General features: G+C 70.5%; 53 protein-coding genes (1 of these 53 only partly in view). 22 read left to right on the forward strand and 31 right to left on the reverse strand.

Annotated elements, in window-relative coordinates:
- Positions 1 to 549: 549 nt before the first annotated feature.
- Positions 550 to 1,941 carry an RsmB/NOP family class I SAM-dependent RNA methyltransferase gene (locus tag ACLBX9_RS05595; RefSeq protein WP_447718221.1) on the reverse strand — a complete coding sequence of 464 codons (1,392 nt, stop codon included), beginning with the start codon at positions 1,939 to 1,941 and terminating at the stop codon, positions 550 to 552.
- Between the two features lie 56 nt (positions 1,942 to 1,997).
- Between ACLBX9_RS05595 and ACLBX9_RS05600 the strand changes: the two genes are divergently transcribed.
- Complete coding sequence (locus ACLBX9_RS05600) at positions 1,998 to 2,234, forward strand: DUF1674 domain-containing protein (protein ID WP_447718222.1); 237 nt, start codon at positions 1,998 to 2,000, stop codon at positions 2,232 to 2,234.
- Positions 2,235 to 2,552: 318 nt separating this feature from the next.
- On the opposite strand, the gene ACLBX9_RS05605 is transcribed toward ACLBX9_RS05600, so the two are convergent.
- Positions 2,553 to 3,563 carry a 2-keto-3-deoxygluconate permease gene (locus ACLBX9_RS05605; RefSeq protein WP_447718223.1) on the reverse strand — a complete coding sequence of 337 codons (1,011 nt, stop codon included), beginning with the start codon at positions 3,561 to 3,563 and terminating at the stop codon, positions 2,553 to 2,555.
- A gap of 212 nt (positions 3,564 to 3,775) precedes the next feature.
- On the opposite strand from ACLBX9_RS05605, the gene ACLBX9_RS05610 reads away from it, so the two are divergent.
- A complete protein-coding gene (locus ACLBX9_RS05610; RefSeq protein ID WP_447718224.1) occupies positions 3,776 to 4,084 on the forward strand; it encodes a cupin domain-containing protein in 309 nt (102 codons plus the stop codon).
- A gap of 13 nt (positions 4,085 to 4,097) precedes the next feature.
- Here ACLBX9_RS05610 and ACLBX9_RS05615 read toward each other — a convergent pair whose 3' ends face one another.
- A complete protein-coding gene (locus ACLBX9_RS05615; protein ID WP_010685440.1) occupies positions 4,098 to 4,607 on the reverse strand; it encodes a L,D-transpeptidase in 510 nt (169 codons plus the stop codon).
- Positions 4,608 to 4,789: 182 nt separating this feature from the next.
- Positions 4,790 to 5,428 (reverse strand): 5,6-dimethylbenzimidazole synthase, encoded by a 639-nt coding sequence (gene bluB, locus ACLBX9_RS05620; RefSeq protein WP_010685441.1) that lies wholly within the window; start codon positions 5,426 to 5,428, stop codon positions 4,790 to 4,792.
- A gap of 355 nt (positions 5,429 to 5,783) precedes the next feature.
- On the opposite strand from bluB, the gene ACLBX9_RS05625 reads away from it, so the two are divergent.
- Positions 5,784 to 6,158: a DUF2794 domain-containing protein gene (locus ACLBX9_RS05625; RefSeq protein WP_447718225.1), complete on the forward strand. Its 375-nt coding sequence runs from the start codon at positions 5,784 to 5,786 to the stop codon at positions 6,156 to 6,158.
- 48 nt (positions 6,159 to 6,206) lie between these two features.
- Here the strand turns inward: ACLBX9_RS05625 and ACLBX9_RS05630 are convergent, their stop codons facing one another.
- The 3 genes from ACLBX9_RS05630 to ACLBX9_RS05640 all read right to left on the reverse strand — a co-directional run bounded on the left by ACLBX9_RS05630 (position 6,207) and on the right by ACLBX9_RS05640 (position 9,341).
- The gene (locus ACLBX9_RS05630; protein ID WP_447718226.1) at positions 6,207 to 7,088 is read right to left on the reverse strand and encodes a dihydrodipicolinate synthase family protein; all 882 of its coding nucleotides are present in this window, start codon (positions 7,086 to 7,088) and stop codon (positions 6,207 to 6,209) included.
- Between the two features lie 424 nt (positions 7,089 to 7,512).
- Positions 7,513 to 8,283, reverse strand: a complete 771-nt coding sequence (locus tag ACLBX9_RS05635; protein WP_010685444.1) for a Bax inhibitor-1/YccA family protein — start codon at positions 8,281 to 8,283, stop codon at positions 7,513 to 7,515.
- A gap of 470 nt (positions 8,284 to 8,753) precedes the next feature.
- Positions 8,754 to 9,341 (reverse strand): PAS domain-containing protein, encoded by a 588-nt coding sequence (locus tag ACLBX9_RS05640; protein ID WP_447718227.1) that lies wholly within the window; start codon positions 9,339 to 9,341, stop codon positions 8,754 to 8,756.
- Positions 9,342 to 9,500: 159 nt separating this feature from the next.
- Here ACLBX9_RS05640 and ACLBX9_RS05645 point away from each other — a divergent pair, with 159 nt between their 5' ends.
- Entirely contained in the window at positions 9,501 to 9,785 is a 285-nt protein-coding gene (locus tag ACLBX9_RS05645; RefSeq protein WP_010685446.1) for a hypothetical protein, read from the forward strand.
- Positions 9,786 to 10,025: 240 nt separating this feature from the next.
- Here the strand turns inward: ACLBX9_RS05645 and ACLBX9_RS05650 are convergent, their stop codons facing one another.
- Positions 10,026 to 12,602 carry an ABC transporter permease gene (locus ACLBX9_RS05650; protein WP_447718228.1) on the reverse strand — a complete coding sequence of 859 codons (2,577 nt, stop codon included), beginning with the start codon at positions 12,600 to 12,602 and terminating at the stop codon, positions 10,026 to 10,028.
- Entirely contained in the window at positions 12,602 to 13,303 is a 702-nt protein-coding gene (locus tag ACLBX9_RS05655) for an ABC transporter ATP-binding protein (protein ID WP_447718229.1), read from the reverse strand. Before ACLBX9_RS05655 ends, ACLBX9_RS05650 begins: the two co-directional genes overlap by 1 nt.
- A gap of 93 nt (positions 13,304 to 13,396) precedes the next feature.
- On the opposite strand from ACLBX9_RS05655, the gene ACLBX9_RS05660 reads away from it, so the two are divergent.
- Together ACLBX9_RS05660 and thpR are read left to right on the forward strand one after the other, a co-directional pair.
- A complete protein-coding gene (locus tag ACLBX9_RS05660; RefSeq protein WP_432419919.1) occupies positions 13,397 to 14,092 on the forward strand; it encodes an arylesterase in 696 nt (231 codons plus the stop codon).
- Entirely contained in the window at positions 14,092 to 14,631 is a 540-nt protein-coding gene (thpR, locus tag ACLBX9_RS05665; protein ID WP_447718230.1) for an RNA 2',3'-cyclic phosphodiesterase, read from the forward strand. The genes ACLBX9_RS05660 and thpR overlap by 1 nt, the downstream gene beginning before the upstream one ends.
- Before the next feature lie 229 nt (positions 14,632 to 14,860).
- Here thpR and coaA read toward each other — a convergent pair whose 3' ends face one another.
- The 3 genes from coaA to ACLBX9_RS05680 form a co-directional block, all read right to left on the reverse strand.
- On the reverse strand, positions 14,861 to 15,850 hold the full coding sequence (gene coaA / locus ACLBX9_RS05670; protein ID WP_010685450.1) for a type I pantothenate kinase: 990 nt from the start codon (positions 15,848 to 15,850) through the stop codon (positions 14,861 to 14,863).
- On the reverse strand, positions 15,847 to 16,170 hold the full coding sequence (locus ACLBX9_RS05675) for a phosphoribosyl-ATP diphosphatase (protein WP_010685451.1): 324 nt from the start codon (positions 16,168 to 16,170) through the stop codon (positions 15,847 to 15,849). The genes coaA and ACLBX9_RS05675 overlap by 4 nt, the downstream gene beginning before the upstream one ends.
- A gap of 329 nt (positions 16,171 to 16,499) precedes the next feature.
- A complete protein-coding gene (locus tag ACLBX9_RS05680; protein WP_010685452.1) occupies positions 16,500 to 17,447 on the reverse strand; it encodes an aspartate carbamoyltransferase catalytic subunit in 948 nt (315 codons plus the stop codon).
- Between the two features lie 528 nt (positions 17,448 to 17,975).
- On the opposite strand from ACLBX9_RS05680, the gene ACLBX9_RS05685 reads away from it, so the two are divergent.
- Together ACLBX9_RS05685 and ACLBX9_RS05690 are read left to right on the forward strand one after the other, a co-directional pair.
- The gene (locus tag ACLBX9_RS05685; protein WP_447718231.1) at positions 17,976 to 18,836 is read left to right on the forward strand and encodes a cytochrome b/b6 domain-containing protein; all 861 of its coding nucleotides are present in this window, start codon (positions 17,976 to 17,978) and stop codon (positions 18,834 to 18,836) included.
- On the forward strand, positions 18,833 to 19,768 hold the full coding sequence (locus tag ACLBX9_RS05690) for a molybdopterin-dependent oxidoreductase (RefSeq protein ID WP_447718232.1): 936 nt from the start codon (positions 18,833 to 18,835) through the stop codon (positions 19,766 to 19,768). Before ACLBX9_RS05685 ends, ACLBX9_RS05690 begins: the two co-directional genes overlap by 4 nt.
- A 4-nt stretch (positions 19,769 to 19,772) precedes the next feature.
- Here ACLBX9_RS05690 and ACLBX9_RS05695 read toward each other — a convergent pair whose 3' ends face one another.
- Positions 19,773 to 20,033 (reverse strand): BrnA antitoxin family protein, encoded by a 261-nt coding sequence (locus ACLBX9_RS05695; protein ID WP_447718233.1) that lies wholly within the window; start codon positions 20,031 to 20,033, stop codon positions 19,773 to 19,775.
- A gap of 510 nt (positions 20,034 to 20,543) precedes the next feature.
- Here ACLBX9_RS05695 and topA point away from each other — a divergent pair.
- Positions 20,544 to 23,228 carry a type I DNA topoisomerase gene (topA, locus tag ACLBX9_RS05700; RefSeq protein ID WP_447718234.1) on the forward strand — a complete coding sequence of 895 codons (2,685 nt, stop codon included), beginning with the start codon at positions 20,544 to 20,546 and terminating at the stop codon, positions 23,226 to 23,228.
- Between the two features lie 222 nt (positions 23,229 to 23,450).
- On the opposite strand, the gene ACLBX9_RS05705 is transcribed toward topA, so the two are convergent.
- Complete coding sequence (locus ACLBX9_RS05705; RefSeq protein ID WP_010685457.1) at positions 23,451 to 23,639, reverse strand: hypothetical protein; 189 nt, start codon at positions 23,637 to 23,639, stop codon at positions 23,451 to 23,453.
- A 359-nt stretch (positions 23,640 to 23,998) separates the two neighbouring features.
- Here ACLBX9_RS05705 and parE point away from each other — a divergent pair, with 359 nt between their 5' ends.
- A complete protein-coding gene (gene parE, locus ACLBX9_RS05710) occupies positions 23,999 to 26,059 on the forward strand; it encodes a DNA topoisomerase IV subunit B (protein ID WP_010685458.1) in 2,061 nt (686 codons plus the stop codon).
- A gap of 84 nt (positions 26,060 to 26,143) precedes the next feature.
- Here parE and ACLBX9_RS05715 read toward each other — a convergent pair whose 3' ends face one another.
- Together ACLBX9_RS05715 and ACLBX9_RS05720 are read right to left on the reverse strand one after the other, a co-directional pair.
- On the reverse strand, positions 26,144 to 26,638 hold the full coding sequence (locus tag ACLBX9_RS05715) for a PRC-barrel domain-containing protein (protein ID WP_447718235.1): 495 nt from the start codon (positions 26,636 to 26,638) through the stop codon (positions 26,144 to 26,146).
- Positions 26,639 to 26,830: 192 nt separating this feature from the next.
- Complete coding sequence (locus ACLBX9_RS05720) at positions 26,831 to 27,700, reverse strand: outer membrane protein (protein WP_010685460.1); 870 nt, start codon at positions 27,698 to 27,700, stop codon at positions 26,831 to 26,833.
- 406 nt (positions 27,701 to 28,106) lie between these two features.
- Between ACLBX9_RS05720 and ACLBX9_RS05725 the strand changes: the two genes are divergently transcribed.
- The 3 genes from ACLBX9_RS05725 to ACLBX9_RS05735 all read left to right on the forward strand — a co-directional run bounded on the left by ACLBX9_RS05725 (position 28,107) and on the right by ACLBX9_RS05735 (position 31,333).
- The gene (locus ACLBX9_RS05725; RefSeq protein WP_447718236.1) at positions 28,107 to 28,427 is read left to right on the forward strand and encodes a hypothetical protein; all 321 of its coding nucleotides are present in this window, start codon (positions 28,107 to 28,109) and stop codon (positions 28,425 to 28,427) included.
- Positions 28,428 to 28,626: 199 nt separating this feature from the next.
- Positions 28,627 to 30,171: a DEAD/DEAH box helicase gene (locus ACLBX9_RS05730; protein WP_447718237.1), complete on the forward strand. Its 1,545-nt coding sequence runs from the start codon at positions 28,627 to 28,629 to the stop codon at positions 30,169 to 30,171.
- A gap of 103 nt (positions 30,172 to 30,274) precedes the next feature.
- Entirely contained in the window at positions 30,275 to 31,333 is a 1,059-nt protein-coding gene (locus ACLBX9_RS05735) for a GGDEF domain-containing protein (protein ID WP_010685463.1), read from the forward strand.
- Positions 31,334 to 31,414: 81 nt separating this feature from the next.
- On the opposite strand, the gene ACLBX9_RS05740 is transcribed toward ACLBX9_RS05735, so the two are convergent.
- The 10 genes from ACLBX9_RS05740 to ACLBX9_RS05785 form a co-directional block, all read right to left on the reverse strand.
- Positions 31,415 to 31,792 carry a HesB/IscA family protein gene (locus ACLBX9_RS05740; RefSeq protein ID WP_447718238.1) on the reverse strand — a complete coding sequence of 126 codons (378 nt, stop codon included), beginning with the start codon at positions 31,790 to 31,792 and terminating at the stop codon, positions 31,415 to 31,417.
- A 359-nt stretch (positions 31,793 to 32,151) separates the two neighbouring features.
- Positions 32,152 to 33,144 (reverse strand): threo-3-hydroxy-L-aspartate ammonia-lyase, encoded by a 993-nt coding sequence (locus ACLBX9_RS05745; RefSeq protein ID WP_447718239.1) that lies wholly within the window; start codon positions 33,142 to 33,144, stop codon positions 32,152 to 32,154.
- A 765-nt stretch (positions 33,145 to 33,909) separates the two neighbouring features.
- Positions 33,910 to 35,349, reverse strand: coding sequence for a dihydrolipoyl dehydrogenase (gene lpdA / locus ACLBX9_RS05750; RefSeq protein WP_010685466.1), 1,440 nt, complete (start codon positions 35,347 to 35,349; stop codon positions 33,910 to 33,912).
- Positions 35,350 to 35,820 carry an endonuclease domain-containing protein gene (locus tag ACLBX9_RS05755; RefSeq protein WP_447718263.1) on the reverse strand — a complete coding sequence of 157 codons (471 nt, stop codon included), beginning with the start codon at positions 35,818 to 35,820 and terminating at the stop codon, positions 35,350 to 35,352.
- 256 nt (positions 35,821 to 36,076) lie between these two features.
- The gene (locus ACLBX9_RS05760; protein ID WP_447718240.1) at positions 36,077 to 37,507 is read right to left on the reverse strand and encodes a pyruvate dehydrogenase complex dihydrolipoamide acetyltransferase; all 1,431 of its coding nucleotides are present in this window, start codon (positions 37,505 to 37,507) and stop codon (positions 36,077 to 36,079) included.
- A gap of 4 nt (positions 37,508 to 37,511) precedes the next feature.
- Complete coding sequence (locus tag ACLBX9_RS05765; RefSeq protein WP_447718241.1) at positions 37,512 to 37,700, reverse strand: hypothetical protein; 189 nt, start codon at positions 37,698 to 37,700, stop codon at positions 37,512 to 37,514.
- A 15-nt stretch (positions 37,701 to 37,715) separates the two neighbouring features.
- Positions 37,716 to 38,003, reverse strand: a complete 288-nt coding sequence (locus ACLBX9_RS05770) for a DUF5076 domain-containing protein (RefSeq protein WP_447718242.1) — start codon at positions 38,001 to 38,003, stop codon at positions 37,716 to 37,718.
- A 65-nt stretch (positions 38,004 to 38,068) separates the two neighbouring features.
- Positions 38,069 to 39,514 carry a pyruvate dehydrogenase complex E1 component subunit beta gene (locus ACLBX9_RS05775; RefSeq protein ID WP_447718243.1) on the reverse strand — a complete coding sequence of 482 codons (1,446 nt, stop codon included), beginning with the start codon at positions 39,512 to 39,514 and terminating at the stop codon, positions 38,069 to 38,071.
- A 56-nt stretch (positions 39,515 to 39,570) separates the two neighbouring features.
- Positions 39,571 to 40,656 (reverse strand): pyruvate dehydrogenase (acetyl-transferring) E1 component subunit alpha, encoded by a 1,086-nt coding sequence (gene pdhA, locus ACLBX9_RS05780; protein WP_010685472.1) that lies wholly within the window; start codon positions 40,654 to 40,656, stop codon positions 39,571 to 39,573.
- Positions 40,657 to 40,816: 160 nt separating this feature from the next.
- A complete protein-coding gene (locus ACLBX9_RS05785; RefSeq protein ID WP_010685473.1) occupies positions 40,817 to 41,128 on the reverse strand; it encodes an FtsB family cell division protein in 312 nt (103 codons plus the stop codon).
- A gap of 81 nt (positions 41,129 to 41,209) precedes the next feature.
- Between ACLBX9_RS05785 and ACLBX9_RS05790 the strand changes: the two genes are divergently transcribed.
- The gene (locus tag ACLBX9_RS05790; RefSeq protein ID WP_010685474.1) at positions 41,210 to 42,412 is read left to right on the forward strand and encodes an adenylate/guanylate cyclase domain-containing protein; all 1,203 of its coding nucleotides are present in this window, start codon (positions 41,210 to 41,212) and stop codon (positions 42,410 to 42,412) included.
- Between the two features lie 161 nt (positions 42,413 to 42,573).
- Here ACLBX9_RS05790 and eno read toward each other — a convergent pair whose 3' ends face one another.
- Positions 42,574 to 43,863: a phosphopyruvate hydratase gene (gene eno, locus ACLBX9_RS05795; RefSeq protein ID WP_447718244.1), complete on the reverse strand. Its 1,290-nt coding sequence runs from the start codon at positions 43,861 to 43,863 to the stop codon at positions 42,574 to 42,576.
- A 212-nt stretch (positions 43,864 to 44,075) separates the two neighbouring features.
- On the opposite strand from eno, the gene queF reads away from it, so the two are divergent.
- Entirely contained in the window at positions 44,076 to 44,528 is a 453-nt protein-coding gene (queF, locus tag ACLBX9_RS05800; RefSeq protein WP_447718264.1) for a preQ(1) synthase, read from the forward strand.
- A gap of 65 nt (positions 44,529 to 44,593) precedes the next feature.
- Here queF and ACLBX9_RS05805 read toward each other — a convergent pair whose 3' ends face one another.
- On the reverse strand, positions 44,594 to 44,926 hold the full coding sequence (locus ACLBX9_RS05805) for a hypothetical protein (RefSeq protein ID WP_010685477.1): 333 nt from the start codon (positions 44,924 to 44,926) through the stop codon (positions 44,594 to 44,596).
- A gap of 327 nt (positions 44,927 to 45,253) precedes the next feature.
- Here ACLBX9_RS05805 and ACLBX9_RS05810 point away from each other — a divergent pair, with 327 nt between their 5' ends.
- On the forward strand, positions 45,254 to 45,928 hold the full coding sequence (locus ACLBX9_RS05810; RefSeq protein ID WP_447718245.1) for a class I SAM-dependent methyltransferase: 675 nt from the start codon (positions 45,254 to 45,256) through the stop codon (positions 45,926 to 45,928).
- 5 nt (positions 45,929 to 45,933) lie between these two features.
- Here the strand turns inward: ACLBX9_RS05810 and kdsA are convergent, their stop codons facing one another.
- Positions 45,934 to 46,788, reverse strand: coding sequence for a 3-deoxy-8-phosphooctulonate synthase (kdsA, locus tag ACLBX9_RS05815; protein ID WP_447718246.1), 855 nt, complete (start codon positions 46,786 to 46,788; stop codon positions 45,934 to 45,936).
- 10 nt (positions 46,789 to 46,798) lie between these two features.
- The gene (locus tag ACLBX9_RS05820) at positions 46,799 to 47,287 is read right to left on the reverse strand and encodes a hypothetical protein (RefSeq protein WP_447718247.1); all 489 of its coding nucleotides are present in this window, start codon (positions 47,285 to 47,287) and stop codon (positions 46,799 to 46,801) included.
- 173 nt (positions 47,288 to 47,460) lie between these two features.
- On the opposite strand from ACLBX9_RS05820, the gene ACLBX9_RS05825 reads away from it, so the two are divergent.
- A complete protein-coding gene (locus ACLBX9_RS05825) occupies positions 47,461 to 48,471 on the forward strand; it encodes an alpha/beta fold hydrolase (protein ID WP_447718248.1) in 1,011 nt (336 codons plus the stop codon).
- Between the two features lie 303 nt (positions 48,472 to 48,774).
- Here ACLBX9_RS05825 and ACLBX9_RS05830 read toward each other — a convergent pair whose 3' ends face one another.
- Positions 48,775 to 49,950: a glycine amidinotransferase gene (locus ACLBX9_RS05830; protein ID WP_010685482.1), complete on the reverse strand. Its 1,176-nt coding sequence runs from the start codon at positions 49,948 to 49,950 to the stop codon at positions 48,775 to 48,777.
- A 209-nt stretch (positions 49,951 to 50,159) separates the two neighbouring features.
- Here ACLBX9_RS05830 and ACLBX9_RS05835 point away from each other — a divergent pair, with 209 nt between their 5' ends.
- From ACLBX9_RS05835 to hpnK, 5 genes are all read left to right on the forward strand, one after another.
- Positions 50,160 to 51,272, forward strand: coding sequence for a flippase-like domain-containing protein (locus ACLBX9_RS05835; RefSeq protein ID WP_447718249.1), 1,113 nt, complete (start codon positions 50,160 to 50,162; stop codon positions 51,270 to 51,272).
- A complete protein-coding gene (locus ACLBX9_RS05840; protein WP_447718250.1) occupies positions 51,263 to 51,877 on the forward strand; it encodes an MlaC/ttg2D family ABC transporter substrate-binding protein in 615 nt (204 codons plus the stop codon). Before ACLBX9_RS05835 ends, ACLBX9_RS05840 begins: the two co-directional genes overlap by 10 nt.
- Positions 51,878 to 51,961: 84 nt before the next feature.
- Positions 51,962 to 53,170: a bacteriohopanetetrol glucosamine biosynthesis glycosyltransferase HpnI gene (gene hpnI, locus ACLBX9_RS05845; RefSeq protein WP_447718251.1), complete on the forward strand. Its 1,209-nt coding sequence runs from the start codon at positions 51,962 to 51,964 to the stop codon at positions 53,168 to 53,170.
- 57 nt (positions 53,171 to 53,227) lie between these two features.
- Positions 53,228 to 54,661 (forward strand): hopanoid biosynthesis associated radical SAM protein HpnJ, encoded by a 1,434-nt coding sequence (hpnJ, locus tag ACLBX9_RS05850; RefSeq protein ID WP_447718252.1) that lies wholly within the window; start codon positions 53,228 to 53,230, stop codon positions 54,659 to 54,661.
- Positions 54,662 to 54,772: 111 nt separating this feature from the next.
- On the forward strand, positions 54,773 to 54,837 hold the start of the coding sequence (gene hpnK, locus ACLBX9_RS05855; protein ID WP_447718253.1) for a hopanoid biosynthesis-associated protein HpnK. Its footprint extends 778 nt past the window's final position; only the first 65 of its 843 coding nucleotides appear in the window; its start codon is at positions 54,773 to 54,775; its stop codon lies beyond the right edge, outside the window.

Here is a 54,837-nt window from a genome sequence, read left to right on the forward strand (position 1 = left end):
TCAAGATATGAGGCGCTTCGGGACGCGGAAGCTCGACCATCCGTGGGCGTCGAAGGTCCCACGTCACTGTCGGGACGGCCACGAACGGCACCGCGGCTCCCCCTCCCCCCTCTGCGGGGGAGGGTGGCCCCCGAAGGGGGTCGGGAGAGGGGAGCCCGGGTTTAGAATGAGGCAAAAGCTTTCATGAAGGGCAGTGCGCTCTTCTGCAGCGTCGCTCCCCTCTCCCGACCCCTGCTGACGCAGGGGCCACCCTCCCCCGCAAAGGGGGGAGGGAGACGCGCGGAGATGCCTCCGATCCAGTTGTATGAACACCGCCGCTCGCACGCGAGGGGCTGCGCGCCTCGTCCGTCGTTCGGACCCGCGTCTCTGAGGAGCATCACCCCGTCATCCCGGGGCCGCGTAGCGGAGCCCGGGATCCCGACACGCAGACGTGCCAAGGCCTCGCACTGCCGGCGGGTCTGGATTCCGGGTTCGCCTGCGGTGCCCCGGATCGACGGTTCAGATCGGACCCACCCCCCGCGCATCGCGATGCAGGCGACACCGCCATCCTCACTCCGCGCGCCGCAGCCGGCTCGCGAAGAAGCCGTCGAGGCCGCCGCGGGCGCCCAGCACCTCGGGGAGATGGCACGGCAGGGTGCGCAGGTCGCCGTTGCCGTCGATCAGCTCCGCGGCTCCGCCGACCTCCTCGGGCCGGACCGGGACCCGGACGAACCGGGCGTCCCGGGCCAGGAAGGCCGCGACCTGCGCCTCGCCCTCCTCGGGTTCCAGCGAGCAGGTGCAGTAGACGAGCAGGCCGCCCGGGCGCACCAGCCCGGCCGCGTGGTCGAGGAGCCTCGCCTGCAGGGTCGCGAGGCGGCCGATGTCGGTCTCCGCCTTGGTCCAGGCGACGTCCGGATGGCGCCGGATCGTCCCGGTGGCTGAGCAAGGGGCGTCGAGCAGCACCGCGTCGTGGTCCTGCGGCTCCAGGGCGAGCGCGTCGGCGACCACGATCTCGACCTCCAGGCCGAGCCGCGCGACGTTCTCGCGCAGGCGCTCGAGCCGGGGCGCCGAGCGGTCGATGGCGGTGACGCGCGCCCCAGCCGCGGCGAGCTGCATCGTCTTGCCGCCGGGGGCGGCGCAGAGATCGAGCACGCGGGCGCCGGGCTCCGGCGCCAGCAGCCGGGCGGGGATCGCCGCGGCGGCGTCCTGCACCCACCACGCGCCGTCCGGGAAGCCCGGCAGGTCGGGGATCGGCGGCCCGTTCTCCGGCATCCGCAGGGAGCCGGTGGGCAGCGTCACGGCCCCGAGCCGCTGCGCCCAGTCGCCCGCCGGGCCGCGCAGGGTCAGATCGATCGCCGCCCCGGCGAGATGGGCCTGCGCGATCCGGCCGGCGCGCTCGGGCCCGTAGGCCGCGCTCCACCGGCGGGCGAGCCAGTCCGGCGTGTTGATCGCCAGGGCGTCGGCGCTCTCGGCCAAGATCGCGTCCCGCTCCCGGGCGATCCGGCGCAGCACCGCGTTGACGAGGCCCGCGAGGTGCGCGGTGCGCGGGTCGGCCTTCGCGAGCCGCACCGCGAGGTCGACCGCCGCGTGGTCGGGCACCGCGAGGTCGAGGATCTGGGCCGCGGCGGTGGCGAGCAGCGCCGTGAGCTGCGGCTTGGCGGCGGGCAGCCCGCGCTCCAGCCGCTGGGCGAGCGCGGCGCGGATCAGCCCGTAGCGGCGGAAGGTCGCCACCGCGATCGCCCGCGCCAGGGCCGCGTCCGCGGGCGCCAGTGCGGCGGCGCGGGTCGCCTGCGCGACCGCGTCGTCCAGGGCCGGCGGGCGCTCCTGGCCGGTCAGGGCGGCCACCGCCTGCAGCGCGGCCCGGCGCGCCCCCAGGCCGGCGGCCTCGGGCCCCGACTCTTCCGCCGGTCCGCCGGTCGGTGTCCCGACCCGCCTGTTGCGACCTTTGTCCCGCGATGCCACTTCTGCTCCGGAGCCGACTTTCATCCGGCCCACGCCCTCACACCCGAGCGAGCGCGATGCAAGACCCCACCGGAAAAGACCCGAACGGCCATGGCGCGGACGCGCCCGAAGGCGCCCCGCGCCGTCTGAGCCCCGCGGCGGAGCGCGCCCTGGCCGAGGCCGCCGAGCGCCGGGCGGCGATCGATGCCCGCGCCGCCGCGATCAGCGCCAAGCCCGAGCGTCAGGGCCGCGGCGGGCTGGAGCCGGTGCGCTACGACGACTGGGAGGTGAAGGGCCTCGCGGTCGACTTCTGAGCGGATTTGCGGTGGCCGTCTCCACGGTACAGGACAGGATGCGGTCGGACGGTGTTTTGGTAGATCCGACCCTGCTCGCCTCATCCTGAGGTGCCCGCGTCAGCGGGCCTCGAAGGAGGGCTTCAGGGATCTCGGAGCAATCTGGAAGCCTCCTCTGAGGCCTTCGCTGCGCTCCGGCCCCTCAGGATGAGGTGGAGGGTTGGACAGCCGATCCGAAGCTGCCCGGGCTTGTGTCACGCACCGTGGGCAGGCCGACGCGGCATCCGCTCAGACCCTCGGCCCGGCGCAGGTTCTCGTCGCGAAAGAGGCTCCGCCCGCCTACTCGGCCGGGAGGCCGGCGGGCGCCCCCAGCGCCTGCTCGACCGGCGCCTCCGCGGCGCCCGCCCCGAACCGCCGGTACCAGAGGCCGGTCAGGATCGGCACGACGATCGAGGTGACGATGATGCAGATCGTCACCAGCACGGTGGCGGTCGGGGCCGCCGGGGCGAATTGCGGCGCCACTGCCGCGATGGCGAGCGGGTTGGCGGCCGCCGCCCCGGCCGTGGAGGCGGCGGCGAGCCCCGCCGTCCCGGTGCCGCCGCCGATGGCTCGGTCGGCCAGGATCAGCGGGATCCCGGTCAGGACGATCACCGCCAGCGCCAGCGCGATGCCGAGCCCGGCGAGCGGCGAGAGCAGGTTGCCGAGATCGACCGTGTTGCCCAGCGCGAAGGCGAAGAACGGGATCATCAGCTGGCCGCCCGGGGCGAACAGGGCGCGCAGCTTCGGGTCGAGGTTGCCCAGCGCGAAGCCGACGAGGAACGGCAGCACCGCGCCGACGAAGATCTGCGGCTCGAAATGGGCCGCCCCCGAGGCGCCGAGGATGATCATGCTCATCAGCGGGCCGGACTCGATCGACGTCAGGATGAAGGCACCGGCCTCCTCGCGGCTGCCGTAGGTCTGCATCAGGGAGGCGTAGAGGCCGCCATTGGTCATATCCATCGCGCAGACGATCGCCAGGATCGACAGGCCGGCGAAGAAGCCGGACTGCACGCCCTCGGGCGGGATGAACAGCGACGCGACCATCACGATCGCCCAGGCCGACAGGAGCTTGGTCAGCACCAGCGTGCCGGACTTGCGCAGGACCGTGCCGGTGGCGCCGAGGCGCAGCGACGCGCCCATGCAGAAGAACCAGACCGCCAGGATCGGGATCACGCCGGTCATGATCCCCTGCGTGAAGCCCTTGAAATAGGCCGGCGCCCCCGGCGCGAAGGTCTTGCACAGGGCGCCGAGCAGGAGCGGCACCAGCATCAGCCCGCCGGGAATCCTGTCGATCGCCGCCTTGATCTGCATGGCCGTCCCCTCCCGTACGTCCGGCATCTGCCGACGCGCCGGGTCCCGGGCGGTCCCGCTGGCGTCGGGCCGGCCCGCGCCTCTGACGGGCGCCCTGGTGGGCCGGTGCGACATCCTGTTCCGGCCGGCCGATCATCGTCAAGCGCGCCGCCCGGGGACGGAACGGGGCCCGCGCGCCGCCGTTGGCCTGGATCATCCGGAAAGGGCGCGCGATGGCGACGAAGGTATCGGCACGGGGCGCGGCCGAGGGGCCGCACGGCGAGATCACCCTGGCGCAGGGCGCGCGCTTGGGGATGCGGATGTGGCGGGGCGAGGAGCCCAACGCCGACAAGCCGATGACCACCTCGCCCCACGAGACCGTGGGCTACGTGATCAGCGGCCGGGCGGAGCTGATTGTCGGGTCGGAGACCGGGGCGCTCGCGGCCGGCGATTCCTACTGCGTGCCGGCCGGGGCCGAGCACACCTACCGGATCCTGGAGACGTTCACGGCGGTCGAGGCGACGGCGCCGCCGGCGACCTGATCGGCCCCTGCCCTCAGTGGGTCATGTAGACCCGCGTGCCCACGTCGACCCGGCCGTAGAGATCGACCACGTCCTGGTTGTACATGCGGATGCAGCCGTAGGACGCGTAGGTGCCCACCGAGCTCGGGCGGTTGGTGCCGTGGATCGCGTACTCGCCGCCCGCGAGCGTCATGGCCGCCGCGCCCATCGGGTTGTGCGGCGAGCCGCCCGCGATGAGGTTCGGCAGGCGCGGGTTGTCGCGCTTCACCTCGGCCGGCGGCGACCAGGCCGGGGCGACGTACTTGCCGTCGATGCTCGCCGTCCCGAACCATTGCTTCCCGGGCCGGCCGACCGCCACGGGATAGCGGATCGCCGTCCCGTCGCCGTTCACCAGATACAGCTTGCGCTGCGAGACGCTGATCACCACCGAGCCCGGCGCGACGCCGTTCTGGAAGGCCACGACCTCGCGCGCCTGCGCGGAGCCCAAACATCCGGCCAGCATCGCTCCGGCCAACCCGAATAAAGCCGCCACCCGACCCGACATCACCTGTACCTCGACAAGCAAGAGCTTCTGCGGCCAAGTAATCCACGGCCGAGCTTGTCGTTCCAGGAAAAGCTATGGTTGATGCGTCTTCAGTCCCGGAAACCCTAGGGGACGGTAAAAGAGCATCGTAAATCGCCGCGTCGCGCCGCGACGGCGGTCCCAAAACCTCGGCGGCGTCCCGCTCAGCGCTCGATCAACGTGCCGCCGCGCCTGTCCTCGGCCTGCCAGCCGTGGCGCTCCAGCTCCGGGTCGCAGTGCTCCTCCACCGGGTGGCCGACGCAGAGATAGGCCACGAGCCGCCACGTCTCCGGCACCGCCAGGAGCGCCGTCACGGAACCGGGGTCGAGGATCGACACCCAGCCGACGCCGAGCCCCCGGGCCCGCGCCGCCAGCCAGAAGCACTGCACCGCGCCGACGACCGAGTAGGCGAGCGTCTCCGGCATGCTCGCCCGCCCGAGGCCGAGGCCGGCCACGGTCGCGTCGTCGCAGAAGGCCGCGAGATGGACCGGCGCCTCGTTCAGCCCGGCGAGCTTGAGCGACCGGTACTGCGCGGCGCGCTCCGCGTCGTAGCCGGACGCCGCGGCGGCGTTGCAGCGGGCGAAGCTCGCGGCGACGCCTTCCCGCCGGCCGGGGTCCGAGACGCGCACGAAGCGCCAGGGCCGGCTGTTGCCCACCGAGGGGGCCCGATGGGCCGCCGCCAGGCAGGCGCGCAGGGCACCCTCGTCCACCGGATCCGTCCGGAACCGGCGCACGTCCCGGCGCCACGCGAACAGCGCGTCGAGGTCGTGCAGGAAGGCGTCGTCGAAGGCGGGCGGGCCCATGATGGATCTGGCATACCCGCATCCCGGTCCGAACCGGAACTAGAAAAAAGGCCGCCCGGGTGGGCGGCCTGAAGTCCTTGGGTCTCGAAACCTCGGAGTGCCGGATCCTGGGATCCCGAGCGGCGACCGCTGGCTGGGGAGCTGGGTCGCGGGGCGCCGCCCGGGCAGGGCCCGGCGAGGTTCACGAAGTGTTGTGCCCCGGCAACGCGGCCCCGAAAAGGCGCGATTGGGGCGGAAGCGTGTTTTTTGTCGCTTGGGTGTGTCTTCGACGACACGCAGCGTACCCGCAGCCGCCCTTGCGGCCCGCTGCGGCGAAGCCCATCATTCGGCAAAGGATCGATGCACGGGAGCGGTGATGACCGAACGGACGAGCGCCGGGCCGAGGCCCGACGAGGCGGCAGGGCATGTCATTCCCTTCCCAGCCCGCGCGGCTCCTCCGCAGGTCGCCTTCAACCGGGACGAACTGCGCACGATCTTCAACCTCTACGGCCGTCAGGTCGCCGCGGGCGAGTGGCGCGACTACGCCCTCGATTTCCGCCGCGACAAGGCGGTGTTCTCGATCTACCGCCGCTCGTCGGAGATGCCGCTCTACCGGATCGAGAAGGATCCCAAGCTCGCGCGTCGCCAGGGCGCCTACGCGGTGATCGCCGCCAGCGGCCACATCCTGAAGCGCGGCGCCGAGCTGGCCCGGGTGATCGCCGTGCTGGAGCCGGCGCCGAAGGCGGTCTGACCGCTACCGCATGCAAGGCCCCCGGGATGACGAGGGCGACTTGCTCGCTCAGGCCAAGCCCAGGGTGCGGAGTGTCCCGGCGATCTCGGCCACGACCTCCGGCGGCAGCGGCCGGATCGGCCGCGGCGGCTCGGCCCGGCACAGGCCCAGGATGTCGGCCGCCGCGTAGACCACGCGCAGGCTCGAATGTGCCATGAACAGCGCCCAGAGCGGCTCGAGATCCGCGTTCAGGGCGCGCGCCCGCGCGGCATCGCCCGCCTCGACCGCGCGCACGATCGCCGAACAGGCCTTGGGAAACAGGCCGCCCGCGACGCTGAACCACGCCGCGCCGCCGGCGATCAGCGACTCGGTCACGTTCCAGTCGCCGCTGAAGCCGATCGGGAAGGAGGGCGGGACAGCCTCCCGAAGCGCCGCGACGCCGGGGGCTGCGGCCGCCGGACACTTCGCGGCGACCACGCCGGGCAGCCGCGCGATCCGGCCGATCAGGGCCGGCGAGAACCGGAAATGCGTCGTGGCCGGATTGTCGTAGATCACGAGCGGCAGGCCGCCTTCCTCCGCCACCGCTTCGAAATGCGCCGCGACCTCGTCGTCGGTCAGCGGCGTGTAGGACATCGCCGCGAGGAGTCCGGCCCCGGCGCCGGCCGCCCGCGCGTCCTGCGCGAGGCGGATGGCCTCGTCGGTGCGCAGGGCGCCGATGCCGACGAGGAGCGGTACCCGCCCGCCCGCGGTCTCGGCGGCGATCGTGACGGCCCGCCGCCGCTCGTCACGGCTCAGATACGCGTAGGTCCCGGTGCTGCCGAGCAGGCCGACCGAATCGACCCCGGCATCCGCCAGGGGCTCCAGGAGCCGGCGCAGGCCCTCGGCGTCGACGCGGCCGTCGGCATCGCTCGGGGTGATCGGGAAAGCGGAGAGGCCGGAGAGTACGGGCATGGCCGGAGCTTACCCGCGCTCGTGCTCGCAGGCCACGCGGTCGCCGACACGAGCCAGGACAAACCCGGGCCGGCTCCCCAACTCATGACCTCATCCTGAGGCGCCGGAGCAAAGCGGAGGCCTCGAAGGCGCCCTCCAGAGGCCGCCGCGATCCCTGGAGCGCTCCTTCGAAGCCCGCCGACGCGGGCACCTCAGGATGAGGGCGTTGGATGGGACCACCCGGCACCACATCCTGTCGTGTCCCGTCGGCAAGCCGAAGCTTCGTCCACTCGGAGTCCACTCGCGGTCTCGGCCGCAGATCTTCGTCGCAAACCGACAGCCGCGTTTGCCAAGCCTGCTGGGCGCATCCGGCTGCGCCGGGCACACAAAAAGAAACCCCGGCGGTTTCCCGCCGGGGCTTCGCTGGTTCGTCGTCCAGGCTGGCTTAGCGGCGGTCGCCGATCAGGCTCAGCAGGAACTGGAACATGTTGATGAAGTCGAGGTACAGCGTCAGGGCGCCGTTCACCGACATCTTGGCCGCCATCTCACCGTCGAAGCCGCCGTAGAGATACATCTCCTTGAGCTTCTGCGTGTCGTAGGCGGTCAGGCCCGCGAAGATCAGCACGCCCAGCACCGAGATGGCGAACTGGAGGGCCGACGAGGCGAAGAAGATGTTCACCAGCGACGCGAGGATGATGCCGATCAGGCCCATCATCAGGAACGAGCCCATGCCCGAGAGGCTGCGCCGGGTGGTGTAGCCCCAGAGGCTGAGCGAGCCGAAGGCGGCCGCCGTGATGAAGAACACCTGGACCACGCTGCCGCCGGTGAAGACCAGCAGGAGCGAGGACATCGAGGCGCCCATCACCGCCGCGAAGGCCCAGAACATCGTCCGCGCCGACGAGGCCGACATCCGGTCCATCCGCATGGAGAAGACGAAGATGAACGCCAGCGGGGCGAGCATCAGGACCCACTTCAGCGGGCTGAGGTAGAGCGTCTGACCGAAGGGGGTCAGGATCGGGCGGGTGCCCTGGTAGGCCGCCACGGAGGCCATGTTCAGGCCGAGCGCGACGAGACCCGAGATGCCGAGCCCGACGACCATGTTGTTGTAGACGCCGAGCATGAACGTGCGCAGCCCCTGGTCGACCTCGACCTGGGTGCCGGCGTAGCCGGACGGCTGCTGGGCGCCGTACCGGAAGGGGCTGTTTTCGAATGCCATGGGAGTTTCCTTGCGGAGGCTCTCTCAGCGTGGTGTTCGGGCGAGGCCCACGCAGGACCTCTGGCGCCCGACTGGCGCCTCGGCCAGGAATATGTTGCGCCTGCGTCCGCGACACAAGTCCCCGGTCACGGTTGCGGGGCCGCTTTTCCGTGTCCGGCGGATGTATTTTTGTCCATTCAGGCAGGGATTAAAATGCATTCCGGTCCGACAGCGTGTCGTTCGACTGACGGTTGCCGGGATCGGACCGTTTCGATGAGCCCGCCGGAAGTCTTAACGGCGTCCTGATGCGACCTGCGCCTGCGCGGCGGCGCGTTTTTCCGGTGCGGACCGGCACCCCGGGCCGGATACGTGCCTGCGCGGGCGAACCGCATCGTCTGAGATCCGACCCCCACCGCGTGGAATCTGGGCTGACCGGATCCGCCCGGCCGCGGGGCGGGATCCGCTCCCGGGACGCCGACCGGCGGGGTTGCTCAGTCGGCCACCGTGCCGGCGATCGCGCGGCCGAGACCCAGCAGGACGAGTTCAGCCGCGGTTCGCACCTCCGCCGGCATGTCGTCGGTGAGCGTGTCCTTGAGCGCGAGGGCGAGGTCGACCGCCCGCTCCAGGGGATCAACGCCCGTCAGGGGCTTGCCGAGCACGTAGCGGTCGCCGCCGTCCCGGATTTCCGTGATGTCCATCAGGATTCCGTGCGACCGCTGCGGCTGGCCGTCCGCGCTCCGATGGGTCCGACCCCGGCTCAGGAGCCACCGGACGGAGCCGTCCGCCTTGAACACGCGGTACTCGGCCAGCACCAGTCCGCTGGAGGAGACGGCCCGCAGCATGTGGTCCATCAGCCACGTCATGTCCTCGGGATGTACCGCCGCCAGAGCCATCGGTCCGTTGATCGGGCGGTCGGCGAGGTCGGACTTGCCGGTCAGCAACAGCGCCGCGCCCGCGTCGTAGACGACGACACCGCCGACATGGTCCCACTCCCAGGCTCCCACAACGCAGGAGGCGTCGAGGGCCGCGCGGAGACGGTCGGCATTCTCCGCGTAGCCATCGATCTCGTTGATGCGCATGGTGGATGGTCCCCCAGACCGTTCACAATCCAAATGTCTGTCTCCGTATCAATCCTACGGCAGAATGACAAAGAGTTCACTTGCGAATACCTGTTTGTCCGATCACCTTTCCTCAGGTCGGGAATTCATCCTCCGTCTGGGGACCTCTGAGGCACTTCCATGGATGAGGGTGGGATCGACTTCCCGCGCATGATTGTCGAGCCGGCGGGCGAGTCCAGATCTTCCCGCGCGCTCGACAGGATTGCCCGGTCTCTCGATCTGCCGATTGCGGCGTTCCTTCGGCCTGATCGACATCAGCCCGTCCTCCAGCCGATGACCGAGCGGGAAGCCGAGTGGTTGCTGCGGCTGGTGGAGGTCCACCTGCGCCAGCTCGATCCGAGCGCGCGGCGGCGCTTCGGCGAAGCGGTCTGCGCGATGCTCGACGCCGCATCGGCGGAGGGCTGAGAGCGCCGGCCGATCCGATCGGCAGACCGGCGATGCGGGAACGCGCGCGTGGCCGGTCCGCGGGACACCGCACGCGACCGCAACGACGAGGTGGGTCGGCCCCGGTCCCGGCCCGTCTGCCGCCGGGCGGAGTCGCATCCCGCTCAGTGGGCCCCCGGAGCGGGACCGTGGCGGCCTGCACGGCTTCTCGCGCGCCTCTCCCCAGACCACCGTCGCCCGGGCCCCACCTCCCATCACGCTTCAGATCTGCCGCAGGTACGGCGCCGGCTTCTGCCCCAGGATCCGCCAGGTGCCGGCGAGGCCGAGGAGGATCGCGAGCGCCACCGCGGCCACGGCCGCCACCAGCGCGCCCGACAGGTCGAGCCGAAAATCGAGGTGCATGACCTTGGCGACGATCACCCAGCCGGCGAGCGTCCCGGCCATGAGGCCGAACAGGGCGGTGGCGACGCCCAAAGCGGCGTACTCGATCGCGTAGGCCGCGAGCAGCCGGGACCGGCTGGCGCCCAGGACCTTCAGCACGACGGCGTCGTAGAGCCGCGCCCGGTGCCCGGCCGCGATGGCACCCGCCAGCACGAAGAGGCTCGCCAGGACCGCGACGGCGCTGGCTCCGCGGATCGCCAGGACCAGCCGGCCGACGAGGTCGCCGATGGCGTCCAGCGCGTCCTTGACCCGAACGGCGCTCACTGACGGGAACGTCTTCGCCACGTCGCGCAGGATGTGATTCTCGGTGGCCGCGTCGGTGCCGCCGGGCAGGGTCAGCGTGGCGAGGTCCGAGTGCGGGGCGCCCCGGAACGTGCCCGGCGAGAACACCATCACGAAGTTGATGCCGAGGTTGCGCCACTCCACCCGGCGCAGGTTGAAGATCGTCGCGGTGAGGTCGCGGCCGAGCACGTTCACCGTCACGGTGTCGCCGAGCTTGAGGCCGAGCTGGCGGGCGAGGTCGGCCTCGAAGGAGACCAGCGGCTTCGCGCCCTGCTCGGCGCTCCACCACGCGCCCTCGGTTAGGCTGGAGCCGTCCGGCACCGTGTCGGCGTAGGTGATGCCCCGGTCGCCGTCGAGCACCCAGGCGGCGTCCTCCGGCGGCCGGATCTTGCGCGCCGGCACACCGTTCAGGGCGACGATCCGGCCGCGCATCATCGGCACGTCCTCGATCTTCCCGTTCGGGGCGGCGCCGGCCAGGAAGTCTCGGAACCGGGCGGCGTCCCGCGAGGGGATGTCCAGGAAGAAGAGATTCGGCGCCCGGGCCGGCAGGGTCGCGCTGATCGTGCGGCGGACGTTGACGTCGATCAGGCTCAGCGTCACGAGAAGCGTCACGCCGAGTCCCAGCGACAGGACGATGGCGGGCGTCAGGGCGCCGGGCCGGTGCAGGTTGGCGAGCGCCATCCGGGGCGCGGGCCAGCGCGGGTGCGGCAGGCGGCGGGCGAGCGCCATCAGGCCGAGCGCCACCCCGTGCAGCAGGCCGAACGCGATCGCGGCGGCCGCGATGAAGATCAGCGCCACCCGCCGGTCGAAGGCGGTCGCCACCGACAGGGCGACCAGGGCCGTGAGGCTGACAGCCAGCCAGATCCGGTAGCGCCAGCGCGGGCTGACCCGGGCGGGGTCCACCGTGTCGCGGAACAGGCCGGAGACCGGCACGTCGTGGGCGCGGCCGAGCGGCGTGATCGCGAAGGCGAAGGCGGTGATCAGCCCGTAGGCGGCGGCGAGCGCCAGCTCGCCCGGGGCGAGGGTCGGGTTGAGCGGCAGCGGCAGGTCGGCGGCGAACAGGGCGTCCAGCAGGAAGGGCAGGCTCGCGCCGATCGCGAGGCCGATCCCGGTGCCGAGGCCGGCGATCAGCATCACCTGGGTCAGGTACAGGGCGACCACCTGCGAGCCCGGCGCACCGACGCTCTTCAGGGTCGCGATCGAGGGCCGCTTGCGCTCCACGAAGGCGTGGACGGCGTTGCCGACCCCGACGCCGCCGACGATCAGCGCGGTGAGCCCCACCAGGGTCAGGAACTGCGTGAAGCGCTCGATGCTCTTGGCGAAGCGCGGGTCGGCGTTGCTCCGGGAGCGGACCTCCCAGCCGGCCTCCGGTGTCGCGGCGCGGATCCGGGCCTGCGCCGCGTCGAGGTCGGCATCCGGCGTGCCGGACGGCAGGAGGATCCGGTAGCTCCAGCGGTTGAGGCTGCCGGGCTGGACGAGGCCGGTGGCGCGGAGCGTCGGCTCGGCGATCATCAGCCGCGGCCCGAAGCCGATGCCGCCGGCGATCTTGTCGGGCTCGGACACGATGGTGCCGCGGATCGCCACCGGGTGGCCGGCGAGCGCGATCCGGTCCCCGACCTTGACGTCGAGCCGGGTCAGCAGCGCCGGGTCGGCGAGCGCCCCCGGCACCCCATCGCGCTCCGCCAGCAGGTCGGCGAGGCGGCCCGGCGGGTCGATGGCGAGGTCGCCCGCGGCCGGGTAGGTGGCGGGATCGACGGCCTTCAGCTCGACCAGGGCCGCGTCGCCGCTGCCCGCCACCGCCATGGCCCGCAGGGAGGCGACGACGTCGAGGCGGCCTTCCCGCGCCAGCGCCTGCCGCTCCGTGTCGGTCGCCTCGCGGTTGATGAGGTTGTAGGCGAGGTCGCCCCCGAGGATCCGGCGTCCCTCCCGCCCGAGCCCGTCCGAGAGCGAGCGCGAGATCGACGCCACGCCGGCGATCGCCGCGACGCCCAGCGCGATGCAGGCGAGGAACACCGCGAAGCCCCTGAGCCCGGCCCGCAGCTCGCGCAGCGCGAGGCGCAGGGTCAGCGGGATCCGGCGGGGTGCGGGGTCGGGGCGGGCGATCGTGCCGTGCATCAGGCGGCCACCGCCTCCTCGATCCGCCCGGAGCGCAGGCGCACGGTGCGGTCGCACAGGCGGGCGAGGCCGTTGTCGTGGGTGACCAGCACGAGCGTCGCGCCGCGGTCGCGCTTCAGCCGGAACAGCAGGTCGACGATCTGGCGGCCGGTGGCCTCGTCGAGGTTGCCGGTGGGCTCGTCGGCGACCAGGATCGCCGGGTCGGGGGCGACCGCCCGCGCGATGGCGACGCGCTGCTGCTCGCCGCCGGAGAGCTGCGCCGGGTAATGGTGCAGCCGGTGCCCGAGGCCGACCGCCTCCAGCTCGGCGCGGGCGCGCTCCAGGGCGCCGGGGCGGTCCGCGAGTTCCAGCGGCAGCGCCACGTTCTCGAGCGCCGTCATGGTCGGCACGAGGTGGAAGGCCTGGAACACGATGCCGATCCGGCGGCCGCGGAACCGGGCGAGCGCGTCCTCGTCGAGGCGGACGAGGTCGGTCTCCTCGATGACGACGCCGCCGGAATCGGGCCGCTCCAGACCGGCCATGACCATCAGCAGCGTCGACTTGCCGGAGCCGGAGGGGCCGACGAGGCCCACCGCCTCGCCGCGGTCGACGCTGAGCGAGATGCCGCGCAGGACGTGGACGCGGGCGGCGCCGCGTCCGAGGCTGAGATCGATGTCCGAGAGCGCGATCGCCGGCGCGCGCGGCACCTTGCCTTGGCTCACGGGCAGGCCGATCTGTGGGCGATGACGAGCATGGCGCGCGAGGTCCTCGGTTGGCTTCGATCTTGGCTGTACGGGCCGCGGGTGCACCGCGATATGGGTGCCGCATTGGGGCCGCGCCATGACGAAGGCGGTGTGTTCCGGCGCGCGGCCCTGTTTGCCGCAGCGCTAACCCTCCTGATGGTCTCTTTCATGACAGCATCGCAGGCCGCCCCGGGCGGCCCGGTCAGGCTCGTCGCCCTCGGCGACAGCCTCACCGCCGGCTATCGCCTTCCCGCCGACGCCGCCTTCCCGACGGTGCTGGAGCGCCTGCTCAAGGGCAAGGGCGAGGACGTGAGCGTGGCCAATGCCGGCGTGTCGGGCGACACCGCCACCGGCGGCCTCGACCGGGTCGACTGGTCGGTGCCGGACGGGACCGCCGGGGTGATCCTCGAACTCGGCGCCAACGACATGCTGCGCGGCACCGACCCGAAGGTGACCGAGGGGGCTCTGTCCGCGATCATCGAGCGGCTGAAGGCGCGGGGTATCCCGGTGCTGCTCGCCGGGATGCAGGCCGCGCCGAATCTCGGGCCGGACTACAAGGCGCGCTTCGACGCGATCTACCCGACCCTGGCCAAGCGCTACGACCTGACCCTCTACCCGTTCTTCCTCGACGGGATCATCGGCGACCGGGCGCAGCACCTCGATGACGGGCTGCACCCGAACCGGCAGGGCGTCGAGACCATCGCGGCCCGCATCCTGCCGACCGTGGAAACCTTCCTGGGCGGCCTCCGGCAGGGGGCGTCGCGGTAATGCCGCGCCTGTTCACCGGGCTCGCCGTCCCGCCGGCGATCGCCGACGCCCTGAAGACCTACCAGGGCGGCCTGCCCGGCGCCCGCTGGATCGAGCCGGGCGACTTCCACGTCACCCTGCGCTTCCTGGGCGATGTCGAGGCCACGGTGGCCGACGACGTGGTCGAGGCTCTGGCCGAGATGCGGCCGCGTCCCGCCCTGCGGGTGACGCTCGACGGCCTCGGCATCTTCGGCGGCGACAAGCCGCGGGCGCTCTACGCGGCGGTGGTTCCGGAGGCGAGCCTGATGGAACTCCAGGCCGAGCAGGAGCGGCTGGTCCGGCGGGCCGGGGTCGAGCCGGAACGGCGGAAGTTCACCCCGCACGTGACCCTGGCCCGCCTGCGCCGCGACGCGACGCCGGAGGCGACGGCGATGTACCTGTCACAGGCGCCGGTCTTCGCACCGCTGTCGTTCGACGCGGACCGGGTGACGCTGTTCTCGGCGCGGGACTCGACCGGCGGCGGCCCGTATGTGGCGGAGGCGGAGTTCCCGTTCGCGTGAGCTGTGCGACGGCTTCGCCGCACGCACCGGTCGGCCCCTGGATCCGTCCCGCGTCGTTCCGGGGCTCGCCGCAGGCGAGAGCCCGGAATCCAGAACCGCCGGCGAGGCCCAGGCACGCACGGCCCCGCGCCAGACTGAACACGCGTCGAGGTCCTGGATCCCGGGCTCCGCTGCGCGGCCCCGGAAGGACGGGCGCGCAGGTTATGGAAGCCCTGTCTGCGCCTCACGATCACAGCCGCCGCAAGGCCACGCTCTCGATCCGGTGGCTCGCGCCCTTGGTCAGGATCAGGCTCGCCCGCTGGCGCGTCGGCAGGATGTTCTCCCGCAGGTTGGGCAGGTTGATCGTGGTCCAGAGCCGGTCGGCGATGTCGAGCGCGTCGGATTCCGCGATCTCGGCGTATTTCCGGAAGTAGGAGCGCGGGTCGCGGAACGCCGTCTGGCGCAGCTTCATGAAGCGCGTGACGTACCAGCGGTGCAGGTCGTCCTCGTGGCCGTCGAGATAGATCGAGAAGTCGAAGAAGTCGGACACGAACGGGATCGCGGTGCCGTCCCGCGGCAGGCGGGCCGGCTGGAGCACGTTCAGGCCCTCGACGATCAGGATGTCGGGGCTCTCCACCACCCGCTCCTCCCCGGGCACCCGGTCGTAGACGAGGTGCGAGTAGAGCGGCGCGGTCACGCGCCGGTGGCCGGCCTTCACGTCGTTGAGGAAGCGCAGCAGGGCGGCGGTGTCGTAGCTCTCGGGAAACCCCTTGCGCTCCATCAGCCCGTTGGCGGCCAAGTCCGCGTTGGGCAGCAGGAATCCGTCCGTGGTGACGAGGTCGACCTTCGGGGTGTTGGGCCAGCGCGCCAGCAGGGAGGCCAGGATGCGGGCGGTGGTGGACTTGCCCACCGCCACCGAGCCGGCCAGCCCGATGATGTAGGGGGCCTTGGACTCGCGCTCGGCGAGCAGGAAGCGCTGCGTCGCCTTGAACAGGCCCTGCGTCGCCGCGACGTAGAGCGACAGGAGACGCGACAGCGGCAGGTAGATCGCCACGACCTCCTCCACCGAGATCGGGTCGTTGATCGACTGCAGGCGCTCCAGATCCTCCTGGTTGAGGGTGAGCGGCGTGTCGGCGCGCAGCTGCGCCCACTCGTCCCGGCTGAAGCGGCGATAGGGCGAGAGCCGGTCCGAGGCTTCGAGGATCGCCTCGACGGAGCCCGGCAGCGCGGCCGCGTTCACGCGTGGCGCCTCGCGGCCTTCTCGGCGATGCCGCTCTGGGCCGTCCGGCGCTCCAGCTCGGCCATGACGGCGCTGAGCTCGACGCCGCCCGCCCGGAGCAGCACGACGAGGTGGTAGAGCACGTCCGCGGCCTCGTTCGTCAGGCCGGTCCTGTCGCCCTGCACGGCCGCGATCGCCGCCTCGACCGCCTCCTCGCCGAGCTTCTTGGCCGCCTTGGCGGGGCCCTCCGACAGGAGCTTGGCCGTATAGGAGGTGGCCGGATCGGTCCCGGCGCGGCTCGCCACGAGGGCGGCGAGGTCGGCGAGCGTGTAGGCGGTCATGAAGCGATCTGCATGTTGGACCCGTCCCTTATACGGACCGGCACCGGATTTCGGCAGGAAACTGCGCTACGGCCGGTCTGCGGGCAAGCGTGGCGTGTGAAGGCGGGCGTCGTTTGTTCGGCGCGCAGCCCGCGCCGTCCTTGTCCCGGGCGCGTGCAGCGCCAGCGGATCGCGTCCGGGGATCCGGCACAAGACTTCGTGAAGCGGCTGTCTGAACCAACCTGTGCCGCCGGCGCGGCGCTCAATGTGCTGGGTCCCAGATCGCCTTCTGCTGCGTTCCAGGCGTCCGGGAAAAGGGCGCGTCTCATCCGGAGCCGCGGCGCGCCGCTTTACTCGTTCGGCAGGTGCCGGGCGAGCGCCTCCAGCACGGCCATGCGCACGGCGACGCCCATCTCCACCTGCTCGCGGATCAGCGACTGCGCCCCGTCGGCGATCTCCGAGGAGATCTCGACGCCGCGGTTCATCGGCCCCGGATGCATCACCAGCGCGTCGGGCTTGGCGAGCGCCAGCTTGTCGCCGTCGAGGCCGAAGTACCGGAAATACTCCTTCACGGACGGCACGAAGGAGCCGTTCATGCGCTCCCGCTGGAGGCGCAGCATCATCACGATGTCGCAGCCGACGAGACCTTTTCGCATGTCGGTGAAGGTCTCGACGCCGAAGCGCTCGATCCCGGCCGGCAGCAGGGTCGAGGGCGCGATCAGGCGGACCCGCGCGCCCATCGCCTGCAGCAGGATGATGTTGGAGCGCGCCACCCGCGAGTGCAGGACGTCGCCGCAGATCGCCACCTGCAGCCCCTCGATCCGGCCCTTGTTGCGGCGGATGGTGAGCGCGTCGAGGAGCGCCTGGGTCGGGTGCTCGTGGGCGCCGTCGCCGGCATTGACCACCGCGCAATCGACCTTGCGGGCGAGGAGGTGCACGGCGCCGGCCGATTCGTGGCGGACCACGATGATGTCGGGCCGCATGGCGTTCAGGGTCGCGGCGGTGTCGATCAGGGTCTCGCCCTTCTTCACCGAGGACGAGGCCACCGACATGTTCATCACGTCGGCCCCGAGCCGCTTGCCGGCGAGCTCGAAGGAGGATTGCGTCCGCGTCGAGGGCTCGAAGAACAGGTTGATCTGCGTGCGGCCCCTGAGCGTCGTGCGCTTCTTCTCCACCTGCCGCGAGATGTCGACGGCGGAATCGGCGGCGTCGAGCAGGCCCTCGATGTCGGGCCGGGTCAGGCCCTCGATACCGAGGAGGTGCCGGTGCGGGAAGGCCAGGGGCGCGGGCGTCGTCATGATGAGGCCCGGGTGTAGGTGCGGCGCGTCCGGCGGGCAAGGCCGTGATGGGCATACATCGCCATCGGAGGACGAGGAGCGACCGGCCCCGCATCGCTCCCTCCCCCCTCTGCGGGCTACGATGTGCACACATCCTTATCTGATGGGCGATGAACGGCTCCGCGGCTCCCCCTCGCCCCTCTGTGGGGGAGGGTGGCCCCCGAAGGGGGTCGGGAGAGGGGAGCGACGGTGCAGAAAAGGGCACCGCCCTTCATGCAAGGCGCGTCCCTTCCGAAAGCCGCGCTCCCCTCTCCCGACCCCTGCTTCGCACGGGCCACCCTCCCCCGCAGAGGGGGGAGGGAGGGCGCATGGGTGGGTCGTTGTTCTCATCCTTCACTGTGTGAAGCCGGGCGCTCCGGCGAGCCGTCCGGCCGCCTGCGGCCTTTTTTCCCGCGGATGGTAACCGAACGCCCCTGCCCCACGTATCCGCCCGAACGGTCGGGATTCGCACGCTCCCGGCCTCGCGCCGCTGATCCGGGATTCAGACGCTTGGCCGCCTCCCCTGCCCTCGAAGCCCCCGAGACCGTCGACCGGCAGGGCCGCCGCTGGTTCTACCGCCACCCGCTGGTGATCCGGGTGGCGCACTGGATCAACGCCGCGGTGCTGCTGGTGCTGCTCATGAGCGGCCTGCAGATCTTCAACGCCCACCCGGCCCTCTACTGGGGCGCGGTCTCGACCTTCGACGATCCGGCGCTCGCCATCACCAGCGAGCAGGGCCGCGACGGCAGGAACCGCGGCGTCGTGACGGTCGGCTCCCGCACCCTCGACACCACCGGGGTGCTCGGCCTGTCGAAGCAGGGCGGCACCGAGGTGGAACGGGCCTTCCCGTCCTGGGCGACCCTGCCGGCCGATCAGGACCTCGCCACCGGGCGGCGCTGGCACTTCCTGTTCGCGTGGCTCCTCGTGATCAACGGCGCGGTCTACCTGCTCTACGGGCTGGTCTCGGGCCAGCTCCGCCGCCGGCTGATCCCGGACGGGGACCAGATCCGCGACTTCGGCGGCTCCGTGAAAGAGCACCTGCTCCTGCGCTTCCCCGAGGGCACGGAGGCCAAGCGCTACAACGTCATCCAGAAGCTGACCTACCTCGTCCTCGTGCTGGGCCTGCTGCCCGCCATGGTGCTCGCCGGCCTCGCCATGTCGCCCGGGATGGATGCCGCGTGGCCCTGGCTGACCGAGCTGTTCGGCGGCCGGCAATCGGCACGCAGCGTCCACTTCATCGCCGCCGGCCTGATCGTCCTGTTCGTGGTGGTCCACGTGTTGCTCGTGCTGGTCTCCGGCCTGGTCAACAACATGCGCGGCATGATCACCGGCTGGTTCAGCCTCGGCCGCGACCGGGAGACCGCGCGATGATCCTCCACCGCCGCAAGCTCCTGACCACCGGCGCCGGGCTGATGGGCACCGCCCTGCTCGGCGGTTGCGACCGCTTCGCCGGGACCGAGACCGGTCAGCGCACCCTCAAGATCGGAGAGGACGCCAACGCGTACGTCCAGCGCCTGCTGATGTCGCCCACGACCCTGGCGCGGGAATTCCCGGCCTCGATGATCTCGCCCTGGTTCAAGCCGAACGGCACCATCGACCCGCCGGACCGCGCCTATCGGGCGCTGGCGGCGCGGACATTCTCGGACTTCAAGCTGACGGTGGACGGGCTCGTGCAGACGCCGCTCTCGCTCAGCCTCGCGGATCTGCGCGCCCTGCCGGCGCGGACGCAGATCACCCGTCACGATTGCGTGGAGGGCTGGAGCTGCATCGGCCAATGGGCCGGCGTGCCGCTCGCCGAGGTTCTGAAGAAGGCCGGGCTGAAGCCGCAGGCGCGGTTCGCAGTGTTCCACTGCGCCGACACGCTGGAATATGCCGGCCGCCAGGACGGGGCGACGCTGCTGCGGCCCGGCCATCCGGGCGCGGTGCGGGACGGATATGTCCAGCTCGCCGCCGCGGAGGATCGGGGCGGCGCACCCACCGCCACCGACGCGCCCAAGGACGATTGGGGCCAGGGCAGCCCGGCCGCGGAGCCCGAGGATAAGCGGATTCCGATCCGCTACTACGAGAGCATCGACCTCTACGACGCCTTCAACCCGCAGACGATCCTGGCTTACGACCTCAACGGCAAGCCGCTGCCGGTCTCGAACGGCGCCCCCCTGCGCCTGCGGGTCGAGCGCCAGCTCGGCTACAAGCAGGCCAAGTACGTGATGCGGGTCGAGATGGTGGAGTCGCTCGCCGGGATCGGCCAGGGCGGCGGCGGTTACTGGGAGGATCGCGGCTACGAGTGGTACGCGGGGATCTGACCGCTCAACGCGGAATCTCCCCGCGCTCGCGCTCGATCGTTTCCATCAACACCGCGTTGATGCGGGCCTGCCAGCCCGGCCCCTGGGCGCGGAAATGCGCGACCACCTCCGGAAGGAGACCGATCACGACCGGTCCGCCCATCTTGTCAGGCGGGTCGCGCCGCACGAGGCGGTCGCCGATATAGGAGTCGGCGCGCGCGAGCATCGCGTCGGTCAACTCGGGGATCTCGTCGTACTCCTCTGGCGTGATCACGTGCGCGTCCACCCGGGCCAGATCGCTCTTGATCGCGGCCTCAACGGATGAGCGGTGCGTAACGCCTCTGCTCTCTGACATTGGCCTTCCTCATCCGGGACTGCCACGCGCCACCTCCCTCCCCCCTCTGCGGGGGAGGGTGGCCCCCGAAGGGGGTCGGGAGAGGGGAGAGACGGTGCAGGACAAAGCTCTGTGCTGTGTGATGGCTGCGCCCTTTTCTGAACCCAGGTTCCCCTCTCCCGACCCCTGCTGACGCAGGGGCCACCGTCCCCCGCAGAGGGGGGAGGGTAGGCGCCAGGGAATTGGGATCGCCATCGCGCACCGTTCAAATAAGCCGCTCGCGCCGCTTACGACGAGTCCCTTCGGCGAGGCTTGCGTCACGGTCGTCATTTGACATCCCGCCGCCCGTGACCCACTTGTCCCCGGCGCGCGGCCCCGGCCCGACGGCGGGCCTCTGTCCCGCGCGAATCTCGAACAGAATTCGTCCGTCGAGCCCAGGCTCCGTCAGGGGCAGAGGTCTGAATGAAAGTCGTCGTCGTCGAGTCGCCGGCCAAAGCCAAGACGATCAATAAGTATCTCGGTCGCGACTATGAAGTCATCGCCTCCTTCGGGCATATCCGCGACCTGCCGCCCAAGGACGGCTCGGTGGATCCCGAGCAGGACTTCCACATGGTCTGGGAGCTGGCCGACCGTGGGGCGAGCCGGGTCTCGGAGATCGCCAAGGCGGTCAAGGGCGCCGACAAGCTGATCCTCGCCACCGACCCGGATCGCGAGGGCGAGGCGATCTCCTGGCACGTGCTGGAGGCGCTCACCGCCCGCAAGGCGCTCAAGGGCATCCCGGTCGAGCGCGTGACCTTCAACGCCATCACCAAGAGCTCGGTCGAGCAGGCGATGCGCAAGCCGCGGGAGATCGACCAGGCGCTGGTCGACGCCTACCTGGCGCGCCGGGCGCTCGACTACCTCGTGGGCTTCAACCTCTCGCCGGTCCTGTGGCGCAAGCTCCCCGGCGCCCGCTCGGCGGGGCGCGTGCAGTCGGTGGCGCTCCGCCTCGTCGTCGAGCGCGAGATGGAGATCGAGCGGTTCAAGCCGCGTGAGTACTGGACGCTCATCGCCACCCTGACGACCGCCGACGGCGCGACCTTCGAGGCGCGCCTCGTGGGCGCCGACGGCAAGCGCATCCAGCGCCTCGACGTCGGCACCGGCGACGAGGCCGCCGCCTTCAAGCGCGATTTGGAGCTCGCGACCTTCCAGGTGGCGAGCGTCGAGGCGAAGCCCGCCAAGCGCCACCCGCAGCCGCCCTTCACGACCTCGACCCTCCAGCAGGAGGCATCGCGAAAGCTCGGGATGGCGCCGGCCCAGACCATGCGGGTCGCCCAGCGCCTCTACGAGGGCGTCGACATCGGCGGCGAGACGGTCGGCATCATCACCTACATGCGGACCGACGGCGTCGACATGGCGCCGGAGGCGATCCAGGACGCCCGCCGTGTGATCGGCAAGGAGTTCGGCGACCGCTACGTGCCGGACGTGCCGCGCAAGTACAGCGTCAAGGCCAAGAACGCCCAGGAGGCCCACGAGGCGGTGCGCCCCACCGACATGGGCCGCCTGCCCAAGATGGTCGCCCGCCACCTCGAGCCCGAGCAGGCCCGGCTCTACGAGCTGATCTGGACCCGCACCATGGCGAGCCAGATGGAATCGGCCGAGCTGGAGCGGACCACCGTCGACGTCACCGCCAAGGTCGGGCCGCGCACGATCGACCTGCGCGCCACCGGCCAGGTGGTGAAGTTCGACGGTTTCCTCGCGCTCTACCAGGAGGGCAAGGACGACGAGGAGGACGAGGAGAGCCGTCGCCTGCCGCCCATGAAGGCCGGCGACCCGCTCACCCGCGAGCGGATCAGCTCGACCCAGCACTTCACCGAGCCGCCGCCGCGCTACTCCGAGGCGAGCCTCGTGAAGCGCATGGAGGAGCTCGGCATCGGCCGGCCCTCGACCTACGCGGCGGTGCTGCAGACCCTGCGCGACCGCGAATATGTGAAGCTCGAAAAGAAGCGGCTGCAGCCGGAGGACAAGGGGCGGCTCGTCACGGGCTTCCTCGAGAGCTTCTTCCGCCGCTACGTCGAGTACGACTTCACCGCCGGCCTCGAGGAGCAGCTCGACCGCGTCTCCAATGCCGAGATCGACTGGCGGGCGGTTTTGCGCGACTTCTGGCGCGACTTCTCGGCGGCGATCGGCGAGACCAAGGAGCTGCGCGTCGCCGACGTGCTGGAGGCGCTGAACGGCCTCCTCGGGCCGCACATCTTCCCCGACAAGGGCGACGGCTCGAACCCGCGCACCTGCCCGACCTGCGGCTCCGGCCAGCTCTCGCTGAAGCTCGGGAAGTTCGGCGCCTTCATCGGCTGCTCCAACTACCCGGAATGCAAGTACACCCGCCAGCTCTCGGCCTCCGGGGTCGAGGGCGAGGGCGACGGCTCCTCGCCCGAGGGCGGCCAGCCGGGCGTGCGCGTGCTGGGCGACGATCCGGCGACCGGCCTGCCCGTGACGCTCCGCGACGGCCGCTTCGGTCCGTTCCTGCAGCTCGGCGAGGCCTCGACCGAGAAGGGCGCGGAGAAGCCGAAGCGCTCGTCGCTGCCGAAGGGGCTCAGCCCGTCGGACGTGGATCTGACTAAGGCGCTCGCGCTCTTGGCGCTCCCCCGCGAGGTCGCGCGCCACCCCGAGACCGGCGAGCCGATCCTGGCCAATCTCGGCCGGTTCGGGCCCTACGTGCAGCACGGGAAGACCTACGCCAATCTCGGGCGTGACGACGACGTGCTGGAGATCGGCGGTAACCGCGCCATCGACCTCATCGTCGCCAAGGAGCAGGGCGGCGGCCGCGGCCGTCCGGCCGCCGATCCGGGCCGGCCGCTCGGCAAGGACGAGGCCAGCGGCCGCGACCTCGTGGTCAAGGCCGGCAAGTACGGGCCCTACGTCACGGACGGCGAGGTGAACGCCACGCTGCCGAAGAGCCTCAGTGCCGAGGCGCTGACCCTCGATGAGGCGATCGCCCTGGTGAATGCCAAGCGCGCCTCCGGTGGCGGCAAGCCGGCCAAGCGCGGCGCGGTCCGGAAGAGTTCGGCGCGTGCCGCGGGCGGCGACAAGCCGGCGGCGAAGAAGACGACAGCGAAGAAGCCCGCGGCCAAGAAGGCGGCGGCGAAGAAGTCGAGTTCCGGCTGAGGGATACGTCGAGGAGCGTGTTCGGACGCAGCGACGAGGCTCCATCCCACCCCTCTTCTCACGTGTCCACGTCAGCGGGACTCGAAGAAGCGTTCAGGACGCGCGCGGCTGGCTGAAGGGCTCCTTCGAAGCGTCCGCCGCGCTCCATCGCCTCGGGATTTGAGGGAGAATCGGAGCCAGGATGGACCGCCGCACCGAGGCGCTGCGGAGATCCTGCCCGCCTCAGACCAGATAGGTGATCGTCGCGGCTACCGCGGTCGCGAAGGTCGCGAGCGTGATCGTCGTGGCGTTCACCAGGGCGCGGGCGGGCGGCACGCCGGCCGCATCGTCCTCGCAGCCGAAGGCGGCACCGGCCGCGTGCTCGAAGCGGATCAGGGTCAGGCGGCGGGCTTCGATCGCGGCGTCACTCATCGACTGCGGCTCCCTGACCACGGTCAAGTCTTGTCTGCGGCGCTAACGCCGGGCCGATCGTTCTGTTCCGGCGGCAATCTGCTGAGCGCGGACAGGCTGATCATGGGAAAGCCTTAACCCAATGTTGTGCAACGTCGTGATGACGATCGACGCACCGCGACCGGTCCGGGGCGCCGCGCCGGCCCTCGCTCGCGGCGGCGCAGCATGCGATAAGGCGGCGGCATCGCCAGGGGGCGAAGGCCTTTGATGTTTACGTTTTGTTCCGCTATCATGCGGGGATGAAGGCGCATGCTCCACGACCCAAGACCCGTCTGCGTGATCCTGAGCCAGCCGATGCGCCGCGCCTGCGGAGGCCGCGCGTGAGCGACCCGGCGCGCGACCTGTTCGGACCCGGCGGAAAGGCGTCCGCCGTCCGCCCGGCCGAGCCGCGGCGGCGCCTGGACGCCTCGGCTTCGGTGACCGCGCTCGCATCGGCTGCGCCGGAGGCAGGGTACACCGCCTCCGACATCGAGGTTCTGGAGGGGCTGGAGCCCGTCCGGCGTCGCCCCGGCATGTATATCGGCGGCACCGACGAGCGAGCCCTGCACCACCTCTTCGCCGAAGTGATCGACAACTCCATGGACGAGGCGGTGGCGGGTCACGCCAGCTTCATCGAGGTGGAGCTGGAGGAGACCGGCGCGCTCGTCGTCACCGACAACGGCCGCGGCATCCCGGTCGACCCGCACCCGAAATTCCCCGGCAAGTCGGCGCTCGAGGTCATCATGACCACGCTGCATGCCGGCGGCAAGTTCGACTCGAAGGTCTACGAGACCTCGGGAGGGCTGCACGGCGTCGGCATCTCGGTGGTCAACGCCCTCTCCGACCTGCTGGAGGTCGAGGTGGCGCGCAACCAGACGCTCTACCGCCAGACGTTCTCGCGCGGTCACGCGCAGGGGGCCTTGGAACTGGTCGGGCGGGTCCAGAACCGCCGGGGCACGCGGGTCCGCTTCCATCCGGACGCCGAGATCTTCGGATCGCTGAAGTTCGATCCGCGCCGCCTGTTCAAGATGGCACGCTCGAAGGCCTATCTGTTCGGCGGCGTCGAGATCCGCTGGCGCTGCGCCCCCGCCCTGCTCGAAGGGCTGGAGGACGTGCCGCCGGAGGCCGTGCACCGCTTCCCCGACGGGCTGCGCGACTACCTCGCCCGGGACATCGACGGCAAGGAACTCGTCACCGAGGCGATGTTCTCCGGCAAGATCACCAAGCCGGGCTCGCACGGCTCGCTCGAATGGGCGGTGGCCTGGATGGTCGCCGAGGACGGGATCTCGCATTCCTACTGCAACACGATCCCGACGCCCGAGGGCGGCACCCACGAGGCCGGCCTGCGTGTCGCGCTGCTGCGCGGCCTGCGGGAGCACGCCGAGCGGGTGAACCAGGCCAAGCGCATGACGGCGGTGACCACCGACGACGTCATGGCGACCTGCGCGTCGATGCTCTCGGTGTTCATCCGCGAGCCGGAGTTCCAGGGCCAGACCAAGGACAAGCTCGCCACCGTGGAGGCGCAGCGCATCGTCGAGACGGCGGTGCGCGACGCCTTCGACCATTGGCTCGCCGCCTCCCCGGCCCAGGCCAACAAGCTGCTCGACTGGGTGATCGACCGGGCGGAGGAGCGCCTGCGCCGCCGCCAGGAGAAGGAGGTCGCCCGCAAGAGCGCGACGCGCAAGCTCCGCCTGCCCGGCAAGCTGGCCGACTGCTCGGCGGCCGGCACCGCGGGCTCGGAGATCTTCATCGTCGAGGGCGACTCGGCCGGCGGCTCGGCCAAGCAGGCCCGGGACCGGGCGACCCAGGCGATCCTGCCGCTGCGCGGCAAGATCCTCAACGTCGCCTCGGCCTCGCGCGACAAGCTCGGCGCCAACCAGCTGATCTCGGATCTCACCCTGGCGCTCGGATGCGGCACCGGCTCGGCCTTCCGCGAGGCGGACCTTCGCTACGAGAAGGTGATCATCATGACGGACGCCGACGTGGACGGCGCCCATATCGCCTCGCTGCTGATCACATTTTTCTACCGCCAGATGCCGAAGCTGATCGACCGCGGGCACCTCTACCTCGCGATCCCGCCGCTCTACCGGCTGCAGCAGGGCTCGAAGGTGGCGTATGCCCGGGACGACGCGGATCGCGAGCGCATCATCAAGACGGTGTTCAAGAACGGCAAGGTCGAGATCGGGCGGTTCAAGGGCCTCGGCGAGATGATGCCGGCCCAGCTCAAGGAGACCACCATGGACCCGAAGAAGCGCACGCTCCTGCGCGTCGCGGTCCTCGACGAGGCCCGGGAATCCACCGGCGACACGGTGGAGCGCCTGATGGGCAACAAGCCCGAGGCGCGCTTCGCCTTCATCAGCGAGCGCGCGGCCTTCGCCGAAGGGGCCGATCTCGACATCTGATGGGGTCGCGCCGGCGCGGCCTCGCCGCGCCGGCCGATGGAGCCGCTCCGCTCGCAACGACGGATGACGGGCTCCGGTCGCGGCCTATCGGGGCGCCGGGATCACCTTCGCGGGATCGAACGGCTGGGCCGCCGCCACCGTGTCCTTGCTCATGTTGAGGACCGCCGAGAACCGGTCCCCGCCCGGACGCAGCACGAGAGCGCCGGGCTCTACCGCGATCCGCTTGCTGCCGAGCCCGAGGAACCCGCTCACGTCGATCACCACCGCCTTGAAGGTCCCGCCGTCGGTGATCAGGAGATCTTCGATCGTGCCGACGTTCTCGCCCGCCGCATTGCGCACCGTCACGCCGATCATCTTCGAGGTGAGGAAGGTGGCGGGCTTCAGACCCTGACGCTTGGCGGCATCCTCGGCGTTCGGGGCCTCCATCAATCGGCTGACGCTGTTGCCGTCCGTGGCGGTGCCCGGACCGGTTCCCGGCAGCACCGTGTCGCGGCCGATCACGGTGGCGTCCTGGGCCAGGGCTGGTGCAACCGCGAGGCCGATGGCCGCCAGCGATGCGAGAAGGATGTGGCTGCGCATGGCCGATCGCTCCGAAGCGCCCCGTCTCATCGCGGCGCACCCGGCCAATCGTCTGATGCCGGCCCGGTTCCGGACGGGCATGTCGCACCCGCGCCGGCTCTGAGACACCGCGCCTCAACGCGAAAGGGCCCGGCCTTGCGGCCGGGCCCTCCCCGTGCGCGGAGCCGGTCGAGCCGGCTCCGGCCTTCGATCTCAGTACGAGCCGAACTTGTAGTTCAGGCCGGCGCGGACGACGGCGAACTCGGTCTTGGCCGCGGCGCCGTTGAGATAGGCGGTGCCGTTCGGGGGGAGCAGGTTGCCGTAGAAGACACCACCGGCGGTGTTCTTCTGCCGGTCGAGGCTGACGTACAGGCCTTCGACCTTGAGCGTCACGGCCGAGGAGCGGAAGAAGTTCAGGAAGGAGTCGGTGGGCAGGGCGTACTCGATGCCGCCGCCTGCCGCCCAGCCGGTGCGGAAGCTGTCACGGAACCGGTTGCCGGCGAAGTTCTGGTCGTCCTGGCCGGAGCCGTAGGCGAAGCCGCCGGTGCCGTACACGAGGGTGCGGTCGAAGGCGTAGCCGAGACGGCCGCGCACGGTGCCGAAGTAGTCGAGGCCGTTGCCGCTGGTGGCGACGTAGGCGCGCGGCGGCGCGAAGGCGATGCCCGTGCTGGGGCCGCCGAAGGCGTAGTTCTGCGTCGCGTCGGCGCGGCGGGCGAAGTCGACGTACTGGGCGTCGGCCTCGAAGCCGATCACGACGCCCGAGCCCGGCGTGAACTGATAGTTGTAGCCGATCTGCGCGCCGCCGCTGAACCCGTCATTGTTGCTGCGGTTGTTGACGCTGACGACGCCGTTGGTGCCGGGCGAGTTGATCAGCGAGCCGGCCGGCAGCGCGTAGTTGGAGGTGTTGCGGCTGCTGGCATCGAAGCCGTAGCCGGCGTTCACACCGAAGTAGAATCCGGTCCAGGTGAAGACCGGGACGGGGGTGAACACGGGCGGCGGGGCGGCGCGGCGCGGCAGATCCGCGGCGGACACGGCCGCGGTGGTGGCGACAAGCACCGTTGAGGCAAGGAGAAGCTTCTTCATGGTTCCAAAGGTCCTGGTTTAGCTTGAGCCGGCAGCCTTCAAGGCGCTCTCGGTCGGCAGGTCTGTCGCTTTCCCGCAACAAGCAGGGTGAGACTAGGACGATCCCGTCAACGAAAGATGAAGACTAACAGCCGGTATCCCGGGTCGCCGCGCTAATCCTGCGGTGACATGGCCGGTAGAAGGATAAGAATCCGAGTAACGCTGGCGGGCGTGGGACTCGGCGGTGTCCCGTAAGACCTTCGTGGCGCGGTGGAGTCTGTCGACCGTCGCGCAGGCGGGGCGCGGGGCCGCCGTTATATTCTGGGACAACTGGATTGGCGGCGACGGTCTAACGTAAGCCGACCATTAACCCTGTTGCCGGAAGTTGCGCCGAGGGCGGCCCCGCGCCCGGCCCGGAGAGCCGCCCATGCACAGCCGCCATCACCGGGGCGTCCAGCCTTTCGGCAGGCGACGCCCGACGTCCGAGGACCCGGATCTGGGGCACCCGGCCCGTGCGGCGAGCGCCCTGCCCTGGGCGGTGCGCGTGTCGGGTCTCATCGGGCTCGTGGCCGTGCTCGCCGCCGCCCAGCTGGCCCGGTGGAGCGTCCCGGCGGAAGCGCCCCCGGCGATCACCCTGGCCGCGGGCCGCGTGCCGGAGGATCCCGTGACGACCGGTGCGATTCCGGCCGCGCGGGCGACGCGGCTGGACCCCTGTCTGGCGCCCGCGGCGGCGCATCTGCGACCCTGATGCGGCCCGATCGACTGTGCGCGGCATCGCGCCGGGACGCATTGCGAGATTGACAAGCTGCGCCAAGCCCCTAACTGACAGGAACCATGCGCCCTGCGGCCCCGGGAGCATCCGAGCGTCCCGCGCGAGCCTTCTCCCCTGCCGTTGCCGCGACGGTGTCCATCGCGCCGGCCGGGCGCGCAACGGTTCCTGAACGCAGATGCCTTTTTCCGACCTGGGACTGAGCGAGAAAGTCCTGAACGCCGTCGAAGCGGCGGGTTACACCGAGCCGACGCCGATCCAGGCCGAAGCCATCCCCCATGTGCTGGCCCGCCGCGACGTCCTCGGCATCGCCCAGACGGGCACCGGCAAGACCGCGGCGTTCACGCTGCCGATGCTGACGCTCCTGGAGAACGGCCGCGCCCGCGCCCGGATGCCGCGGACCCTGATTCTGGAGCCGACCCGCGAGCTGGCCGCCCAGGTGGTCGAGAATTTCGACCGTTACGGGACCAACCACAAGCTCAACGTGGCGCTGATCATCGGCGGCGTCTCCTTCGCCGATCAGGACGCCAAGCTGATGCGCGGCACCGACGTGCTGATCGCCACGCCGGGGCGTCTCCTCGACCATTTCGAGCGGGGCAAGCTGCTTCTCACCGGCGTCGAGCTCCTGGTGATCGACGAGGCCGACCGCATGCTCGACATGGGGTTCATCCCCGATATCGAGCGCATCGCCAAGATGGTACCGTTCACCCGGCAGACGCTGTTCTTCTCGGCCACCATGCCGCCCGAGATCGAGCGGCTGGCGGACATGTTCCTGCACAACCCGCAGCGGGTCGAGGTGGCCCGGCCCGCCTCCACGGCGACCACGATCACGCAACGTCTGGTCGCCACCGGACCGGAGGGGCACAGCAAGCGCGAGCGCCTGCGCGACCTGATCCGCGGCGAGGCCGAACTCAAGAACGGGATCATCTTCTGCAACCGCAAGCGCGACGTCGCCATGCTGCAGAAGTCTCTGGTGAGCCACGGCTTCGACGCGGCCGCCCTCCACGGCGACATGGATCAGCGCGCGCGCACCACCGCCCTCGACGCGTTCCGCAGCGGCGACACCGCGCTCCTTGTCGCCAGCGACGTCGCGGCCCGCGGCCTCGACATTCCCGCGGTCAGCCACGTGTTCAATTTCGACGTGCCGCACCACCCGGAGGATTACGTCCACCGGATCGGGCGCACCGGCCGCGCCGGCCGGTCGGGCACCGCCTACACGCTGGTGTCGCCCGACGATTCGCGCTCGCTCGGCGCCATCGAGGCGCTGATCGGCCAGCCGGTCCCGTGGCTCGACGGTGACCTGTCGACCGTGGCCGAGGGATCCGGCGAGACCGGCACCCGTCATCGCGGCCGGTCGGGCGAGGGCCGCCGCGGCGGGCGTTCGGCCAAGGGAACAGGCCGGGGCGCCCCCAAGGGCGACGCCAAGTCTGACGTCAAGCGTGACGTCAAAGATGACGCCAAGGGGGACGTGAAGCGTGAGGCCAGGGCCGACGGCGAGGCGGCGGACCGGCCCCGCGCCCGCCGCGGCAGCGCGTCGACGGCCCAGCGCGCCGAAGCGCGTCCGGCCTCGCCCCGCGGCGAGGCCCGCGCCGCGTCGCGCCCCGAAACCGGCCGCGAGGAGCGCGGGCGCCGGGCCGAGCCGGACGGCGAGACGCCGGTCGGCCTCGGCTCGCACGTTCCAGCCTTCCTGCTTCGTCCAGTCTTGGCGAAGAAAGAGAAGTAACAGCAGTCTTTCCTGGCTTAACTCTCCGGCTACCACCCTGCCCTACATTGATTTTCGAGCCACGACGGATTGAAGCGTCGGCGGCTCGGGCGGCGGGACAGGGATGAGCCAGGACACCCATTCGGATCGCGACCGCAGCTTCGCCCTGGCGAAGCGGGCCCACGATCTGATTCGCGATTACGGCCCCGCGGCGACGCCGCGGGCCTACGCGGTCTGGTACGCCTACGTCTCGGGTGAGCTGCCGCTGCTCGGCGACGCCGTGAAGCGCCTCACCGCGCAGAACGGCTGCCTGACGGAGTCCGATATCGACACGCTGCACGAGGCTTATCTGGACGGCCGGCGGCTGGCGAGCGCCATCGACGATGTCAGCCGGGTGGTGCTGTCCGAGATCGCGGCGGTCACCGAGATCCTCGACCTGTCCCTCGGCTCCACGGCCCAGTACGGCGAGTCGCTGCGCGGGCTGGCGCTGGATCTCGCGCAGGGCGCGCCGAGCCGCGCCCGGCTGGGCGAGATCCTCACCACGCTGGTCTCCACAACCCGCGAGGTCGCCGCCAACAACCGCACCCTCGAGGCGCGGATGCGCGAGACCCGCGGCGAGATCGAGACCCTGCGCGAGAAGCTGGAGGCGACCCGGCTCGAGAGCCTGACCGACGCCCTCACGGGCCTGTTCAACCGCAAGCACTTCGAGGAGACCCTGAAGGCGACGGTCGAGGCCGCCCGCGGGCGCCAGCTGCCCATGAGCCTGATCATCCTCGACATCGACTTCTTCAAGCGCTTCAACGACCTGTACGGCCACCTCACGGGCGATCAGGTGCTGCGGCTCGTGGCGATCGTCATGCGCGAGAGTGCCGGGACGCAGGCGCACCTCGCCCGGTTCGGCGGCGAGGAGTTCGGCATCGTGCTGCCGGACACCGACCGCGCCGCGGCCCGGCAGATGGCCGAAACGGTCCGCGCCAGCGTGATGGGGCGCGAATTGATCAAGCGCTCGACGGGCGAGTCGCTCGGCAAGATCACGGTCTCCCTCGGCGTGGCGGTGCTGCGCCAGGGCGACACGCCGGCCTCGCTCGTGGAGCGGGCCGACCTGTGCATGTTCGCCGCCAAGCGTGCGGGCCGGAACCGCGCCGTCGACGACACGGCCGAGTCGCTGACGCAGGTGGCGTGACGGGGTCCCGGAGGGCGCGGCCCTTCGGCGGGTCGTCGGGGCAGGCCCCCGACGGATCGCGCGAAGCCCGACGGCCGGGCGTCAGGCCCGGACGGGCACCCGGTCTGCCGAGACCGGCGTGATCGCCACGGATTCCCCGCAACCGCAGGCCGAAGTCTGGTTCGGGTTGTTGAACACGAACTGCGCGGCCAGCTTGTTGGTGGTGAAGTCCATCTCGGTGCCGAGCAGGAACAGCACCGCCTTCGGATCGACGAAGACCCGGACGCCGCGATCCTCGACCACGTCCTCCCCGGGCTTGGCCGCCTCGGCGTATTCCATCGTGTAGGACATTCCGGCGCAGCCGCCGTTGCGGACGCCGACCCGCAGGCCCGCGATCGGCCGGTCCGCCTCCGCCATGATCGCCTTGATCCGATCGGCCGCCCGATCGGTCAGCGAGAGAACCTTGAAGCTACCCGACATCGTCACCCTCCCGCCCATCCGGGTTCAAGGCCCGGGGACGCGTATTCTGACGCGCACAAGATAAGCATTGGGTTGAGGCCGGTCCACCGCGCCCGGGTCACACCCGCCCGGCATTCGGCGGCGGAGGGGCTTGCCCGATGTCAAGGCGATCGGATGATCCCATCCGCCCCCCCTCATCCTGAGGTGCCCGCGTCAGCGGGCCTCGAAGGAGAGCTCCAGGGATCTCGGAGCGATCTGGCGGGCTCCTTCGAGGCCTCCGCTTTGCTCCGGCACCTCAAAATGTAGGGCGTGAGCGGGACAGCCGATCCGTGGCTTCGAAGGCGTGTGGCGAGCCATGCGGCCTGCCCGCGCGCGCCTGCTCACTCATCCCCGGCGGTGAGCCGCGCGAAGGTCGCGAGGTCGACGTTGCCGCCGCTGATCACCACGCCGACGCGCTTGTCCGTCACGTCCACGAGGCCGTGCAGCACCGCCGCCGCCGCGAGGCAGCCGGTCGGCTCGACCAAGATCTTCATCCGGCTCGCGAAGAACCGCATGGTCTCGACGAGCTGCGCGTCGGTGATGGTGAGGATGTCGGCGACGCGGTCGCGGATGATCGCGAAGGTGAGGTCGCCCAGCGCCGTCGACTGCGCGCCGTCCGCGATGGTGCGGGGCACCGGGATGGTCACCACGCGCCCCTCGCGGAACGAGCGCTGCCCGTCATTGCCGGCCTCCGGCTCGACGCCGATCACCCGGCAGCCCGGCGATAGCGCAGCGGCGGCGAGCGCGCAGCCCGCCAGCATGCCGCCGCCGCCGAGGCAGACCACCAGCACGTCGAGGGGGCCCGCGGTCTCGATCAGCTCCTGGGCGAGGGTCCCCTGCCCGGCGATGACGTCCGGGTGGTTGAAGGGCGGGATCAGCGTCAGGCCCCGGGGCTCGGCGATCGACCGGCCGAGCGCCTCCCGGTCCTGCGTGTAGCGGTCGTACAGGACGACCTCGGCGCCGTAGCCGCGGGTGGCGGCGATCTTCGCGGCCGGCGCGTCTGCCGGCATGATGATCGTGGCAGGGGCACCGAGCAGCCGGCTCGCCAGGGCGATCGCCTGGGCGTGGTTGCCTGACGAGAAGGTCAGCACCCCGCGGGCGCGCTCCGCCTCGGTCAGGGCGCTGATGGCGTTGTAGGCCCCGCGGAACTTGAAGGCCCCGACCCGCTGCAGGTTCTCAGCCTTGAAGAACAGTTTTCCACCGGTCCGCGCGTCGGCGGTGCGGGAGGTCAGGACCGGCGTGCGGTGCGCGGCCCCCGCGATGCGCTCGGCCGCACGCGCCACGTCGGCATAGGTGGGCAGGCCCTCGACCGCCGCGCCGTGTTCGCCCCGCATCGGATCCCGCCTCGCTCCCGTTCCGGTGGGATGTGTCATACGGGCGATCGGCCCCGCGCGCATCCCGCTCCCGTGCACAGCTGGAAGCGGAGCCATTCGCCGGCTCGGGGCTTATTTCGGCGGGATCAATCTTGGCAGCAACGCTGGGGGGCGGCTTCGCCATGCGGACGGGATCGAACGGGCGGCGTGGTGCGGCGGATCACCGGCTGGCCGCAGGGGGCAGCAGGTGAGCGGCTGGGGGCGGGAGCGAAAGCCGGGCGACGGGGCCGACCGAGGTCACCTTCCGGGGCCGCGGGCTGGCCCTGCGCGCCGGCGGGCGGCTGATTCTTCTGGTGTGTCCGCTCTGCTCACAGCGGAACGCGCCGCGGGGGGCCGAGCGGGGGATCTGTGAGTGGTGCGCGTACGTGCCTTCGCCGGAGGAGGAGGAGCCGGTGGAGGTGGGGCGGGGGTGAGGGTGCGCCCCGCTCCCGCCGGCACAGGGCCGAATCCCGGTCTTTCCAATGCGATTGCATCGAGCCCGCCATGCACGTTTCGCTCCGCACTGGCACTGCCGGCCTCGTAGATCGCGGCGCACGAGGTGACCGCTTTCCCGGACAGGTGGAGCGAAGCGGAGCCTGATCGGGATCCGGCACAACACCGGGCCGCGCAGCGGCACAGCTTGCGTAAGTCGGACGCTTCCCCTGGTCTTGCGCTGGATCCCGGGTCGCGTTCCGCTGGCACTTCCTGCGCCGGGGAGAAGACTGACCTGGACCGGGCCGCCTCCCCCTACGTGTGGATCACCTTCCCATACGCATCCAGCACGCTCTCGTGCATCATCTCGCTGAGCGTCGGGTGCGGGAACACCGTGTGCATCAGCTCCTCCTCGGTGCTCTCCAGGTTCATCGCCACCACGTAGCCCTGGATCAGCTCGGTCACCTCGGCACCGACCATGTGGGCGCCGAGCAACTGGCCGGTCTTGGCGTCGAACACGGTCTTGATCAGCCCGTCCGGCTCGCCGAGCGCGATCGCCTTGCCGTTGCCCGCGAAGGGGAACCGGCCGACCTTCACGGCGAACCCCTGCTCCTTGGCCTTGGCCTCGGTCAGCCCGACGCTGGCGATCTGCGGCTGGCAATAGGTGCAGCCCGGGATCTTGGCCTTGTCCATCGGGTGGGTGTGCAGGCCCTTGATGGTCTCGATGCAGATGACGCCCTCGTGCTCGGCCTTGTGGGCGAGCATCGGCGGCCCGGCGACGTCGCCGATCGCGTAGAGGCCGGGCACGTTGGTGCGGCCGAGCCCGTCCGTCACCACGATCCCGCGGTCGATCTTCACCCCAAGCTTCTCGAGGCCGATATTCTCGATGTTGCCGACCACGCCCACCGCCGAGATCAGCTTCTCCGCGGTGATCTGCTGGGTCTTGCCGTCGCCGCCCTCGATGGTGGCGGTGACGGAATTGGCGCCCTTCTCGACCTTCGTGACCTTGGCGCCCGTGAGGATCTTGATGCCCTGCTTCTCGAAGCGCTTGCGGGCCAGCCCGGCGATCTCGGCATCCTCCACGGGGAGGATCTGCGGCAGCAGCTCCACCACGGTCACCTCGGCGCCCATGGTGCGGTAGAACGAGGCGAACTCGATGCCGATGGCGCCCGAGCCCATCACCAGCAGGCTCTTGGGCATCGTCTCCGGGACCATGGCCTCGTAGTAGGTCCAGATCAGCTTCTTGTCGGGCTCGATCCCGGGGATCGCCCGGGGGCGCGCGCCGGTCGCCACGATGATGTGCTTGGCCTGGTAGGTGCCGGCGCCCTTGGCGCCCTTCGGCGGCTCGGCGCGCTTGGTCTCCTTCACGGTGACCTGGCCGGGCTGGTTGCCCTTCGCGGCGCTGTCGACCGAGGCCTCGCCCCAGATCACGTCGACCTTGTTCTTCTTGAGCAGCATGCCGACGCCGCCGTTGAGCCGGGCCGAGACGCCGCGGGAGCGCTTCACGATGGCGGCCGTGTCGAACCCGACCTTCTCGGCCGTCAGCCCGTACTCGCCGGGATGCTGGAAGTAGTGGAAGATTTCGGCCGAGCGGAGCAGGGCCTTGGTGGGGATGCAGCCCCAGTTCAGGCAGATGCCGCCGAGATGCTCGCGGTCGACCACGGCGGTCTTGAACCCGAGCTGCGCCGCCCGGATCGCCGTGACGTAGCCGCCGGGCCCGGCGCCGATGATGAGGACGTCGTAGGTGTCGGACATTTACCTCTCCGCGGACGCCCCTCCCCCTTGCGGGGAGGGGGCAGGGGGTGGGGGTGGCTCCGCCTGGCCGGCTGAATCCGGGAAAGGCGCGTCGCATGCGGCGAGCGCCGCGTGGATCGTGTCGAGGACGGTATCGATCTCCCGCAGGACCATGCGGTTCAAGAAACGCAGGACGCGGAAGCCTTCAGACTGAAGATAGGTATCCCGACGGGCGTCGTAGGCCGTGCCGGCTTCGAAGCCGTGCTGCTCGCCGTCGACCTCGACGATGAGTCGGGCCGTCAGGCAGCAGAAATCCGCCACGTAGGAGCCGAGGGCGACCTGCTGGCGGAAATGCGAGCCGTCCACCGGCAGGCGGTGACGGAGGTGCCACCAGAGCCGCTTTTCAGGTTCGGTCAATGTCCGACGAAGCGTCTTCGCGTTCGCGGCGGCTCTTGGGGACGCGGCTCTCCGGGGCTGTTGGTTCCAGGTCATAGGGTGGCGCGTCAATTGAACGTGGCTGATGGAGGCATGCTGATCGACAGCAAGGAGCACGGTTCATCGCATAAGCAGTGCGTGTCCTGGCCGATGCCCGTCACGTTCCCCCACCTCGACATTTCACGACGCGCCTTCCCCTCCCCCTTGTGGGGAGGGGCTAGGGGTGGGGGTGGTGCAGGATTGAGCGCAAAGGTGCCTTCTGCACCACCCCCACCTCCAACTCCTCCCCACAAGGGGGAGGAGAGTGCCCTCCTCACACCAGCATGCCCATCGGGTTCTCGATCAGCCCCTTGAAGGCCGAGACCAGCTCCGCGCCGAGCGCTCCATCGAGGACGCGGTGGTCGCACGACAGGGTGGCGGTCATCACCTGGACTACGGCCGGCGCCCCGTCCTTCACGACGACGCGCTTCTCGCCCGCGCCCACCGCCAGGATGCTCGATTGCGGCGGGTTGATCACCGCGGTGAAGTGCTTGATGCCGAACATGCCGAGGTTCGACACCGAGGTGACGCCGCCCTGGTACTCCTCGGGCTTCAGCTTTTTGGCGCGGGCGCGGGCCGCGAAATCCTTCATCTCGTTGGAGATGGTGGACAGCGTCTTCTCGTCCGCCCGGCGGATCACCGGCGTGAACAGGCCGCCGTCGATCGCCACCGCGACCCCGACCTCGGCGTGCTTGAAGCGCAGGATCCGGTCCTCGGCCCAGACCGCGTTGGCGGCCGGAACGCGGGTCAGCGCGAGGCCCATCGCCTTGATGACGAAGTCGTTCACCGAGAGCTTGAAGGCGGGCTTGCCGTCCTTGTCCTTGCCGGCCGAGCCGTTCAGCGTCTCGCGCAGCTTCATCAGCGCGTCGAGCTCGCAATCCACCGTCAGGTAGAAGTGCGGGGCGACCTGCATCGCCTCGGTGAGGCGCTTGGCGATGGTCTTGCGCATGCCGTCGAGGGGGACTTCCTCGTACGCGTCCTTGGCGTAGAAGCCCTTGACCTGGTCGGTCGTGAGCCCGGCCGGCGCGCCGCCCGCGGGGGCGGCTTTCGGCGCGGGGGCCGCCTTCGGCGCCTCGGCGGCGGCCTGGGGTGCCGGTGCCTTCGTGGCGCCGGAGGCCTTCGCGGCCTGGACGTCGCGGGCGATGATGCGGCCGTGCGGACCGCTGCCCTGGACGGCGCCGAGCTCGACGCCCTCCTGCTTGGCGATCCGCCGGGCCAGCGGCGAGGCGAAGACCCGGCCGCCGGAGCCGGCCTGCGCGCCGGCCTGCGGCGCGCCGCCGGGCTGCGCGCCCTCGGGCGCCGCGTTCACCCGCTCGTACGACATGTGGCCGCCGCCGGGCGTGGTGTTCTGCGACGCGGCCGACGCGTCGGCCTTGGGCTCCGGCTTGGCCTCGGCCTTGGCCTCACCGTTCGAGGCGGCCTTCGGCGCGCCGCCCGAGGCCTGCACGCTCGACGGGTCCTCGCCCTCGGCGGCGATGATGGCGATCAGGTCGTTGACCGGCACGTCCGCGGTGCCCTCGGGCACGAGGATCTTGGCGAGCACGCCCTCGTCGATGGCCTCCACCTCCATGGTGGCCTTGTCGGTCTCGATCTCGGCCAGCACGTCGCCGGACTTGATCGGATCGCCCTCCTTCTTCAGCCACTTGGCGAGGTTGCCCTTCTCCATGGTGGGCGACAGCGCGGGCATCAGCACGTTGATCGGCATGGCATCAGGTCTCGGGCTGGGCCGGGGCGGCCGGATCGTCGAAGGGAAAGAAGTCGTCGAGGGGGAACGGCACGGCGTCGAAGGGCGGTTGCGGACGTGGGGCCGGCGCCTCGTTGAAGCGCGCAGCAACGCGAGGTGCGGGGACCGCCTCCAGATCCGCGTAGATCGCCTGCCGGACAGCCGCCTCAGCCATGGTCGGCCGCCATCGTCAGTTGAGACCGCCGGGGTCGAGCCCCTCGGCCTCCCAGCCGGCGCGGATGCGCTCGACCGCCTCCTCCTCCGACATGTCGGTCTCCAGCGCGTAGGCGCGGGCCGCCTGTCGGGCGAGGTCGGCCAGCAGCCTTCCCCAGGTCGCCGGGTCGTCGAAGGACCGGCGCAGGGCGACGCTCACCGCGCCGTCCACGACGGCCGCGCGCAGCACCTCGATGCCGCCCTGCTCCAGGGCGTCGGGCGGGATGGCGAGTTCGGCGAAGTCGTTGTTGGACTCTTGGCTCATGGCGCGCCGGCTGTTCCTTGACCCCCTGCCGGGACGGGGCGGGATCGTACCCGCCCGCGCGCCGGTCACTTGTAGCAGACGCTCTTGGCCGCCTCGACGACCTCCGCCACCGTCGGCAGCGCCAGCTTCTCGAGGTTCGCCGCGTAGGGCATCGGCACGTCCTTGCCGGTGATGCGCAGGACCGGGGCGTCGAGGTAGTCGAAGGCGTCGACCATCAGGCGGGCCACGATCTCGGCGCCGATGCCGGATTGCGGGAATCCTTCCTCGACCGTGATGCAGCGGCCGGTCTTCTTGACCGATTGCACCACCGTCTCGCTGTCCATCGGGCGGATCGTGCGCAGGTCGATCACCTCGGCCTCGATGCCCTGCTCGGCGAGCGCCTGCGCGGCCTTGAGGGCGTAGGTCATGCCGATGGCGAAGGACACGATGGTCACGTCGCTGCCGGTGCGGTGGATCTTCGCCTTGCCGATCGGCAGCACGAAGTCCTCGAGCTTCGGCACCGGGAAGGATTGCCCGTACAGGATCTCGTTCTCAAGGAAGATCACCGGGTTCGGGTCGCGGATCGCGGCCTTGAGCAGGCCCTTGGCGTCGGACGCTGTGTAGGGCGCGATCACTTTGAGGCCCGGCACGTTGGAGTACCACGCGGCATAGTCGTGGCTGTGCTGGGCGGCGACGCGGGCGGCCGCGCCGTTGGGGCCGCGGAACACGATCGGGCAGCCGAGCTGGCCGCCGGACATGTACAGGGTCTTGGCCGCCGAGTTGATGATGTGGTCGATCGCCTGCATGGCGAAGTTGAAGGTCATGAACTCGACGATCGGCTTCAGGCCGGCGAGCGCCGCGCCGACGCCGATGCCCGCGAAGCCGTGCTCGGTGATCGGGGTGTCGACCACGCGCTTCGCGCCGAACTCCTGCAGCAGGTTCTGGGTGACCTTGTAGGCGCCCTGATACTCGGCGACCTCCTCGCCCATGACGAAGACGTCCGCGTCGCGGCGCATCTCCTCCGCCATGGCGTCGCGCAGGGCCTCGCGGACGGTCTGGGTGACCATCGGCGTGTCGGCCGGGAACTCCTCCATCACCGGCTCTTGGGCCTTGTTGGTGATGACCGCCGGGGCCGCCGGCGCTTTGGGTGCGTCGTCGCCGGTCTTCGCGGCGGGCGCGGCCTTGTCGGCCATGCCCTCGGCCTGCATGTCGGGCGTCGGGGCCGGGTGGCCGCCCGCGCCGTTGGGCTTGGCGCCGCCGCCGGACGACTGGACGCTCGCCGGATCCTCGCCCTCACCGGCGATCACGGCGATCGGCGTGTTGACCGCGACGCCCTCGGTGCCCTCCGCGATCAGGATCTTGGCGAGGATGCCCTCGTCGATGGCCTCCACCTCCATGGTGGCCTTGTCGGTCTCGATCTCGGCCAGCACGTCGCCGGACTTGATCGGGTCGCCCTCCTTCTTCAGCCACTTGGCGAGCTTGCCCTCCTCCATGGTGGGCGAGAGGGCGGGCATCAGGATGTCGGTCGCCATGCTCAGCTCTGCGGTCGTTTATTCGTTGGGGGGGCGGCCAGCGGCTTTGTCCGCGCTCAGGCGTGCGCTTCGAGCAGGATGTCGGTCCACAGCTCGGACGGATCCGGCTCGGGATCGTTGGTGGCGAACTCGGCGGACGCGTTGACGATCTCACGGACCTTGGCGTCGGTGCTCTTCAGATCCGCCTCCGGCACCCCGTGCAGTTCGAGCAGGCGCTTGCGCACCATCTCGATCGGGTCGTGCTCGTCGCGCATCTTCGAGACCTCGTCCTTGGTCCGGTACTTGGCCGGATCGGACATGGAGTGGCCGCGGTAGCGGTAGGTCTGCATCTCCAGGATGTACGGGCCCTGGCCGGTGCGGGCGTGCTCGATCGCCCGGGTTGCGGCCTCGCGCACCGTGCGCACGTCCATGCCGTCGACCTGCTCGCCGGGGATGCCGAAGGAGAGGCCGCGCTTCGAGAAGTCGGTCTGCGCCGAGGCCCGGGCCACCGAGGTGCCCATGGCGTAGCGGTTGTTCTCGATCACGTAGACGACCGGCAGCTTCCAGAGCGCCGCCATGTTGAAGCTCTCGTAGACTTGGCCCTGGTTGGCGGCGCCGTCGCCCATGTAGGTCAGGCTGACCTTGCCGTTCTCCCGGTAATGGTCGGCGAAGGCGAGGCCGGTGCCGAGCGACACCTGCGCGCCGACGATGCCGTGACCGCCGAAGAACTGCTTCTCGCGGCTGAACATGTGCATCGAGCCGCCCTTGCCGCGGCTGTAGCCGCCGCGGCGGCCGGTCAGCTCGGCCATGACGCCCTTCGGATCCATGCCGCAGGCCAGCATGTGGCCGTGGTCGCGGTAGCCGGTGATGACCTGATCGCCCTCGACCGAGGCCATCTGCATGCCGATCACCACGGCTTCCTGGCCGATGTAGAGGTGGCAGAAGCCGCCGATGAGGCCCATGCCGTAGAGCTGGCCGGCCTTCTCCTCGAAGCGCCGGATCAGCAGCATCTCGTGATAGGCGTGGAGATCCTCGTCCCGCGTGAACTGGGGCATGTTCGGCGCGGGGCGATGCGCCTCGGCGGCCTGAGGGCTCGCGGCCTGCACCGGCGCGGACGACGCGTCCTTTGCGGGCTCCTTGGCAGGCTCCTTGGCGGCGTCCATCGGCGCTCTCCCCGTGATTCCACGCGACTTCGTGGGGGTGTAGGACAGCGACGGTTGGAAAGCGAGGGCTGCCGCTCTGACAGGAAGCCGCTCTTGTCAGACGACTTTGGGGACTAGAGAAACTGCGCGCCTCAACTTCGGCGGGACATCCCCGGAACTGTCAGGGCGTGATGACGACCACGTCGTTGGCGTGGACCCGGCCCAGCACGATCCGCGCGCGCTCTTCCAACAGGTCGCGGTCGATCTGGTCGCTCTTGAGGAGGGCCACCCGGTGCTCCCAGGTGGCGCGCTCGGCCTTCACGGCGGCGAGTTCCTGGTTGAGGCCGTAGGCGCGGATCTTCAGCACCTTCTTGGCTTCGAGGCCCCGGTTGCCGCTCTCGGCCTGCCACACGAAATAGCCGACTACGAGCGCCGACAGGGTCCAGAGACCCAGCGGCAACACGACCATTCTGACTCGGCGGCGCACGACCATGGCGTGACCCTGGCGCGGAAAGGTTAACGGTTCTTTTCGGCCGCATGGCGCGGCCAGCACGGACAGGGGCGAGCCTGCGGGATGGACCTGACACACCTGGGACGCTGGATCGCCGCGCACGCGACGGCGACCGACGATCACGACACCCTGCTCGCCGGCTTCTGTGAGGCGCTGGTCGAGGCCGGCACCCCCGTCTGGCGGGTGAGCGTCATGGCGCCAGCGCTCGACCCGACGCTGCGCGGTGTCAGCCTGAACTGGCACGCGGGCGAGGGCATGTCGTTCGTCGCCAACGCCCACGGCGCCGATGAGGAGAGCGACTGGCTGCTGAGCCCGGTCTACGCCCTGGTGGAGACGGGCGAGACCTTCGGCCGATGGCGCCTCGACGCGCCCGGACTGGCGGTGGACTTCCCGGTCCTGAAGGCCCTCGGGGCGCAGGGCGGCATCGACTACGTGCTGCACATCGCCGAGTTCGCCCCCGGCACCGCCCTGCGGGGCATCGCGGTCTCGTTCTGTACACGCGACGCCGCCGGCTTCACCGACGCGCATCTCTCCGCCATCGCCGATGTCCTTCCATTCCTGACGCTGGCGATGGCCAAGATGGGCTTGGCCCACACGTTCCGCGAAGTCTCCGCCACCTATCTCGGCCGGTCCACCGCCGAGCGCATCCTCGACGGCCAGATCCGGCGGGGCGAGGGGCGCGCCGTGCCGGCCGCCATCCTGCTGAACGACCTGCGCGGTTTCACGGCTCTGGCCGACCGGGTGGACCCGGCCGACATGGTCACGTGGCTCAACGAGCACTTCGACGCGCTGGGCGATCCGGTGGCACGGCACGGCGGCGAGATCCTGAAGTTCCTCGGCGACGGCTTCCTGGCGATCTTCCCGGTTCCGGACGCCGACACTCTCCCCTGCCCGGTCTGCGGTGCCGCCCTCGCCGCCGCGACCGAAGGGCTCGCCGCCAACGCGGCGCTCAACGCCCGGCGCCGCGTGGCCGGACTGCCCGAGCTCCCGGCCGAATGCGTCGTGCATTTCGGGACGGTGATCTACGGCAATGTCGGGACCGAGCGCCGCCTCGACTTCACGATCATCGGGCGGGCGGTCAACGAGGCCAGCCGGATCGAGAGCCAGTGCGCGGCGCTGGGCCATGATCTCCTGGTGTCGGACTCCTTCGCCGAGCGCTGCGAGCGCCGGCTGGAGCCGGTCGGGACGATCGAGCTGCGAGGCCTATCCCGGCCGATGCGGGTTTGGACCGTGCCGGCGGAGCCATCCGATGCGGCGATCCCCTGAGGCAGGCGCCGTCATTCCGGGTCGCCGTCGGCGAGCCCGGACCCGGAGGGGCACGCCGAAGGCGGGCAATCCAGACGCGCAGATGCTCCCAGATCTTGCTCCGGCGGCGGATCCGGGTTCCGGGCTCCGCTGTGCGGCCCCGGAACGATGAGATTGACGGATTAGCGGCGGGCGAACTGCTTGAGCGCCGCGGGGCCGGCGTAGAGCGCCTGCGGACCCAGGCCCTCCTCGATGCGGATCAGCTGGTTGTACTTGGCCAGTCTGTCCGAGCGGGCGAGCGAGCCGGTCTTGATCTGCCCGCAATTGGTGGCGACCGCGAGGTCCGCGATGGTCGAATCCTCGGTTTCGCCGGAGCGGTGCGACATCACCGCGGTGTAGCCGGCGCGCTGGGCCATATCGACCGCCGCCAGGGTCTCGGTGAGCGAGCCGATCTGGTTGACCTTGATCAGGATCGAGTTGGCGGTGCCCTCCGCGATGCCGCGCGACAGCCGCTCGACGTTGGTGACGAACAGGTCGTCGCCCACGAGCTGGCACTGCGCGCCGACCTTGTCGGTCAGGAGCTTCCAGCCGGCCCAGTCGTCCTCCGACATGCCGTCCTCGATGGAGACGATCGGGTAGGTGGCGACGAGCTGCGCGAGGTAGTCGACCTGCGCCTCGATGGTGCGGGTCTTGCCCTCGCCCTCGTACGCGTAGGCGCCGTCCTTGAAGAACTCGGTCGCCGCGCAGTCGAGGGCAAGCGCCATGTCCTGGCCGGGCTTGAAGCCGGCGGCGCTGATCGCGTCCATCACGAAGTCGAGGGCGGCCTCGGCGGAGGGCAGGTTCGGAGCGAAGCCGCCCTCGTCGCCGACATTGGTGTTGTGGCCGGCCTTCTTCAGCTTGCTCTTGAGGGTGTGGAACACCTCGGAGCCCATCCGCACAGCCTCGGCGATCGAGTCCGCGCCGACCGGCATGATCATGAATTCCTGGAAGTCGATCGGGTTGTCGGCATGCGCGCCGCCGTTGATGATGTTCATCATCGGCACCGGCAGCACCCGGCCCTGCACGCCGCCGACGTAGCGGTAGAGCGGCAGGCCCGAGGCCTCGGCCGCGGCCTTGGCCACCGCCAGCGACACGCCCAGGATCGCGTTGGCGCCGAGCCGCGCCTTGTTGGGCGTGCCGTCGAGCTCGATCATCGCCTCGTCGACCGCGACCTGATCCTCGGCCTCCATGCCGCCGATCGCGTCGAGGATCTCGGTCTGCGCCGCCTCGACCGCCTTCAGCACGCCCTTGCCGAGGAACCGGTTCTTGTCGCCGTCGCGCAGCTCCACCGCCTCGTGGGCGCCCGTGGAGGCCCCCGACGGGACCGCCGCGCGGCCAAAGGAGCCGTCCTCCAGGATGACGTCGACCTCGACCGTGGGGTTGCCGCGGCTGTCGAGGATCTCGCGGGCGCTGATATTGGTGATCGCGGTCATGGAACGTCCTCTCGCGGGGGCCGCGGGTCGGCGACCGCGCCCAAATCAGAGGGTGCGGCGCATCGCGGCGGCTTATCCGTCAAGCCGCGGCCGGCGGCAAGCGCCGGAACGGCCAGCGCACAGCCGGAGCCGTCCGGGAAAGCGTCGCGACTCAGACGGATGCGCACGGCGCTGTCAGGCTCTATATGCGCGCCATGACCTCCACCAACGACATGACCTCCACCGACGACCTGCAGCTCGGCCAGCCGACCCCCTTCCCCACCTCTCCCGAGGAGGCTCGCCTCGACCGTGTGCCGAACCCGCACGCGGATACCGACTACGTCGCCCGCTTCACCGCGCCCGAATTCACGTCCATCTGCCCAGTCACCGGCCAGCCGGATTTCGCGATTCTGGTGATCGACTACGTGCCCGGCGACTGGCTGGTGGAGTCGAAGTCGCTGAAGCTCTACCTCGGGTCGTTCCGCAACCACGGGGCATTCCATGAGGACTGCACGGTGGCGATCGGCAAGCGGCTGCGCGACCTCCTCGCGCCGCGCTACCTGCGCATCGGCGGGTTCTGGTATCCCCGCGGCGGCATTCCGATCGACGTGTTCTGGCAGACGGGCGAGCTGCCGAAGAATGCGTGGCTGCCCGAACCTGGCGTGCCGCCCTACCGCGGTCGTTGAGCGGCCAAACGAAAAGGGCGACCGGCTCGCGCCGGTCGCCCCCCGATCCTCGCGGATCTCAGATCTCAGTAGCCGTAGCCGTAGTAGCCGTAGCCCGGGCTGGCGTAGCCGTAGCCGCCGTAGACCGGGGCGTAGCCGTAGGACGGGGCATAGCCGTAGCCGCCGCCGTAATAGCTGTCGCGGGCCGCGCCGGCAGCGATCGCACCGGCCGCGAGGCCGGCAATGCCGAGGCCGATCGCGGCGCCGGTGCCGATGCCGCGGCGACCGCGGTAGTAGCCGTGGCCGTAGCCGCCGTAACCGCCATGGTAGCCGTAGGGACGCGCCTCGGCGCCCGTGGTGGCGGCGACGCTGCCGAGCGCCATGGCGGCGGCGGTAGCAATGATACCGATCTTGCGCATAGTGTTCCTTCTCGATCCTCGATCGAACATGCCCAATAACGTGGCCGCGCAGAGTGAGTTCCAGCTTTCGGATCGGGTTTAGGTGCGCATCCGCACACAACCGAAATTATGAACCGCCGTTCATCATCCCCTGCGGAGCCGGCGCCACCGCCAAGCTTGCCGATCTGTGTGCGGATCCAGCGCCAACTCTTGCGCCGGGCTTCCCGACGATACCCGCGGCCCGCGTCGGGAGCCGGTCGTCGGGCCGGGGCGATCGAGCCATCCCGACGGCGAGGAGGCGCCCGTCCTGTGACGGGGCATGCTAGGGAGAGATCCGGAGGACTCTCAATGGACGCCTTGAGCCTGATCCGCGACACCTTCGCGCCGCTGGCGGGGAAGCGGATCCTCGACATCGGCTGCGGACCCGGGACGCTCGCACGGAGGCTGGTCGATGGCGGGGCGGCCGTCACCGGGATCGATCCTGGCGCGGCGGCCCTCGCCAACGCACGGGCTGCCGTGCCGGAAGCGCGGTTCGAGGCCGCCGGCGGCGAGGCCCTTCCCTTTCCCGATGCCAGCTTCGACGGCGCCGTGATGCTCAACGCCCTGCATCACGTGCCCGATCCCGCGGCCGCCCTCGGCGAGGCCGCGCGCGTGCTGGCGGCCGGCGGGTCCCTCGTCGTTGTGGAGCCCCTCGCGGCCGGCAGCTTCTTCGATGCCCTGCGACCGATCGAGGACGAGACCGCGATCCGGGCGGCGGCCCAGGACGCCATCGCGGCGTCCCTGTCCCGCGGCGCCTTCGTGTGCCGGAGGGATGTCACGGTCGAGCGGCGCGAGAGCTTCGCCTCCCTCGACGGCTTCCTCACCCGCGTCTGCGCCGTGGATCCGGCCCGCGCGGCGACGATCCAAGACCGGCGCTCGATCGTGGAGGCCGCCTTCCTGAGGGCGGCGGCGCGCGACGCCGACGGCCGCTACGCCCTCGTCCAGCCCCTCCGGATCCACGTGCTGGAGCCGGTCGCGGCCTGAGCCCGTCAGGCGGCGCGGCGTTTGGCCAGCCGGTCGAAGGCGATGAGCTCCTCCAGAAGCGCCGGCATATCCTTGAGCGCCACCATGTTGGGGCCGTCGGAGGGGGCCCGGTCCGGGTCGGGGTGGGTCTCGATGAAGACGCCCGCAACGCCCACCGCCACGGCGGCGCGGGCCAGGACGGCGACGAATTCCCGCTGGCCGCCGGAACTCGCTCCCTGCCCGCCCGGCTGCTGCACGGAATGGGTGGCGTCGAACACCACCGGGGCACCCTCCGTCACCTGCGCCATGATCGGCAGGCTGCGCATGTCCGACACCAGGGTGTTGTAGCCGAAGGAGGCGCCCCGCTCGGTGACGATGACGTTCGGATTGCCGGCCTCCGTCACCTTGGCGGCCACGTGCTTCATGTCCCAGGGTGCCAGGAACTGGCCTTTCTTGATGTTGACCGCCCGTCCGGTCGCGGCGGCAGCCAGGAGCAGGTCGGTCTGGCGGCACAGGAAGGCGGGGATCTGGAGCACGTCCACCGCCTCGGCGGCGCGGGCGCATTGCTCCGCGGCGTGCACGTCGGTGAGCACCGGCAGCCCAAGGGATTCGCGGATCTCGGCGAAGACCGGGAGCGCGCCGTCGAGGCCGATGCCGCGGGCGGCCTTGCCGGAGGTGCGGTTGGCCTTGTCGAAGGAGGTCTTGAACACGAGGTCCAGGCCCAGGCCGGCCGCCAGTTCCTTGAGGGCGGCGGCGACCTCCAGGGCATGGCCGCGCCCTTCGAGCTGGCACGGTCCGGCGATCAGCGTGAGCGGCAGGTGATTGGCGAAGCGCACGCCGCCGACTTGAACGACGGGGCCGGATTCAGCGAGGATCGACATGGCCGCCGGTCTACCCCTTGCTGCGCACCCGCGAAAGTCCGGTCCGGACCGCGATCCGGCAGACGGTGAGATCGTCGCGCAGGGCGTCCCCGCGCGGGCCGGTCTCGCACAGCATGAGTGCCCGGCCGCTGGCGCCGCGCCGCGGGGCGCCGGCCAGCAGGCTGGCCTGATGGAGGTTGAGCGCCAGCACCTCGGCCGCGGCGGCGTCCGCGCCGGCGAGCGCCCGCGCCGCAAGCCCGATCAGGACGAAGTAGGCGGGTGACGGCTCGCGATCCAGGGACGCCACCGTCATCCGTGCGGGGACGCGGCAATCGAGGCTCATCCGCTCGGCATCCTGAGCGCGGAACACCGCGACCGGTCCTGCCCGGCCGGCCAGGGACGCTCCCGTGGAGCGGATCACCTTGGCGGCGAGGACATCGCAGGCATCGGCCGCGCGGGCAGGCGCAGGCCCGAACGTGAGCGCACCGGCGAGGGCGACCTGGGCGGGGAGGCGCAGCATCGGGGACATCCGCGGCTGGAGACGGGAGCGATCAGCAGATAGCGCGGCCGGACGGAAGCGCGAACCTGTGCCGCCGCGCATGGCTGCGGCGCATGGACAGCGGCGCCCGAATGCCCGATCTGGGCGGGCGGTGCGGCGCCGACCGCCGCTCACCGACCAGGCCCAACGCTGCCATGCTCCGATCCGCCCTCGCCTACGTCCTACTCACCCTGGCGCTGCCAGGGAGCGCTCCGGCGGAGCCGCTGCCGCAGCCGGCCTACGGACCGGAACTCGAAGGCTTCGCCTATCCGTTCCCGGTCGAGCGCTTCACCTTCACGTCTCAGCGCCAGCCGCTGCAGATGGCCTATCTCGACATCCGTCCCGCGACGCCGAACGGCCGCACGGTCGTGCTGCTCCACGGCAAGAACTTCTGCGCGGCCACCTGGGAGAGCCAGATCCGGGCGCTTGGCGCGGCCGGCTACCGGGTCGTCGCGCCGGACCAGATCGGCTTCTGCAAGTCGAGCAAGCCGGCCGCCTACCAGTTCACCTTCCGCCAGCTCGCCGAGAACACCCACGCCCTGCTGGGTAAGCTCGGGATCGAGCGACCGGTCGTGGTCGGCCACTCCACCGGCGGCATGCTGGCCGCGCACTACGCCCTGCTCTACCCGAAGGAGGTCGAGCAGCTCGTGCTGGTCAATCCCGTCGGACTCGAGGACTGGAGCGCCAGGGGCCTGCCGCCGATTTCCCTGGAGCAATGGTATCAGCGTGAGCTGAAGGTCTCGGCGGCCTCGATCCGCGCCTACGAGACGGCGACCTACTACGCCGGCACATGGGAGCCGCGCTACGACCAATGGGTGGACATGCTGGCCGGCCTCAACAACGGACCCGGCAAGGAGGCGGTCGCCTGGGATTCGGCGCTCCTCTACGACATGATCGTGACGCAACCGGTGGTCTACCGGTTCCCGCAGATCGCGGTGCCGACTCTCCTGCTGATCGGCCAAAAGGACAATACCGCCATCGGCAAGGATCTCGCGCCGCCGGAATTGCGGGCGAGCCTCGGCAACTACCCCGAACTCGGGAAGGCCGCCGCGAAGGCGATCCCGGGTGCCCGGCTCGTGGCGTTTCCCGAACTCGGACACGCGCCGCAGATGTCGGATCCAGATGGGTTCAACAAGGCGCTGATCGAGGGGATCGCGGCGCGCTGAAACCCCTCGATCGGAGGCGAAGAACCGTTTTCCTGAGCGAGCGGGGATCTGGACGGGCGCGCGAACGCTCCCCGTCATCCCGGGGCCGCGCAGCGGAGCCCGGGATCCGGAGCCGCCGACTTGCCGGGGCCTCGCACTGACAAGGCATCTGGATTGCCCGCCTTCGGCGTGCCCCTTCGGGTCCGGGCTCGCCTGCGGCGCCGCGGAATGACACGGTGCCTTTCCCGGGAAGTGTCGGTCGGGACATATTTCCGTCCCGGCTGCGCCCTCTCCCCATGAGGAGAGAGGGCGACGGCGCAGGTCCTAGAAGTACGACTTGAGCACGCCCCGGCGGCGCACGTCGAGCGTGGCACAGTGGAACGAGCCGCCGAACGGGCCGTAGCTGAGGAACGGCGCCGGGATCGGGTCGAAGCCCCAGTCCTTCAGAGCCTTGATCAGCGTCGGCTGGCTCTGGTCGACGACGATCTTCTTCTCGGTGATCGCCAGGACGTTGATCGAGGTCCAGGGCGAGCACATCGAGATTTTGCTCATGAAGCCCTCGACCGGGTCGGGGCGCGGGGCGATCAGGACGTCCCACTTCTTGAGCACGGCGGGCAGCTTCTCGACGTCGATGTAGTCCGGGTTCACCAGCACCTTGCCGGGGGCCAGCGGCATGAACGACGAGTCGATGTGCATCGGCTGCGGGCAGCGGCTCTCGATCTCGTGGATGCGGAAGCCCGGGCCGAGGTGGCGGCGCAGCCACTCGATGCCCATCAGATTCGTCACGTTCGAGCGGGTCACGAACAGGTCGCGGCCGCAGCGGACGAAGTCGGCGGCGTCGAAGACCGGCTCGAACTCGTTCACGGTGAACTGCATGGGCTCGCCGGCTTTCAGGTTCGGCACCCGGTAGTCGTAGTTGTACAGGTCGTCGGTGAGCTGCGGGCGCGGCGCCGAGGTCCAGCGCGCGCCGGCGCGGAAGTATTCCTTGAACAACGACCGGTAGGCATCGCCCTCGAAGTAGCGCGAGCGCCAGCACATCGGGCTCTCGATGATCTCGTCGCCGATCACGAGATACGGGTCGCGCGGGCAGGCGACGCAGAAGCCGCGGGAGGTCCAGCGCGGCGCCTTGAACTTCTTGGAGAAGTCCACCGTGTCGGGGCGGCGAACCTTCACGCCCTCTCCGGCCAGGATCCCGATGAAGTTGTCGAGCTCGGCCTGGGCGAGCTTCTTCATGAACTTCGGATACTTCCAGCCGCTCGCCAGCCGGTAGAAGGGCTGCGCGGCACGCGGCAGGTTGAAGATCACCGTCAGGTGGTGGGTCGGGATTGTGGCGCCGTCGAGCGAGCCGACGATCACCTCCTCCAGCGGGTCCCACTCGTTCCAGGCCATCACAGGCGAGTGCGGCGCCGGGACGCCCGGGCTCGATCCCGCCGCGAAGCCGCCGGCATGCGTGTCGTCGGTCACGGCCTCCAGGGCCGTGATCGGTGATTCGCGCTCCATGACGTGTGCCCCTTCTGCGACGTGCCGCGGCCTTCTGCGTAGGCCCTCAGGCCCCGCGCCGCTTTGGCCCCCGGTGTGTCAAACGGGTGATAGACACCGCTAATCCGTGCTGCAACGTGGCAGAAACGTTCTCGGCCTGGCGGACCTATTTCTGCCGCGACCGTGGCCGATTTCCCGCATCAAGCCTTTTGCGAGCTTGAAAGACGACAATGAAGCGCCTGACGACCTTGGCCTCGATCGCCGGTCTCTGCACGGTCGTCGGCCTGTTCATGTCCTCCGGCCTGGAAGACGTATCGGCCGCCGTCGTGAGCGCCGGGTGGGGCGCCGCCCTGGTGGTGCTCGCCCGCATCGTGGCCGTCGCCTGGGCCGGCCTCGGCTGGCACGTGGTGTTCCCCGCCGGCACGGCCAAGCTCGCCGATTGCGTGTCGCTGCGCTTCGTGCGCGAGGGCATCAACACCCTGTTGCCGGTGGCCACGGTGGGCGGCGACTTCGTCGGCGCGCGCCTGCTGGCCAAGCGCGGCGTGCCGGGGGCGCTCGCGGGCGCCAGCATGTTCGTCGACCTGATGACCCAGGCGCTGACGCAGCTTCTCTTCACCGTGGCGGGCCTCGCCCTGCTGGTGCTGATCTCCGGCGACGGGCCGATCGCCCACACCGTCGAGGGCGGCCTGGCCCTGGCGGTCCCCGCGCTCGGCGCCTTCTACCTGATCCAGCGGAAGGCGGGTCATCGGCTGATCCAGGGCCTGCTCAGTCGCTTCGCCTCCGGCCGCGAGTGGCGGGCCTTCGGCGCTATCGACCAGCTCTACGACAGCCTCCGCCGGCTCTACGGCAACCACGGGCGCTTCGCGGCGGCCCTGGCGGTCCACCTGGTCGGCTGGGTGATCGGAACGCTGGAGGTCTATGTCTGCCTGCGCTTCATGGGCTATCCCGTGGACTTCGCGCAGGCGCTGATGATCGAGAGCCTCGCCCAGGCCGTGCGCGGCGCCGCCTTCGCGGTGCCCGGCGCGCTGGGGGCCCAGGAGGGTGGCCTGATCGCCCTGTGCGGCCTGTTCGATATCCCGGCCGAGGCGGCGCTCGCCCTGTCGCTGGTCAAGCGCTTCGCCGATCTCGGCGTCGGACTGCCGAGCCTCCTCCTCTGGCACCGGCTCGAGGCCAGACTCCGTGCCGAGGCGCCCGAGGACGAGGACCGGGAGGTGGAAACCGCCGGCGGAAGCAGGGCCACCCGCGTGTCCCAGCCCGCGACCCTGGGGCCGTTCTACAGCTACGCCCCGCCCCGCATGGTCGCGCGGCTCGGCGACGGCGAGGAGTTGAAGAAGTGCGCCTGACCCGCCGTCTCGCGGCCGCCGTCCTCCTGGCCGCCCCCCTGCTCGTCCCGATCCAGGCGTGGGCCGCGGACGATCCCGCCGTCCAGACCGTGCGCGACCTGTACGCCGCGTTCAGCGCGGCACTGAAGGATGGCCCCGGTCCCTTGCCCGCGCGGGTCGAGGCCGTGGGACCGGCCCTCGACAAGGCATTCGATTTCCCCGCCATGACGCGGGTCGCCGTCGGCTCGAAATGGTCGAGCTTCACCCCGGAGCAGCAGGCGGCGGTGATCGACGCGTTCAAGCGCAGCCTGACCGTCACCTACGCCAACCGGCTGGCCCGCGCCGCAGGCGGCAAGTTCGACGTGACGCCGAAGGTCGAGGAGCGCGGCTCCCAGCGCGTGGTGCCGACCCGCGTCACCGCCTCGGACGGCGACGATTCCGAGGTCGACTTCGTCGTGAACGACAGCAACCGAATCCAGGACGTGCTGCTCAACGGCGACGTCAGCGAGATCGCCGCCCAGCGCAACGCTCTCTCGGCGCCGCTGAAATCCGGTGGGGCCGACGGCGTCGTGAAATTCCTCCGGCAGCGCGCCGACGGCATGCTCGCCGCCAAGCCGACGCCGTGAGCCTGACCGACGGGGGCGAACTGAACCGGCCGCCCATGGCCATCGCCGCCTGAGGCGGCCGGACGATCGCACGGACCCGACCGGATGGATCTCTCCTTGCTGGCGCTGCACAGCCTTTCGTGGCTCTCGCTGATCTGCCTGATCCTGGCGGCGGCGGGCTGCCTCTACGGGCTGGCGGCCGCCTATTGCGCCGGCCGCTACGCGGCCCGCCCCGCCCCGGTGCTCGCGCCCGGCTCGCGCCGGCCGTCCGTGACCGTGCTCAAGCCTCTCTGCGGCCTCGAGCCGAACCTGTATGCGAATCTCGAGACCGTGCTGCGCCAGGATTATGCCGGACCGGTGCAGGTGGTGTTCGGCGTCCAGAAGGCCGGGGATCCCGCCATCGGCGTGGTGCAGCGGCTGAAGCAGGCCTACCCCCAGGCCCGGATCGACCTCGTCATCGATGGCCGCCAGCACGGCTCGAACCGCAAGGTCTCGAACCTGATCAACATGGCTGAGGCCATCACCCACGAGGTGGTGGTGCTGGCCGACAGCGACATGGTGGTTCCGCCCGACTATCTGGAGCGCCTCGTCGCGGAGCTTTCGCAGGAGGGCGTGTCCGGCGTCACCTGCCTCTACCACGGCGTTCCGGCCTTCCGGGGCCTGTACGACCAGCTCTCCACCCTGGCGATCGACGCGCAGTTCCTGCCCAACGTCGTGATGGGTCTGAGCCTCGGGCTGGCCAAGCCCTGCTTCGGCTCCACGGTCGCCTTCACCCGGGCGAGCCTTGAGGCGGTCGGCGGGTTCCGCCGCTTCCGCGACGACCTCGCGGACGACTACGCGATCGGTGCCGCCCTGCGCGGCCTCGGCGGCCGGATGGTGATCCCGAGCTTCACCATCGGCCACACCAGCGTCGATACGGATCTGTCCGGCCTCTGGCGGCACGAGCTGCGCTGGAACCGTACCATCCGCACGGTCGATCCGGCGGGCTATGCCGGCTCGATCATCACGCACGCCGTCCCCCTGGCCCTCGTGGCCGCCCTGCTGCCGGGCAGCGGCGCCGCCGCGCTGTGGGTCGCCGGCTTCGCCCTCGCGAGTCGCATCCTGCTCTGCCGTCAGCTCGAGCGGGCCTTCGGCCTCGTCCCGCACCCCTACGGACTGTTGCCGATCCGCGACATCCTCTCCTTCCTGAACTTCGCCTGGGCCTTCGTGTCGGGTGCGGTGACATGGAAAGGTCACGATTATCACGTGGTTGCGGACGGTACCCTGATCCCGGACGCCGAACTCGGCCGCGATGCCGGCGCGCCGCTCCGCTGAACCCGGCTTCCTCGTCCTCCGCCCCTCCCCCGGCACTGCCCTGAGGCCTTGAACCCCATGCGCACGCTCTTCCTCCAGGCCCCCACCTTCGACGGTTTCGACGGCGGTGCCGGCTCCCGTTACCAGGCCAAACGCGAGATCAAGTCGTTCTGGTACCCGACCTGGCTGGCCCAGCCGGCCGCCCTGGTGCCGAACTCGAAGCTGATCGATGCGCCGCCGCACAACATCAAGCTCCCCGAGATCGTCGCCCAGGCCAACGACTTCGACCTCGTCGTGCTCCACACCTCGGTGCCGTCGTTCAAGTCCGACGTGAAGACGATCGAGGCGCTGAAGGCCGCCAACCCGAAGCTGATCGCCGGCCTGATCGGCGCCAAGGTCGCGGTCGACGCCGCCGGCGCCATGGCCCAGGCCCCGGTGGTCGATTTCTGCGCCCGCAACGAGTTCGACTTCACCGTCAAGGAAGTCGCCGAGGGCGTCCCGATGTCGGAGATCAAGGGGCTGTCCTATCGCGACGCCAACGGTGTCGTGGTCCACAACGAGGACCGCGAGATCATGACCGACATGGACCAGCTGCCCTTCGTCACCAGCGTCTACAAGCGTGACCTGGAGATGGAGAAGTACTTCATCGGCTACCTGAAGCACCCCTACATCTCGTTCTACTCGGGCCGGGGCTGCAAGAGCCGCTGCACCTTCTGCCTCTGGCCGCAGACGGTCGGCGGCCACACCTACCGCACCCGCTCGGTCGCCCACGTGGTCGAGGAGATCAAGTACTGCCTGAAGGAGTTCCCGCAGACCAAGGAGTTCTTCTTCGACGACGACACCTTCACCGACAACCTCCCGCGCGCCGAGGAGATCGCCCGCGAGCTCGGCAAGCTGGGCGTCACGTGGTCGTGCAACGCCAAGGCGAACGTCCCGCGTGAGACCCTGAAGGTGCTCAAGGAGAACGGCCTGCGCCTGCTGCTGGTCGGCTACGAGTCCGGCAACCAGCAGATCCTGCACAACATCAAGAAGGGCATGCGGGTCGAGGTCGCCGAGAAGTTCACCAAGGACTGCCACGACCTGGGCATCGCCATCCACGGCACCTTCATCCTCGGCCTGCCGGGCGAGACGAAGGAGACGATCCAGGAGACGATCGCCTTCGCCAAGCGGATCAACCCGCACACGATCCAGGTCTCGCTGGCGGCACCCTACCCGGGCACCTTCCTGTACAAGCAGGCGGTGGAGAACGGCTGGCTCGACATCGAGAACGCCGAACTCGTCGACGAGAACGGCGTGCAGGTCGCGCCCCTGCACTACCCGCATCTCTCCCACACCGAGATCTTCACCTCGGTGGAGGAGTTCTACAAGAAGTTCTACTTCCGGGCGCCGAAGATCGCCTCGATCGTCAGCGAGATGGTGCGCTCGCCCGACATGATGAAGCGCCGCCTGCGCGAGGGCGTCGAGTTCTACCGCTTCCTCAAGGAGCGTCAGGGCACCGCCAAGGCGGCGTAAGTCAGGGGCCCGGGGCCCGGGGCCTGCGGCCCCGGCGGGGAGTGCGGGGCGGAGCCCCGCCTCTTCCCAGGGCTCCGCCCTGGACCCGTCGACACCCGTTACGAGGTTTGCGTGAAGCGTCTGGTCGTCACCGCGGATGATTTCGGGCTGAGCCCCGAGGTCAACGAGGCCGTCGA

The organism is Methylobacterium sp. A49B, from assembly GCF_053346215.1.

Bases quoted from the DNA above. Each gene is read 5' to 3' on its own strand.
- ACLBX9_RS05600 (WP_447718222.1), top strand. From the start codon at position 1,998: ATGCAAGACCCCACCGGAAAAGACCCGAACGGCCATGGCGCGGACGCG.
- ACLBX9_RS05605 (WP_447718223.1), bottom strand. From the start codon at position 3,563: ATGCAGATCAAGGCGGCGATCGACAGGATTCCCGGCGGGCTGATGCTG.
- ACLBX9_RS05610 (WP_447718224.1), top strand. From the start codon at position 3,776: ATGGCGACGAAGGTATCGGCACGGGGCGCGGCCGAGGGGCCGCACGGC.
- ACLBX9_RS05615 (WP_010685440.1), bottom strand. From the start codon at position 4,607: ATGTCGGGTCGGGTGGCGGCTTTATTCGGGTTGGCCGGAGCGATGCTG.
- bluB (WP_010685441.1), bottom strand. From the start codon at position 5,428: ATGGGCCCGCCCGCCTTCGACGACGCCTTCCTGCACGACCTCGACGCG.
- ACLBX9_RS05625 (WP_447718225.1), top strand. From the start codon at position 5,784: ATGACCGAACGGACGAGCGCCGGGCCGAGGCCCGACGAGGCGGCAGGG.
- ACLBX9_RS05630 (WP_447718226.1), bottom strand. From the start codon at position 7,088: ATGCCCGTACTCTCCGGCCTCTCCGCTTTCCCGATCACCCCGAGCGAT.
- ACLBX9_RS05635 (WP_010685444.1), bottom strand. From the start codon at position 8,283: ATGGCATTCGAAAACAGCCCCTTCCGGTACGGCGCCCAGCAGCCGTCC.
- ACLBX9_RS05640 (WP_447718227.1), bottom strand. From the start codon at position 9,341: ATGCGCATCAACGAGATCGATGGCTACGCGGAGAATGCCGACCGTCTC.
- ACLBX9_RS05645 (WP_010685446.1), top strand. From the start codon at position 9,501: ATGGATGAGGGTGGGATCGACTTCCCGCGCATGATTGTCGAGCCGGCG.
- ACLBX9_RS05650 (WP_447718228.1), bottom strand. From the start codon at position 12,602: ATGCACGGCACGATCGCCCGCCCCGACCCCGCACCCCGCCGGATCCCG.
- ACLBX9_RS05660 (WP_432419919.1), top strand. From the start codon at position 13,397: ATGGGTGCCGCATTGGGGCCGCGCCATGACGAAGGCGGTGTGTTCCGG.
- thpR (WP_447718230.1), top strand. From the start codon at position 14,092: ATGCCGCGCCTGTTCACCGGGCTCGCCGTCCCGCCGGCGATCGCCGAC.
- ACLBX9_RS05675 (WP_010685451.1), bottom strand. From the start codon at position 16,170: ATGACCGCCTACACGCTCGCCGACCTCGCCGCCCTCGTGGCGAGCCGC.
- ACLBX9_RS05680 (WP_010685452.1), bottom strand. From the start codon at position 17,447: ATGACGACGCCCGCGCCCCTGGCCTTCCCGCACCGGCACCTCCTCGGT.
- ACLBX9_RS05690 (WP_447718232.1), top strand. From the start codon at position 18,833: ATGATCCTCCACCGCCGCAAGCTCCTGACCACCGGCGCCGGGCTGATG.
- topA (WP_447718234.1), top strand. From the start codon at position 20,544: ATGAAAGTCGTCGTCGTCGAGTCGCCGGCCAAAGCCAAGACGATCAAT.
- ACLBX9_RS05705 (WP_010685457.1), bottom strand. From the start codon at position 23,639: ATGAGTGACGCCGCGATCGAAGCCCGCCGCCTGACCCTGATCCGCTTC.
- ACLBX9_RS05715 (WP_447718235.1), bottom strand. From the start codon at position 26,638: ATGCGCAGCCACATCCTTCTCGCATCGCTGGCGGCCATCGGCCTCGCG.
- ACLBX9_RS05720 (WP_010685460.1), bottom strand. From the start codon at position 27,700: ATGAAGAAGCTTCTCCTTGCCTCAACGGTGCTTGTCGCCACCACCGCG.
- ACLBX9_RS05725 (WP_447718236.1), top strand. From the start codon at position 28,107: ATGCACAGCCGCCATCACCGGGGCGTCCAGCCTTTCGGCAGGCGACGC.
- ACLBX9_RS05730 (WP_447718237.1), top strand. From the start codon at position 28,627: ATGCCTTTTTCCGACCTGGGACTGAGCGAGAAAGTCCTGAACGCCGTC.
- ACLBX9_RS05735 (WP_010685463.1), top strand. From the start codon at position 30,275: ATGAGCCAGGACACCCATTCGGATCGCGACCGCAGCTTCGCCCTGGCG.
- ACLBX9_RS05740 (WP_447718238.1), bottom strand. From the start codon at position 31,792: ATGTCGGGTAGCTTCAAGGTTCTCTCGCTGACCGATCGGGCGGCCGAT.
- ACLBX9_RS05745 (WP_447718239.1), bottom strand. From the start codon at position 33,144: ATGCGGGGCGAACACGGCGCGGCGGTCGAGGGCCTGCCCACCTATGCC.
- lpdA (WP_010685466.1), bottom strand. From the start codon at position 35,349: ATGTCCGACACCTACGACGTCCTCATCATCGGCGCCGGGCCCGGCGGC.
- ACLBX9_RS05755 (WP_447718263.1), bottom strand. From the start codon at position 35,820: ATGACCTGGAACCAACAGCCCCGGAGAGCCGCGTCCCCAAGAGCCGCC.
- ACLBX9_RS05760 (WP_447718240.1), bottom strand. From the start codon at position 37,507: ATGCCGATCAACGTGCTGATGCCCGCGCTGTCGCCCACCATGGAGAAG.
- ACLBX9_RS05765 (WP_447718241.1), bottom strand. From the start codon at position 37,700: ATGGCTGAGGCGGCTGTCCGGCAGGCGATCTACGCGGATCTGGAGGCG.
- ACLBX9_RS05770 (WP_447718242.1), bottom strand. From the start codon at position 38,003: ATGAGCCAAGAGTCCAACAACGACTTCGCCGAACTCGCCATCCCGCCC.
- ACLBX9_RS05775 (WP_447718243.1), bottom strand. From the start codon at position 39,514: ATGGCGACCGACATCCTGATGCCCGCCCTCTCGCCCACCATGGAGGAG.
- pdhA (WP_010685472.1), bottom strand. From the start codon at position 40,656: ATGGACGCCGCCAAGGAGCCTGCCAAGGAGCCCGCAAAGGACGCGTCG.
- ACLBX9_RS05785 (WP_010685473.1), bottom strand. From the start codon at position 41,128: ATGGTCGTGCGCCGCCGAGTCAGAATGGTCGTGTTGCCGCTGGGTCTC.
- ACLBX9_RS05790 (WP_010685474.1), top strand. From the start codon at position 41,210: ATGGACCTGACACACCTGGGACGCTGGATCGCCGCGCACGCGACGGCG.
- eno (WP_447718244.1), bottom strand. From the start codon at position 43,863: ATGACCGCGATCACCAATATCAGCGCCCGCGAGATCCTCGACAGCCGC.
- queF (WP_447718264.1), top strand. From the start codon at position 44,076: ATGACCTCCACCGACGACCTGCAGCTCGGCCAGCCGACCCCCTTCCCC.
- ACLBX9_RS05805 (WP_010685477.1), bottom strand. From the start codon at position 44,926: ATGCGCAAGATCGGTATCATTGCTACCGCCGCCGCCATGGCGCTCGGC.
- ACLBX9_RS05810 (WP_447718245.1), top strand. From the start codon at position 45,254: ATGGACGCCTTGAGCCTGATCCGCGACACCTTCGCGCCGCTGGCGGGG.
- kdsA (WP_447718246.1), bottom strand. From the start codon at position 46,788: ATGTCGATCCTCGCTGAATCCGGCCCCGTCGTTCAAGTCGGCGGCGTG.
- ACLBX9_RS05820 (WP_447718247.1), bottom strand. From the start codon at position 47,287: ATGCTGCGCCTCCCCGCCCAGGTCGCCCTCGCCGGTGCGCTCACGTTC.
- ACLBX9_RS05825 (WP_447718248.1), top strand. From the start codon at position 47,461: ATGCTCCGATCCGCCCTCGCCTACGTCCTACTCACCCTGGCGCTGCCA.
- ACLBX9_RS05830 (WP_010685482.1), bottom strand. From the start codon at position 49,950: ATGGAGCGCGAATCACCGATCACGGCCCTGGAGGCCGTGACCGACGAC.
- ACLBX9_RS05835 (WP_447718249.1), top strand. From the start codon at position 50,160: ATGAAGCGCCTGACGACCTTGGCCTCGATCGCCGGTCTCTGCACGGTC.
- hpnI (WP_447718251.1), top strand. From the start codon at position 51,962: ATGGATCTCTCCTTGCTGGCGCTGCACAGCCTTTCGTGGCTCTCGCTG.
- hpnJ (WP_447718252.1), top strand. From the start codon at position 53,228: ATGCGCACGCTCTTCCTCCAGGCCCCCACCTTCGACGGTTTCGACGGC.